Source organism: Pseudomonas sp. PS01298 (genome assembly GCF_029959745.1).
Taxonomy (GTDB): Bacteria; Pseudomonadota; Gammaproteobacteria; order Pseudomonadales; family Pseudomonadaceae; genus Aquipseudomonas; species Aquipseudomonas aylmerensis.
Genome location: NZ_JASCPP010000039.1, coordinates 1 through 52,375 on the forward strand (window position 1 = coordinate 1; position 52,375 = coordinate 52,375).

Here is a 52,375-nt window from a genome sequence, read left to right on the forward strand (position 1 = left end):
GGACAGCAACTGTGGGAGCTGGCTTGCCTGCGATGCAGACACCTCGGTTTTTCAGGAAGACCGAGGTGTCTGCATCGCAGGCAAGCCAGCTCCCACATTGACACTGCCCACTCTGGATCTGTTTTGAATCTCCAAGAGGCTACTCATGAGAACACTGAAAAACCTGCTCGGTGGCTCGCTATTGGCACTCACCGTCCTGGCACAATCAGCCACGGCCGCCGAACCTGCCAAACCCATCCACTTCGGTGACATCACCTGGGAAAGCGGCAGCCTGATCACCGAGGTCCTGCGCCTGATTGTCGAGAAAGGCTACGGCCTGCCCACCGACACCTTGCCCGGCAGCACCGTGAGCCTGGAAGCGGCCCTGGCCAAGGACGATATCCAGGTGATCGGCGAAGAGTGGGCCGGGCGCAGTCCGGCGTGGGTCAAGGCCGAAAGCGAAGGCAAAGTGTTCGGCCTGGGCGACACGGTCAAGGGCGCGACCGAAGGGTGGTGGGTGCCGGAATACGTGATCAAGGGCGACGCGGCACGCGGTATCAAACCGTTGGCGCCGGACCTCAAGTCGGTGGCCGACCTGGCGCGCTACAAGGATGTGTTCCGCGATCCCGAAGACCCGACGCGTGGGCGTTTCCTCAACAGCCCTACCGGCTGGACCTCGGAGATCGTCAACAGCCAGAAACTCAAGGCCTACAAGCTCACTGACAGCTTCGTCAACTTCCGCACCGGCTCCGGCGCGGCGCTGGATGCCGAGGTCGCGTCGTCGATCCGGCGTGGCAAGCCGGTGTTGTTCTACTACTGGTCGCCGACCCCGCTGCTGGGGCGTTTCAAGCTGATCAAGCTGGAAGAACCGCCGTTCAACGCCGAAGCCTGGAAGACGTTGTCCGACGCGAAAAACCCCAACCCGATCGGCACCCGTTCGATGCCGGCGCGCCTGGCGATTGGCGTGTCCGCGCCGTTCAAGGCGCAGTACCCGCAACTGGTGAGCGTGTTTGAGAAGGTCGACCTGCCGATTGATCTGCTCAACGGCATCCTCGGGGACATGAGTGAAAAACGCACCCCGCCCCGCCAGGTGGCTGAAGCCTTCCTCAAGGACCATCCGCAGGTCTGGCAGCAGTGGGTTCCGGCGGATGTCGCCGCCAAGGTCAAGGAGGCGCTGTGATGCTGAAGATGTTTGCTGGCGTCGTCCTCTCGTTGATCGCCGGCCAGGTGTTGGCCGCCGAACCCGCCACCTTGCGCATCGGCTACCAGAAAAGCTCGGTGAGCATGGTCCTCGCCCGTGAGCACAAACTCTTCGAAGCGGCGTTGCCCGGCACCCAGGTGCAGTGGATTGAATTCCTCGGCGGCCCGCCGCTGATCGAAGCCCTCAACGGCGGCAGCCTGGACATCGGCAATATCGGCGACATCCCGCCGATCTTCGCCCAGGCCGCCGGCATCGAATTGCAGTACTTTGCCGTCGAGCCCAACGAGGGCAAATCCGAAGCAGTGCTGGTGCCCAAGAACAGCAACGTGCAAAGCGTGGCCGAACTCAAGGGCAAGCGCGTGGCGTTGCTCAAGGGCTCCAGCGCGCACAACCTGTTCCTCAAGAGCCTGCTGCGCGCCGGCTTGCAATGGAAGGACGTCGACGTGGTGTACCTGTCGCCCTCGGATGGGCGCGCCGCCTTTGAACAGGGCAAGGTCGACGCCTGGGTGGTGTGGGATCCGTACTATTCGGCGGCGGTGGTCGACGGCTCCGCCCGCGTGCTCGGCGATGGCCAGGGCCTCAATCCTGCGGGCACGTTCTTCGTCGCCAGCAGCGCGTTTGTGCAACAGCACCCGCAAGCCATCGGCCCGATTATCCAGACCCTGGCCAAGGCGCAGCGCCTGTCCCTCGACCAGCCCGAGGAAAGCATCGCCTTGATGGCCAAGACCCTCGGCCTGCCACCGGCGGTGGTCAAGAGCTACTTCGAACACCGTTCGTCGACCGCGATCCGCCCGCTGCAAGCCAGCGACATCGCCACTCAGCAACGCACCGCCGACCTGTTCTTCGCCAACGGCCTGATCCCGAAAAAGGTCGATGTGCAGCAAGTCGTCTTCAAGGCCCCATGACCTTGCAGGGGCCCGGAAAACCGAGCTCCTACGGAGGCGGGCAGGCGCTATTCCATTATCAGTGAGCAGACCATGCAACCGATCTACATCGACTTTCTCAACGGCCTCGACATCGACGAGCTGGGCCTCACTAACGATGAAATCCTCGTCGCCATCGAAGCCAGCCTGGGTATCCAGGGCCGGGGCGAGGCGGTGATCGAGCCGCGTACCCACCTGATTCCCGGCGGCGGTATCAACGGCCACTTCAACGTACTGCGCGGTGTACTCGGCGGTGATATCGGCTACGCCGGCGTCAAGGTGGTGGGCGATTTTGTCGACAACTACCGCAAGGGCCTGCCCTCGGAATTGGCGATCCTCAACCTGCTGGACCCGGCCACGGGCATCCCCAGGGCGATCCTCGACGCTTCGGCGATCACCGACATGCGCACCGGCGCGGTCACCGCCATTGGCGCCAAATACCTGGCCCGGCCCGACAGCAAAGTGCTGGCGCATATCGGCGCGCGCGGCACCGCGTATTGGAACGTGCGGCTGCTCGATCACCTGTTCGACTTCGATGAAATCCGCGTGCATTCGCGCCGCAGCGAAAGCCGCGAAGCCTTCGCCGAGCGCCTGCGCCGCGACCTCGGCAAACCGGTGATTGTCACCGACGACTGGGAGTCCACCGTGCGCGGCGCCGACATCGTGGTCGAAGCTTCGCGCCTGGAGCAACCCGAGCCGTTGCTGCGCACCGACTGGATCAAGCCCGGCGCCTTTGTCGTGCCCTACGGCACCATGAGCGCGGTGGAGCTGTCGCTCACCGACATCATGAGTAAGCTGGTGGTGGATGATTGGGGCCAGTGCAAGGGCGGCATGTTTGGCGCGTTGCGTGCGCACGTGGACGCCGGAAAACTCAGCGCCGAGACCTTGCACGCCGAGTTGGGGCAGATCGTCGCCGGCTTGAAAAGCGGCCGTGACAACCCCGAGGAAACCATCCTGTTCTGGCACCGCGGCTTGAGCCTCAGCGACATCGCCCTGGGCCATGCGTTGCTGGAAAAAGCCAAGCGCCTGGGGATTGGCCAGCGGCTGCGCTGGGCATGATTCACTTCGACTCCCAAGGGTTGGCGCTCGCCGATTTGCTGGCGATTGCCCGGCAGGATGCCCCGGCGGATTTCACCGTCCGGGCGCGACAACGTATCGACGCAGGCCATCGGTTGCTGCTCGAGTTGACGGCCGCAGGCACACCGATCTATGGCGTGACCACCGGCCTCGGTGCGGCCGTGGATACGCAGGCGCCGCCGCTGCAGGCGAACATTCCCCTGGGGCGTGCGGTGGGCGTCGGACGCCTGGCCAATCGACAGGAAGTGCGCGCGATCACGGCGGCGCGCCTGGCCGGATTGGCTCAGGGCCGCGCGGGGATTTCACCGGCGGCAGCGGACGCCTTGCTGGCGTTGCTCAACTCGGGTGTCGAGCCCGAGGTGCCACTGCTCGGATCACTGGGCGAGAGCGACCTGGCGCCCCTGGCACACCTGAGCCTGGCGCTGGACGTGCCGTTGACCGGCAAGGATGGCCTGGCGCTGGTGTCGGCGAATGCGGCGAGTGTCGGGCTGGGCGCCTTGCTGGTCTTCGAGGCGCGGCAGGCGTTGGAGGCCTTGATGGCGGCGCTGGCGTTGGCGTGCGAAGGCTACCGCGCCAACCTCAGCCCGTTCCAGCCGTGGGCGTCACGCCTGCGCCCGGCGCCAGGGCAGACTGAACAGTCGGCCGCGTTGTTGCAGTTGCTGGCCGGCGGCGAGCTGGCAGACCAGCCCCGCCGCCTGCAGGACCCGCTGAGCTTCCGCTGTGCCACGGTGGTCCAGGGCGCGGCGCAGCAGGCGTTGCAGCAATTGCATGCACTGGTCGAACTGGAACTGCGCAGTGGTGCGGATAACCCGGCGTTGATCAGCGAAGACGCGTTGGTCTTGGCCACCGCCAATTTTGACAGCACTCATCTGGCGCTGGCCGCCGAAGGCTTGGGCCTGGCACTGAGTCGCGTCGCCGCGTGTAGCGCCGAACGGATTGCCAAGCTGCTTTCGCCGACGTCCAGCGATTTACCGCGTTTTCTGATCACCCAGCCAGGGCACGTGGGGATGGCGGCGTTGCAGCGCACCAGCTCGGCACTGGTCGCCGAGATCGGGCATTTGGCCAATCCGTTGCCCGCTGTGAGCGTGCCGGTGGCGGACCGCGTGGAAGACTACGCCGGGCAGGCGCTGGCTGTGGTCGACAAGACCCGCCGCCTGACCGAGCGCGTGTTGTGGCTGGCAAGTATCGAGCTGATCGTGGCGGCACAGGCGGTGGACCTGCGCGGCCCCTTGCGGCTGGGGCAGGGCGTGCGGCAGATTCATGCCGCGGTGCGCAGCCGCGTGGCGCACCTGGATCAGGATCGCTCGGGCTCGGTGGATGTACTGGCGCTCGCCACCTTCCTCGAATCCAGCCCCTTCCCCCTGTAGGCGCCGGCAAGCCGGCTGCAACAGGGGGCGTGTGTGTTTATGGATTTTCGGCGGCCAGGGCGGCAATCACCGCTGGCCGCTCACCCACGCGCTGTTCAAACGCCGCCAGCGCCGGCCAGTCGCCCAGGTCGATAGCGTGAAATGCCGCCCAACGCAGCACCACGAACAGGTACGCATCCGCCACCGAGTACTCGCCCAGCAGGTAATCCTTGTGCTCCAAGGTCTTTACCAGCACCGCGAAACGCTTGAACAGGGTGGCCTGGAACAGGCCACGCACCTCGCCCTGGATCGCGCTGTTGAAAAACACCGCCAGCCCGCCATGAATTTCGGTGGCGATAAAATTCAGCCATTCCTGCAAACGCACTCGCTCCCAGCTGCCGTTGGCGGGGGCGAGGTGGGCGGCGGGCTTGAGGTCGGCCAGGTACTGCAGGATCGCACTGGCTTCGGTCAGTACCTGGCCGTTGTCCAACTGCAGCGCGGCGACGTAGCCCTTGGGGTTGATCTGCAGGAAATCCTCGCCGTCGGCGGTGGTTTTGGCCTGGTTATCGACCTGCACCAGCTCGAACGGCAGCGCCAATTCGCGCAACACGATATGCGGGGCGAGTGAACAGGCGTTGGGGAAGAAATACAGTTTCATCTGCGGCAGCTCCGTTGAATTTGCGCCAGTCTCACGGGCATGGCACCGTGCGTAAAATTAAACCTTCAGACCCCTGCCATAAGGACAGCTACTGCCATGATGAACCTGATGCACTGGCGCCTGCTGGTGGCCGTGGCTGATCGCGGCAGCATCACCGCCGCCGCCGAAGCGGTGGGCATGACGCAATCGGCCGCCAGCCAGGCCATGGCCAGCATGGAGGCGACCCTGGGTGCGCAGCTGTTTACCCGTGAACCGCGCAAGACCTTGCCCACTGCCTTGGGCATGAGCGTGATTGAGCAGGCGCGGGTGATGCTCGGCGCCTTGCAGACGATTCGCAGCACCGTGGATGAAGCTCGCCCGATGCTGCGTGGGACGATTCGCATCGCCAGTTTCCCGATGGTGCTCGCGACCTTTCTGACACCGCTGCTGCAACGCTTCGCGCAGTTGTACCCGGGCATCGAGGTCACCACCCTGGATGTCACCGACAACGAAGTGCTGACCCTGCTCGACGCCAACCTGATCGACCTGGGCGTGGTGCTCAACCCCAAGCCCGAGCGCAATGCCACGGTACTGGGGCGCGATTTGTGGATGGCGGTGCTGCCGGTCAACCATGCGCTGGCGCAGCGCCCGGCCGAGGCCAGCGTGTCGCTGGCGGAGCTGCTCGAACAACCGTTCGTGCTCGCCACCGGCGGTTGCACCGCCAACGCCCGCAGCCTGGGGGCCGCCGCGGGGCTGACGGTCAGCGATATCCGCGTGGAAGTGCGCGAATGGAGCAGTGCCTTCAGCCTGGTGCGTGAAGGCGTCGGCGTGACGCTGGTGCCGGAAATGGCCTTGCCGGCCCAGCGCACCGGCCTGCGCGTCATGCCGCTGACGGTGCCGCTGCACCGCGAATTCGCGCTGGTGGGTTCCTCTGCCCGCGTGCCTTCGGCCGCTACCAGCGCATTGTTGAAAATGCTTGCTGACTAGTGGCCTTGCATAGCGCCAAGCCCTGTCTATGCTCACCCAGAACCGTTGATGACGCTTGGCATATAAAGCGTTTCGGATGGTTATTTCCCCATGAAGGTGTGGCTGCACTGTCCAACAAATGAATGGAATGCGCCTTCGAGGCGCCGGGAATCCAGGGTGATCTGACCATGTTCAACCGCCATCACAAATCCGACCTGCTTGAAATCCAGCGTTTCTCCTGCGCACTCACCGAATCCAACGCCAAACTCGCCGCCATCAGCCGCTCCATGGCGATGATCGAGTTCGACCGCGACGGTGTGATCCTCGATGCCAACGACAACTTCTGCAAAACCATGGGCTACAACGCCGAGGAAATACGCGGCAAACATCACCGCATCTTTTGCGACGAGGCCTACACCCACACCGACGCCTACGCCAAGCTGTGGCGCGACCTGGCGCGGGGCGAGGCCCTCAGTGGCACCTTCATGCGCTTGAACAAGCATGGCCAGGAAGTGTGGCTGGAAGCCAGCTATATGCCGGTGCTGGGCCCGGACAACCACGTACAGAGCGTGATCAAAGTCGCGTCGGATATCTCCGCGCGGGTGCACCACGAGCATGAAAACCAGAGCCTGATCGACGCCATCGGCCGCTCGATGGCGGTGATCGAGTTCACCCCGCAGGGGCAGATCATCAATGCCAATGAGAACTTCCTGAGGACGGTGCAGTACTCCCTGGATGAGATCGTCGGCCAGCACCACAGCATGTTCTGCCATCGCAGCGAGGTGGAGTCGCCGGCCTACAAGGCGTTCTGGGCTTCGCTCAATCGCGGCGAATACCACTCGCACCGCTTCGAGCGCAGGAATAAATACGGCAAGACGCTGTTCCTGGAGGCGTCCTACAACCCGATCTTCGACGCCAGCGGGCGGCTGTACAAAGTGGTCAAGTTTGCCAGCGACATCACCGACCAGGTCACCACCCTGCGCACCGCCGCCGACTCGGCCCACGCCACTTCGGTACAGAACGACGCCTGCGCACGCAAGGGCTCGGAGGTGGTGCAGCAGACCGTGCAGATCATCGAGGAGATTTCCCACGACCTGAACCAGGCGGCGCAGAGTATCGACGCGGTGAGCAAACAGTCGGACATCATCGGCGCCATCGTGCAGACCATCCGCAGCATTGCCGAGCAGACCAATATGCTTGCGCTGAACGCGGCCATCGAAGCGGCGCGGGCCGGCGAGCATGGGCGCGGTTTTGCGGTGGTGGCCGACGAGGTGCGCAGCCTGGCGGCGCGGACCAGCCAGGCGACGGTGGAGATTGTCGAGGTGGTGCGCAAAAACCACGACCTGTCGCTGAGCGCGGTGTCGAGCATGCAGTCGAGCTTGAGCCGCACAGGGCTGGGGGTGGAATTGGCGAACGAGGCGGGGCAGGTGATCCTGGAGATTCAGGAAGGCTCACGGCATGTGGTAGATGCGATCAGTCAGTTCAATTCGACGTTGCAACTGCAATAAACGCATGAAGGAGCCGGCTTGCCGGCGATAGCATCACCTCGGTCTGGATTCACCGAGGCGCCTGCATCGCCGGCAAGCCGGCGCCTACCGTTGATCAGGTTGCCCGTTAGATGGCGGCCAGGGTTTCTTTCACCGCCTGTGCCTGCGGGTCAGCGGTTTTCGCCGCTACCTGCTGCTCTTGCTGCTGCTTCAGGCGCTCGGCCACTTGCTTGGAAATGGCGTCCTGCTTTTCCTGCGACATGTTCTGCACATCCGCCTCGGTCAAGCCTTGTTCCTTGAGCAGTTGCTCACGGATGCGTTCGGCCGGGGACTTGCTCATGTAGTCAGTGAAATCGGCCCGCGCGGTGCTGGTGCTGCTGCCCGCTGCCGGCACATCGGTGGTTGCGGTGGTCGCCGCCGTGGTGGCCTGCAACTGCACGCGGGTCTTGGCAAAGGCTTCGTCGATGCGATCGTTGGCCTTGTCCAGTTCCTTCTGCGCGGCCGGTACGGTCACGCTTTGCTGCGCCGCTTGCACGGCACCGCTGTACAGCGCGCTGGCGGCAGCATTGGCGGGGTCCATGTCGGGCCGCTTGATCTGTTGAATGGTCGACACCGCTTGGGTGTTGTTGTTAACCAGCATGATCGGTCACCTGGGAAAATGGTCGGTGCCAGTGCTGGAGCAATTAGCATGCCGGGTCGCATCACCCCGGTTTTATTGGGGATGGCCTGGCCGCCGCGGCAAACATTGTCCCGCCGGCGGCCAACCGTTGCCGTCAGTGGGCGATGTTTTCCAGCGCCAGGTTGCGCGTGCGCGGGCCGAACCAACTGATGGTGATCATTACGATCAGCATACTGCTGGCAATAAACGCGAGGACGCCCGGCGTGCCCAGGTGCTCGAGGATAAACCCGATCAACAGGCTGCTGAACACCGTGGACAAGCGGCTGAACGAGTAGCAGAACCCGACCGCCCGCGCGCGGATGTTGGTGGGGAACAGTTCGCTCTGGTACGAGTGATAACTGAAGCTCAGCCAGGCGTTGCAGAAGGTGATCATCACCCCGCAGATCACCAGCCCCACCGCCGTGGTCTGCAGGGCGAACAGGCTGCCGAAGATCATCGCGCCCATGGCCGAGCCGACGATCTGCCACTTGTTTTCAAAGCGGTTGGCCACCTTCACAAACAGCAACGGCCCCAACGGGTAGGCGAGTGTGATGATAAAGGCGTACAGCAAGCTGTGGGTCACGCTCACGCCCTGGCCCGACAACAGCGCCGGCAACCAATTGCCGAAGCCGAAAAAACCGATGGCCTGGAACACGTGGAACACAATCAGCATCAACGCGCGGCGCCGGTACGGTGGTTGCCAGATATCCGCAAATCGGCCGTTGCCCTGCACGCTGACGGCTTCGGGTTCCGGTGCATCCAGCGGTTTGCCGTGATCCTTCTGGCAGCGCGCCTCCAGGCTGTCCATGATCTGGCCGGCTTCATCAAAGCGGCCTTTTTGCGCGAGCCAGCGCGGTGACTCCGGCAAGCGCTTGCGCAGTTGCCAGATAAACAGCGCAAACACTGCACTGCTCAGCACCACCCAACGCCAGCCCGAGACCCCGAACGGCGCCTGGGGCACCAGCCACCACGACATCAGCGCCACTGCTGGCACCGACAGGAACTGAATAAAAAACGCAAAGGCGAACGCCGAGCTGCGCATGCGCTTGGGCACCAGTTCCGAGAGGTAGGCATCGATCGTCACCAGCTCGATGCCCAGGCCGATGCCGACCAGAAAGCGCATGCAGATGATGCCCAGGGCTGATGTCTGGATGCCCATCAGCACGGTGGCCACGGTGTACCAGATCAACGCAAAGGTGAAGATCGCCCGGCGCCCGAAACGGTCGGCGATGGGGCTGAGCAGGCTGGCGCCCAGGAACAGCCCGAGGAAGGTCGCCGAGGCGAACGCCGCCTGATCCGAGAAGCCAAACACGCCCTCGCTGCCCATGTGGAAAATCCCGTCCGTGATCAGGCCGGGGCTGATGTAGGCGGTCTGGAACAGGTCATACAGCTCGAAAAAGCCGCCGATAGACAGCAACGCCACCAGGCGCCAGACGGTAGCGACGGCGGGCAGGCGGTCAATACGCGCGCTGATGTGGGCGGCGCGGACTGGGTCGATGCCGTCTGTAGCGGGGAGTGCAGGCATGGTGCGGGAAACTCAGTAAGTGATCGGAATCTCGAAATTTTCCTGGAAGGCATCATCGACCGGATGGTAACCCAACACCCGCGTGGTTTCGCTCAGGTCCAGGCGCTTGAAACGATTATTGGAAATGCCGTGGGCGATCAGGTGCTTGACGCCCTCGGCCTCCACCGACCGTTGCAGCAGTTGCACCGCGTCACGTGGGCTGAGCCAGGCGCTGAGGTCGCGCGCGTTGTTCAGGTCATGGGTCGCGGGGAACTCGAAGGCGCCGATGCGCAGGGCAATCGTCGACAGGGGGGTCTTGGCCGCGTAATAGCCACAGAGTGCCTCGCCGTAGCATTTGCTCACGCCGTACAGGTTGGCGGGCATGACTTGCATGCCGGGCGTGATCTGGCGATCCACTGGGTAGCCTTCGATGGTTTGCGCGCTGCTGGCGAACACCAGGCGCTGCACACCGGCGGCCACGGCGGCTTCGAACAGGTGAGTGGTGGCGAGGATATTGTTGGGCAGCAATTCGTCGAACGTGGCGCTGGCATGGGGGATGCCGGAAAGGTGCACGATCACGTCGATGCCGTCGAGCAGGGCGGCGAGGCTGGATTTGTCGCTGAGGTCGGCCTGCACGAAGCGGTGCTCGCCGAGATTGAAGTCCGGGGCGATACGGTCGGTGAGGGTGAAGCGGTAGCGGTCTTTCGAGGCTTCGAAAAACGTTTTGCCGATGCGACCGCAGGCACCGGTCAGCAGTACATTGATTCCTTTCACGTGCAATTCCTTAGTTGTGACCGGCAAGGGCAAAGGTCTGGAAGCCCTGATGCTGGCCGAGGCGTTGATAGTAAGCGGCAATGGCGGGGTAGGGCGGCCGCGTCATGGGGGTCATCTGCCAGCGGTGCACCGAGAGGCCGATGAGGATATCGGCGAGGGTGAATTCATCCCCGGCCACGTAGGCATTGGTGCGAGCAAGTTGTTGTTCGAGGAGGCCCATCTTGTCGTTCCAGCGCTGCACGGCGGCGGCAATCTGCGCTGCGTCGAGGCCGTCCGGGTTGTTGCGCACCAGCGCGGTGAAGGCGTCGCCCCAGGCGCGGTTGAGTTCGATGGCCTGCCAGTCGATCCACTGCTCGACACGCGCCCGCGGCGCAGGCTCGGCGGGCAGCAGGTCGGTGCGTTGGTAGAGGCTGACGAGGTAGCGACAGATGGTGTTGGATTCCCACAACACACCGTGATCGTCAATCAGCACCGGCACCTGGGCGTTGGGGTTCAGCTCAAGGAATTCGGCGGACTGGGTCGGCTTGAAACCGATGCCCCAGTCTTCGCGCACGTAGTCGATGCCCAGTTCCTGGCAGGTCCACAGTACTTTTCGCACGTTGATGGAAGACGTGCGACCCAAGATTTTCAGTGAGTGTCCCATGGTGCTTCCCTGGCAGTGGAGAGCAGCCAATCTAGCAGGGGGCGCCGAGGACAGCGAGTGCCTGACGCGACCACCGATGATTTCGGGCTCAGGTACTCTCGCGCACCTGCAGCTCAAACCCCATGTCCACCACGGGTTTGGCGATCTTGTTGCCGGCCATGATCGTCAACAAATGCTCCGCCGCTCGCCGGCCGATGGCTTCACGCGGTGTGCTGATGCTGCTCAGGCGCGGCACCATGAAGGAGGAGGCCGGCAAGTCGTTGAAGCCCAGCACCGCGACGCGCTCGGGTACTTTGATGCCATGGCGCATGGCCTCCAGCAGCGCGCCCTGGGCCAGGTCGTCGTTGCCGAAGAAGATCGCGTCCACCTCCGGATGGGCCGCCAGCAATTGCAAGAACAGCTCGCCACCCAGGCCGACCGAGGACGGGCGTGGCGTCAGCAGTTCCAGCGCGGGGTCGTACATCCCCGCCTGTTGCAGCGCACGGCGGAAACCTTCGCCGCGCAGCAAGGTGCGTTGGTCCAGTTGCGCGCCGATATAGGCCAGTCGCTTGCGCCCACGGGACAGCAAGTGCGCGGCAGCGGTTTCGCCGGCCGCCACCTGCGAGAAGCCCACGCAGTTCACGCCGGCGTTGGGGTCCAGGTCCATCATGTAGACGCACGGCACGTTGCTGGCCTCGACCATCCGTCGGGCGCTTTCGGTGCGGTCGAAGCCGGTCAGCAGCAAACCCCGCGGCTGGTAAGCCATGTAGTTGCGCAGCAGGTTTTCTTCTTCATCGCGCGAATAATGCGAGTTGCCGATCAGCACTTCAAAGCCCTTGGGCCGCAGCACCTGGTGGATGGCCTCGAGGGTTTCGATAAATAAAAGGTTGGACAGCGACGGCACCAGCACCACCACTGAATGGCTCTGCGCAGAGGCCAGCGCACGGGCGGCAGGGTTGACCACGTAGTTGAGTTCGGCGGCGGCGTGCTGCACTTTTTCCACCAACTCGGTGGCAACGGTGCTGATGCCACGCAGGGCGCGGGACGCGGTAATGGGGCTGACGCCGGCCAGGCGGGCGACTTCGTTGAGGGTAGGGCGGCCCGTCGTGCGGGTATTTTTATCGTTCTTGGAGGTCATCAGGCGGCTTGCCAAACAAAAATCGAGGCACTAAGGTAGCGCTGTCTCCAAAGGCCTGCAAATTCTTGAAGAAAGGGTTGCCTGATCCTGTTCAAAACCATTGGAGCGGATGCACGCGTCACTCCATAAAAAAAGACAAGACGGCGCGGGAAAAGCCTGTTTTTGCACTAGCCTTACAGCGTGCAAAGGTAGCGCTATCTGCGTCCTGAGGTGTTTCATGAGTCAACCTGTTACCGCCCTGGTCATCATGGGTGTTTCCGGCTGTGGCAAGTCCAGCGTCAGCGAGGCCCTGTGCCGCCTGAACGGTGCCACCGCCATTGAAGGCGACAGCTTTCACCCCGCCGCGAACATCGAGAAGATGAGCGCCGGCCACCCCCTCAACGACGACGACCGTGCCGGCTGGCTCGACATCCTGTGCGATGAGCTGCGCCGTTCGCTCAAGGCCGGTGAGCATCCGGTGCTGACGTGTTCGGCGCTGAAAAAGAAATACCGCGACCACCTGCGCGAAGCCGCGCCGGGCCTGGGGTTTGTCTTTCTGGAGCTGACGCGTGCCGTGGCCGCCGACCGCGTGTCCCATCGCCCCGGCCATTTCATGCCGGCCAGCCTGATCGACAGCCAGTTCGCCACCCTCGAATCGCCCGTCGGCGAACCGCTGACCCTGGCCCTGAATGCCAGCGAAGACAGCGTCGAGGCATTGGCCGAGCAAACCAATGCCTGGTGGCTGAAACACGGTTTTGAACCATCCAAATAATTTTTTGCCGGAAAAGATAGCGCTATCCCCGGCGACAAATTGAATACCGGCTTTAATAACAACAACAAACAGGAGAGACCCCCCATGTTTGGCATGTCCCACGAGTCCTACCTGCTGCTTGATGCAGTGGTCACTATCATCGGTCTGATCTTTCTGATCACCAAGTTCAAGGTGCACCCGTTCATTGCACTGATCATCGCGGCCGGCTTCCTTGGCCTGACCTCGGGCATGCCCGTGGACAAGATCATCAAGGCGTTCCAGGACGGCTTCGGCGGGGTGCTCGGCTTTGTCGGCATCATCCTTGCGCTGGGCACCATGCTCGGCAAGATGATGGCCGAATCCGGCGGCGCCGATCAGATCGCCCAGACCCTGATCCGCGCCTTCGGCAAGGAAAAGGTTCAGTGGGCGATGATGTTCGCCGCGTTTCTGGTGGGCATCCCGCTGTTCTTCGAGATTGGTTTTGTATTGCTGATCCCGCTGGTGTTCATCGTCGCGCGCCGCACCGGCGTGTCGCTGATCAAGATCGGCATCCCGCTGCTGGCCGGCCTCTCGGCGGTGCACGGGCTGGTGCCACCGCATCCGGGCCCGCTGCTGGCCATCGGCGTGTTTGGCGCGGACATCGGCAAGACCATCCTGTATGGCCTGATCGTCGCACTGCCGACCGCCATCATTGCCGGCCCGATCTTCGGCACGTTTATCGCCAAGTACATCCCGGGCAATCCGTCCCAGGAACTGGTGGACCAACTGGCCCGCGAACCTGAGTCGAAAACCCTGCCGAGCTTCAGCATCACCCTGATCACTGTGCTGCTGCCGGTGTTCCTGATGCTGCTGAAAACCTTCGCCGACATCGCATTGGTCGAAGGCCACGTGGTGCGCAACTGGATGGACATGATCGGCCACCCGATCACTGCGCTGCTGCTGGCATTGCTGCTGTCGCTGTACACCTTTGGCCATCGCCAGGGCATCCATTCCAAGCAGATCCTCAAGCTGCTCGACGCCAGCCTTGCGCCGACCGCCGCGATCATCCTGATCATCGGCGCCGGTGGCGGTTTCAAGCAGATGCTGGTGACCAGCGGCGTGGGTGACGTGATCGGCCACATGGCGGTGAACGCGCAGATCAACCCGATCCTGCTGGCCTGGCTGGTGGCGGCGGTGATTCGTGTGGCAACCGGGTCGGCGACCGTGGCGACCATTACCGGCGCCGGCATCGTGGTACCGGTGGTGGGCATGATTCCAGGGGTCAACCGTGAGTTGCTGGTGTTGGCGACGGGCGCAGGTTCGTTGATCCTGTCGCACGTCAATGATGCGGGGTTCTGGCTGGTGAAGCAGTACTTCAACATGACCGTGGCCGAGACCTTCAAGACCTGGACGGCGATGGAGACCATCCTGTCGGTGGTGGCGCTGATCTTTATCATGCTGCTGTCGTTGGTGGTCTGACAGGCAGGCCATGATGCCGGGGTGAAAACCCCCTCCAAATGTGGGAGCGGGCTTGCCCGCGAGTGCGCTAGATCAGTCGCCAGATACATGACTGATACTGCGCATTCGCGAGCAAGCCCGCTCCCACATTTTTGACCGCGTTGCGGGATCAGGCCTTGGTGATCAAGCCATCCGCCCGGAACATCCCGCGAATGCCGCGCACCGCCTGGCGAATCCGGTCCTGGTTTTCGATCAGCGCAAAGCGCACGTGATCGTCGCCGTACTCACCAAAGCCGATCCCCGGTGATACACACACCTTGGCTTCGAGCAGCAGCTTCTTGGCAAATTCCAGCGAGCCCATGGCGGCATACGCCTCGGGAATCTTCGCCCAGACGTACATCGACGCCTTCGGGTTTTCCACCATCCAGCCCAACTCATGCAGACCCTTGACCAGCACATTGCGGCGCTGGCGGTACTGTTCGGCGATGTCTTTGACGCACTGTTGGTCGCCTTCCAGCGCAGCGATCGCCGCCACCTGCAGCGGGGTGAAGGTGCCGTAGTCGTGGTAGCTCTTGATACGGGCCAGGGCGTTGACCAGTTCCGGGTTGCCGACCATGAAGCCGATGCGCCAGCCGGCCATGTTGTAGCTCTTGGACAGGGTGAAAAACTCCACCGCAATGTCCTTGGCGCCCGGCACCTGCATGATCGACGGGGCTTTCCAGCCGTCGTAGACGATGTCGGCGTAGGCCAGGTCATGCACCACCAGCACGTCGTACTGCTTGGCCAGCGCAATCACGCGCTCGAAGAAATCCAGCTCCACGCACTGCGCGGTCGGGTTGGACGGGAAACCGAGAATCATCATCTTCGGCTTGGGAATCGAGCCGCGAATCGCACGTTCCAGCTCGGCGAAGAAGTCCACGCCAGGCACCAGCGGTACCGAACGCACCTGGGCGCCGGCAATCACGGCACCGTAGATGTGAATCGGGTAGCTGGGGTTCGGCACCAGCACGGTATCGCCCTGGTCCAGGGTGGCCAGCATCAAGTGCGCCAGGCCTTCCTTGGAACCGATGGTCACGATGGCTTCCGACTCGGGGTCGATGTCCACTTCATAGCGGTCCTTGTACCAGCGCGAAATGGCGCGGCGCAGGCGCGGAATGCCCTTGGAAGTGGAGTAGCCGTGGGTGTCTTCGCGCTGGGCGACGGTGACCATCTTCTCCACGATATGCGGTGGCGTGGCGCCGTCAGGGTTACCCATGCTCAAGTCGATGATGTCTTCGCCGCGCCGACGCGCAGCCATCTTCAGCTCGGCAGTGATATTGAAAACATACGGGGGGAGTCGATCAATGCGCGCAAAGCGGCGCGGCGAACCTTGGTCTGCCATTGTTGCCTCGAGAGTACGTAAGCGCCCGGAACCGTCCGAGCGACGTCGGCCACTGCGGTGGCCTGCGGGGCAGACAATACGGTCGATGATGGCCAGTTGTCCAGATGCGTAGGAAAATTTTCTGCATGGAGTCCAGCGCGGATATGCCCCTATACTCGATGCGGGTTTGTTCCCTCATAAGAAGGAGACTGTTCGTATGGATCAGCAGACAAGACAACCGTTGGAGCCACGCATGGAAGCCGGTAAAGCCCTGGTGATCGCCGGGGTGCAAGGGCGTTATTCGAAGGCCACCGTGGGCGATATCCCCAAGCTGTGGGAGTTGTTCGACACCTGCGTCAAGGACATCAAGAAGCGCGTTGGCGGCGTGACCTATGGGGTGTGCCACAACCCCAGACATGACGAATTCGACTACATGGCCGGGGTTGAAGTCCCCACCAAGGGCGATGTACCGAGCAACTTCGAGTCCATCGAAATTCCGCCGCTCAACTACGCCGTGTTCCCGCACTACGGTCCGGTGCAGGCGCTGGAGCAGACCTACGAACGCATCATGTTCGAATGGTTGCCGCACTCGGGCTACAAGGTGATGGGCGCGGATTTCGAGCGTTACAGCGCGGATTTTGATGCGCGCAAGGGCATCGGGACAGTGGAGATCTGGCTGCCGGTTCAAGCCAAGGCCTGATGCAACGCGATTGAGCTGCCTGGGCAGCTCAATCGATACCGTCACTCGCTGAGCAGGCGCCCGATGAAGGACTGGCGACCCGCGTGAATGCCGCTGCTCTGCAGTGTGCTGTTGAACGTTACCCACTCCACCAGGCTGATTTGGCCGTGCTCGGGACGTCCGTTGGGGTCTCGCCATGCATTGGCGATGCCGTCCACACCAAAGGTGGCGTCCGGTTGACTGTCCGGGTTGAACCGGAGCAACTGGATGACGCTGCCATTGCCATTGCGGGCCAGTGCCACGATTTTCTGATCAGGCTGGACCACCACGCTGGTAAAACGGAAACCGTCGGCGTTTTTTTCCAGCGGCTTGCCGGCATTAAAGGCGGGATCGGGTTGGCCGTTGGCCAGCAGGATGGCCACGAAGTTCTTGTCCCCCGGGGTGGTATAGCTACTTCCGACAATCGCTATTCTGCCTTCCTGGCCCTTGGCCAGTGCAGTGACTTGTCTGTTTTGCTTATTGTCGAAGGGCAATACGGCGAAGCCATTTGTACCGAAGCTGCCGTCAAGTTCACCATTATCCGTCAGGCCGACGATGTAGGCCTCGCGTTTGTCGCCCAGCTTGGTCGTGCCGGCAACTACGAAGCCTTTTTGAGTGATCAACACACTGTCGAGTTGGGAATTAACCAACGTATTCGGTCTGTCGTTTCCGAAGTTGATGACCTCGCCGTTGACTCCGAGTTGGTAGATAAAGGTGTCAGTGCCGTCACTGAATACGGCGACAATCTTGTTGTCGGCCTGCCCGGCCTTGTTGTCAGTCTGCACGGCCTTGTCGTCGGCCTGCACGGCTAAACCGCCTTTGATGCTCACGGGAAAGACCGCTTTATCCAGTTCCCTTATGCCGTTTTCGCCAAACTGCAGGTCCGCGTTGCCATCCTCCGCATTGAATCGAGTAATAAATGCGCGATGCTCATTTCCCAGTGCAGCCAGCAAAACGGGCTTTCCATTAGGTTGAATGATCAGGTCCATGAGGACGGCTGATTCTGCAAGGCGCGTGTATCCGGTCCCGAACTGGGTGTCGAGCTCACCTGCAGGCGTATGTTTGGTGACGGCTAATCGATTTGTGTCGCCTTCTCTCGTCAATCCCACCGTCAGGGTGGAACCGTCACTGAGCGCGCGTGACAGGCCTGCGGAGGATGAGGCGATGACCGTGCCGTCCTTTGGGGATTGGTTCCCGAAGGACAGGTCCGGGCTGCCGGCGGTGTTTGCCGTAGTGTGATTCGACGGAATACTCATGAGTGTTCTCCGGATGGGACGTTGAGAGTTTCCACGCCTGCTCGTTCCAAACCTTGAGCGACAACTTCGGGCATTCCAGTACAAAGCATAGGGCGACCGCTGTATAGCTGTGAAATCTGACAGTAGACACGACCGTTCAGATGGGCCGGTCAAACACCCAGCTCAACCGGCGCTCATACCCAATGCGGCCCCTGTACGCCTCCCCGCTGTCCACCCAGCCGGCGCTCAGGTACATCGTCATCGCCGCCACATTGTCCGCGTCCACGGACAACTCCAGGCCCTTGATCTGCGGCCACGCCTGCAGTGCCGCTGCGGGCAGCGCCTGTAGACACGCCTTGCCGAACCCGCGCCCTTGCTGCTGGCGATCCACCTGCAGCGCGTGCAGCGTCGCGCTGTGCTCGTCGGCCCAGTGGGGCAGGCAGGGTGGGCGTTTGAGCAGCAGGAAAGCCACGGGATGCTCGTCGGCAAGCAGGGCGAAGCCTTTGATCGCAGCGGGGTTGGGATTGACCAGCAGGCTGTTCAGCGCGCAGTCGATATCGCCGGAATACGCCAGTTGCTCGGGATGCACTTGCAGGGTGTTGAGCTGCTGTTTCTGCACAAGGCTCAGCGTCTCATAGGGGACGAGGCGGGTTTCCATCAGGGACGCATCCGAATTCCTACAAAGAGCCGTGGATTCTAGCGGGTTTGCCGGGGGTGAAATTATTTTTCAAGCGGCTGTCGATTTGCCGTCGGCGCGTTCGACTAAGGATGTCTTCCGTGAATTACACCCCGCAGGAGTATCGCCATGAGCACCACCATCAATCGCCTCATCGATGCATGGAAACACGCCGTCGTCGCCCGGGATATCGACAAGATTGTCAGCTTTTACGCCGACGATATCGTCGCGTTCGACGCCGTGACCGCGTTGCAATTCAAGGGCAAGGCCGCCTATCGCGCGCACTGGGAGGAATGCATGAAGCACTGCCCCGGCCCGGGGATTTTCGAGTTCCACGAACTGCGCATCGTCGAGTCCCAGGACAGCGCATTTGCCCACTGGCTGGCCCATTGCGGCGGCGCCGGGCCGGACGGCGAGGTCAAGGCCTGCTGGATGCGCGTGACTGCCGGCTATCAACAGATCAATGGTCAATGGCGCGTGGTGCATGAGCACTGGTCGGCGCCGTTCGACATGGACAGCGGCACCGCACTGTTCGACCTGAAACCTTGAGCGCCGCGAACTATAGTCAGTAGTCCGAAAACGGAGACGCACATGAAATACCTCTGCCTGATCTACAGCAACGAACAGGTCCTGCACACCTCGCCCGACAGCCCCGCAGACCCGGAGTGTCTTGCCTATGCGCAGTCCATCGAGGCCAGCGGCCGCATGCTCGCTGCCGAACCGCTGGAATCGGTAAGCACCGCCACCACCGTGCGCATGCGCAACGGCAAGCTGTCGATCACCGACGGGCCGTTTGCCGAAACCAAGGAGCAGCTCGCCGGGTTTTACCTGATCGAGGCACGCGACTTGAATGAGGCGATCCAGGTGGCCGGTGGCATTCCGGCCGCCCGGGTCGGCAGTGTGGAAGTGCGCCCCGTGCGCGAGTTGAATCTCTGAACACAACAATCACAAGACTTGAGGAGGTTTACCATGACAACCCAACCCGCCGAATTCGAACTGTCCATCAGCCGCTTGATCGACGCGCCGCGCAGCAAAGTCTTTCGCGCCTGGACCACGCCCGTCCTGTTGCAACAATGGTGGGGCCCCCACGGCATGACCACCCCCGAGTGCGAAATGGACCTGTGGGTCGGTGGCCTGTTTCGCACCCTGATGCGTGCGCCGGATGGCAGCGAGTACCCGACCCAGGGCGTGTTCCTGGAGATTGAGGCGCCCAGTCGCCTGGTGTTTACCGACGCCTTCAAGCCGGGTTGGATCCCCTCGGGAAAACCGTTCATGAGCGCCGAAGTGACCTTCGAAGATGTCGACGGCAAGACCCGCTACACCGCCCGCGCCATGCACTGGAGCGCTGAAGACAAACAGGCCCACGAAGCCATGGGCTTTCACGACGGCTGGGGCCAGAGCCTGGACCGGCTGGTGACATTGGTGACCCAGGGCATGCCCGATTGACGCCGGCGATCGAGGCGATCTACCGCAGCGAATCGCGGCGCGTCCTCGCTACCCTGATCCGCCTGTTGGGGGATTTCGACCTCGCCGAAGAAGCCTTGCACGAGGCGTTCTTCGTCGCGGTCGAGCGCTGGCCGCAGGACGGTGTGCCACAAAATCCCAGGGCGTGGCTGGTCTCCACCGGTCGCTTCAAAGCCATCGACCGCTTGCGCCGCCAGGCGCGGTTCACCCCGTTGCTGCAGGCCCAGGCCGACGCGCTGCAAGCGCAGGACTGGAGCGAGGAAGACGTGGAAGATGACCGCCTGCGCCTGATTTTTACCTGCTGTCACCCGGCGCTGGCACCTGACGCACAGGCGGCGCTGACCCTGCGTGAGATCTGTGACCTCACCACCGAGGAAATCGCCCGCGCCTTCCTGGCCACGCCGACCACCATTGCCCAGCGCATCGTGCGCGCCAAGGGCAAGATCCGCGAAGCGAAAATCCCTTATCAGGTGCCGTCGCTGGCCGAGCTGCCCGAGCGCCTCGACAGCGTGCTGCGCGTGGTTTACCTGGTGTTCAACGAAGGCTATTCGGCCTCCATGGGCGCCGACCTCACCCGGGAGGAACTGACCCGCGAAGCCATTCGCCTCGGTCGCCTGTTGCTGGAATTGCTGCCGGAGCCGGAAGTGATGGGCTTGCTGGCGCTGATGCTGTTGCACGAATCCCGCCGTGCAGCACGGACCTCGGCCAGTGGCGAACTGGTGCTGTTGAATGAGCAGGACCGTGCGCTGTGGGATGCGTCCTTGATGGCCGAAGGCTGCGCCTTGGTGGAACGCGCACTGGCCTTGCGCGGCTACGGGCCCTATTGCCTGCAGGCGGCGATAGCCGCGGTGCATGCCGAAGCACCGGACGCAGGGCAAACCGACTGGCTGCAGATCGTCGGGCTCTACGATGTGTTGCTCAGGCAGGTGCCATCGCCGGTGATCGAGCTGAACCGCGCGGTGGCGGTGGCCATGTGGCAAGGCCCGCTGGCGGGCCTGGATCTGGTGGAAGGCATTTTGCAACGAGGCGATTTGCTCGATTACCACTTGGCGTATTCAGCGCGCGGGGAGTTCTGCCGGCAATTGGGGCGGGTAGAAGCGGCTCGTACAGCTTATGAAAAAGCCCTGTCGCTGACCCAGCAAGCGCCTGAAAAGCGCTTCCTCGAGCAGCGCCTGGCCGAACTCAAGCAGTAGGAGCCGGCACGCCTGAAAGGGGCCGCTCAGGGCTGCTGGCGAGTCGCGGCCAACACGATCTCGCGGATGCACACATGTTGCGGTTGCTGGTAGGCATAGGCAATCGCCGAGGCCACATCGTCGGCACTCAGCACGGTGCCGCCCATGTCCTGTTTCCAGGCCTGGTAGCCGCTCTTGATCGCCTCATCGGTGGTGTGGCTGAGCAGCTCGGTTTCCACTGCGCCCGGAGCGATGGTGATCACGCGTACATTGCTCGGCGACAATTCCTCGCGCAGGTTCTCTGAAATCCCATGCACGGCAAACTTGGTGCCGACGTACGCCACGTGGTTCGGGAAGGTCTTGCGCCCGGCCACCGAGCTGACGTTGATGATCGTGCCGCTCTTGCGCGCGACCATGCTCGCGGCCACCGCATGAATGCCATTGAGCAGGCCCTTCACGTTGACGTCGAGCATCTGCTCCCACTGCGCCGGGTCTTGCTCGCTGACTGCGCCCAGCAGCATCACGCCGGCATTGTTGATCAACGCATCGGCCGGGCCGAATTGCGCTTCAGCTTCCTTCACGGCAGCGACGAGGGCGGCGCGGTCGGTGATGTCGACCCCACGGTTCAGGGTGTTCGGCAGGTTGAGGTCGTTGAGGCGATCAATACGGCGTGCCAGCAGCAACAGCGGGTGACCGGCAGCGGACAATCGGCGGGCAGTAGCTTCGCCGATACCCGAACTGGCGCCGGTGATGATGATCAGTGGCTGGCTCATGTGTGCACTCCTGGAATAAGAAAAATCGATAACTGAAACGTGGAGGAAGTATATTTACCCGGTTAAAGGCTGAAAAATGCCTTATTTCTCTGTCTGTCATCGGATCTGACTATGGATGTACGTCACCTCAAGGCGTTTCTCGCGGTGTTTGAAGAACGCAATATCACCGCTGCAGCGCAGCGTTTATTCATCAGTCAGCCGACGTTGTCGGTGACCATCAAGCAGTTGGAAGATGAGCTGGGCGTGGCGCTGTTCGTGCGTCAGCCTCGCGGGGTCGAGGTCAGTGCCGAAGCACGGGTGCTGTATCCCCAGGCGCGGCGCATGGTGGCCGAAGCGGAGGCGCTGAGCCGGTTGTTTCGCGGCCGCGAGAATCGCATTGCGCTGGAGTTGGGGGTCGAGGGCGATATTGCCGACAGCCAGATCGAAACCTTCCTGCGCATGGCACACCAAGGTCTGCCCGGTTTGCTGCTGACCCTGCAGGAAGGCTGTGAAGGGGAAGGGCGCCTTGCGGTGGAGGAAATGTGCTGCGAGGACGAACTGTTCCTGCCGATTTGGGAAGAGTCCTACGTGATGGCGTTACCGGCCGCACATCCCATGGCGCAGGCTGGCAAAGAGCAGGCCTGGGCGCCAATCGAGGACTGGATCACCTGCCCGCAACACGATTCCCATCAGCGCCTGATGGCCTTGTATGGGCGCTCGCCGCAGGCGGTGGCCGGGCATGCCGGCTCATTGACCCAGGCCCTGCATATGGTGGCCGCCGGTGTAGGCGTGGCGATGTTGCCGCAGTCGCTGGCGGCCGAGCGCGCCGGGGTGGTGAGCCGTGAATGGCACCTGCCGGCGCCGACGCGGCGGGTCGGGCTGTGCTTCGCCGCGCAAGCGTTGGAATCACCCGCGCTGCGCGCCCTGCACGAGTATTTCCAGAACAACCGACCGCCGCAACGCTAGGCGTCAATCGACCATCAGCCCCAGCATCCAACTCCCCGCCGGCCCTGGCGGGTACTGCCGCGACCACAGCGCATCCACGGCCACCGAGCGCGGCCAACTGCGTACCTTGAGTTCGACCAGCCCGGCATTGCCGAAGCGTTCCACCAGCCAGCGAGGCAGCTCGGCCCAGCCGAAACCGAGCTGGGCCATTTCCATCAGCATCAGAAAACTCGGCGCCGACCATACGCGGCCCGTGGGGCGTGTTTCATTCGGGTTGATGATGCTCGCCAGGCGCAGTTCACGGTGTTGCTGCAGGGCTTGCAGGTCGATGGTGTCCAGGCTCGCCAAGGGATGATCCGGGGCGACGAACAGCGCGATTTCCGTGCGTTCCTCCACCGGAGCGCGGCTCAGGTCGGGCGGATACACCGCCTGGGCCTCGACGAACGCAATCTGCGCCCGGCCGCTTTGCACCAGGGCGATCAGGTCTTCGCACTCGGCGATCAGCCATTCCAGTTCCAGGTCCGGGTAACGTTGCTCGAAAGCCTTGAGCGCCAGTTCGAAGCGCTCCGACTGGTAGGTGTCGGACATGGCGATGGTCACTTTCGGCTCCAGGCCCTGGGCCAACTGGCTCGCCGCCAGCTCCAGGCGGCTGCTCGCCTCCAGCACCTGCTCGGCACGTTGCAGCAACACATGGCCGGCCGGTGTGAGCGTCGGCTTGCGGCTGCTGCGATCGAACAGCACCACGTCGAGATCAATCTCCAGGCTGGCCACCGCTGCGCTGACGGTGGACTGGCTCTTGCCCAGCTTGCGTGCCGCCGCCGAAAACGAACCCTGGGTGGCGGCCTGGACAAACGCCTGCAGCACTTCATGAGAGGCCATTACTATCGCCTTGGTCGATGGTTATTAGTTATGAAGTATCGACTTGAAGGGTAATGATAGCAACCATCGTCACTCACGGAGCCGGGTCATGCACCCTACCAAGTCGATTACTGAACGCGTTTGCCAAGCCCTGGGTTTTGAAGGCCTGGCCTTATTGATCTGTACCCCGTTGCTGGTCTGGATCACTGGCCGGCCGGCCCTGGAGATGGGCGCGGTAACCCTGGGCCTCAGCGTGCTGGCGCTGACCTGGAACATCATTTTCAACAGCCTGTTCGACCGCCTCAAGGCGCGCCTGCAACTCGCTGGTGGCGTGTGGACGCGCATGCTGCATGCCGTGCTGTTCGAGGGAGGGCTGATCATCGTGGCAGTCCCGCTGATTGCCGCGTGGCTGAAGATCAGCCTGGTGCAGGCGTTTTGGCTGGACATCGGCGTGCTGCTGTTTTTCCTGCCGTACACCTATGTGTATCACTGGGGGTATGACGTGTTGCGGGAAAGATTCGTACGCCAGCGCGTGCCTAGTCGGGCTTGAGCGTCGCGACAAAATCCAGGAACGCCCGCACCTTGGCCGCCGGTAAATGCCGCGAGGGGTAGTAGGCGTACAGCGGAAAACGCTCGTCCGGCCAGTCCGGGAACAACTCCACCAGGCTGCCGGCCTTGAGCGCTGGCGCCAGGCCCAGGTCGAGCATCTGCGCCACCGCATGGCCGTGCTCGCACACGCTGTACAGGGTGCTGGCATCGTTGACCACCAGGCGGCCGTCGGTGCGCACGATCAATTGCTCACCGGGGCGGTGAAATTCCCAGGCAAACGGGCGACCGGTTTGCGAGTCGCGAAAATCCAGGCACATGTGCCCGTTTTCCAGGTCCTGCGGGGTGGCCGGTCGGCCATGGCGTTCCAGGTAGGCGGGGGAGGCCAGGGTGAGCACGCGCACTTGCATCAACTTGCGCGCGATCAGTGAAGAGGATTGCGGGATGCCAAAGCGGATCGCCAGGTCGAAGCCATCGGCGACCAGGTCGCCCAGTTGGTCGCGGGTGTGCAGGTCCAACTGCAATTGCGGGTAGCGGCGCATGAAATCGCCCAGTACCGGGCCGAGGACCAGCCGCGAGAAGTACGGGTCGATATTCACCCGCAGGCGCCCGCGTACGGTGTGAGCGCTGTCGGCCGCCGAGTTGGCCGCCTCTTCGAGACCGGCCAGCAGCGGGGCAATTTCCTGATAGAAACGCCGACCCTCGTCGGTCAGTTGCACCGAGCGCGTGGTGCGGTCGAACAGGCGAATCCCCAAGCGTTTTTCCAGGCGTGAAATCGCCCGGCTGACGCCCGAAGGCGTCATCTCCAGGCTGACGGCGGCGCGGGCAAAACTGCCGCTGTCGACCACGGCCGCCAATACGCCCATGCCGCCGGCCAAGCCTGGATCAAAACTCATCGGTGATTGCCTGTCAGTGATCTGAAGGCATTGATGCTAGCGCAGAACGCCTACAGAAACATGCCGCCTGAGGCCTCGATGCGCTGCCCGGTGATCCAGTGGCTGCCGTCGGCCAGCAGCGTCGAGATCGCCCCGCCGATATCTTCCGGCAATCCTGCGCGGCCGAGGGCGGTATTGTTGGCGACCATCGCGTTCACGTTGGGGTTATCGCGCACCGCGCCGCCGCTGAAGTCGGTGGCTATCGCGCCGGGGGCCAGGGTGTTCACACTGATACCGCGCGGGCCCAGCTCCTTGGCCTGATAGCGCGACAACACTTCCACCGCACCTTTCATCGACGCATACGCCGAGTACCCCGGCAGGCTGAACCGCGCCAGGCCGCTGGAGATGTTAATGATGCGCCCGCCATCGCTGATCAGCGGCAGCAGTTTTTGCGTGAGGAAAAACGGCGCCTTGAAGTGGATTGCCACCAGGCGGTCGAACTGTTCTTCAGTGGTTTCGGCAAACGCGGCGTTGACGCCAATGCCGGCGTTGTTGATCAGGAAATTGAACTGCTGCTGGGCGAAAACCTCCTTGAGCACGCCGCCGACCTGGCTCACGAAGTCGTTGAAGGACGCGCTCTGGCTCACATCCAGTTGCAGCATGGCGGCGCGGCCACCCAGGGCCTGTATCTGTGCCACCACCGCCTGGGCTTCGTCGGCGGCGCTGTGGTAGGTGCCGATGATGTCGACGCCCTGTGCCGCCAAGTGCAGCGCGGTGCTTTTGCCCAGGCCGCGGCTGGCGCCGGTGATCAATGCGATTTTACGGGTCATGGTGCAGTCCTCTCAGGTGGTCAGTGGGACTGAGTGTATTTGTCCGGCTGTAACGTGATAAACAGGGGTATATCGGAATCACTGGCCGGATAAGGCGAACAATCCCATGAACAAGCTGGAACTGCTGCGCACCTTTGTGCGCGTCACCGAACTGTCGAGTTTCACCGGCGCCGGCGAGAGCCTGGGCCTGCCGCGCTCCAGCGTGTCCGAGCATGTCCAGGCGCTGGAAGAGCTGCTCGGCACACGCCTGCTGCAGCGCACCACGCGCAAGGTGCAGGCGACCCAGGACGGGCGTGTGCTGTATGAGCGCAGCAAGGATCTGCTGGCCCACATGGACGAGCTCGAAGGCCTGTTTCGCCAGGATGAGGCGCAACTCAGCGGGCGTATCCGCGTGGACTTGCCCAACGTGATGGCGCGGGACCTGATCCTGCCGCGCCTGCCCGAGTTCATGGACGCCCACCCCTTGATCGAGCTGGAAATCAGCACCACCGACCGCCAGGTCGACCTGCTGGCCGAAGGGTTCGACTGTGTGCTGCGGGTCGGCGCACAGCCCGACCAGACGGTGGTCGCGCGGTGGTTGTGCAGCATGCCGATGATCAACTGTGTCAGTGCCGGCTACCGCCAGCGCCATGGCGTACCCGAGACCCTCGAGGACCTGGCGCACCATCAACTGGTGCATTACGTGCGCCCCTTGGGATCACGTTCGACGGGGTTCGAATACCAGCAGGGCGATAAAGTGCACCGCGTGCCGATGGCCGGGAGGGTCACGGTCAACAGCACCGACGCGTACAAATCCGCCTGCCTGGGCGGCTTCGGCATCACTCAGGTGCCTGTCCTGGGCATCCGCGATCTGCTCGCCAGTGGCGAGCTGGTCGCCGTGCTGCCCGACTACCCGGCGCCGGCGCTCGATGTGTCGCTGCTCTACGCCGGGCAACGGCATTTGCCGCAGCGTGTGCGGGTGTTCATGGACTGGCTGGCCGCGACGCTGCAAGCCCGACTCTAACGGCGAGCCGACAACTGCTGCGGCGCCAGGAAGGCGTCATGGAAATAATCGCGCACGGCCTGCATCGCCGGGGTAAACGCACGCTCGCGGTGCCAGGCCAGCCCGACACTCATGGGCGTGACCGGGTCGGTCACGGTGAGGGTTTCGATGCGCTTGCCTTCCAGTGACCAGGGCCGATGCACCAGGTCCGACAGGATCGCCACGCCGCTGCCATTGGCGACCATGCTGCGCACCGCTTCCACCGAGCTGGTGCGCAGCCGCACCTGGGGCGTTTGCCCGGCCTGTTCCCAATAGCGCATGGCGCTGTGTTCGGCCTCATCGACGGTGAGCAGGATGTACGGTTCGCGGGCCACATCCGCCAGGCTCACGGCGCCGCGTTCGCACAAGGGGTGATGGCTGGGCAGCCACAGGCGGCGTTCGGAGTTGAACAGGATTTCGGAGACGATATCCGCATGAGTCAGGTTGGCGGTGAGCACCACTGCCATGTCGAATTGGCCGTCGAGCAGGCCTTGTTCGATGGCCTGGCGCTCCTGCTCGAACACCTCGATGGTCACATCCGGGTGCCAGTGTTCCATGCGCTGCAAGTGGTGCGGCAGGAAGTAACCGAGCACCGTGTAGCTGGCGGCCAGGCGCAGCACGCCACTGGCGCGGTAGTCGGGCAATGGGCTGTTGAGGGCGTCGTCGACGCTGCGCACAATCACATAGGCACGGTTGAGAAAATGCCGGCCGGCGTCGGTCAGGTTCATGCCCTGGGCCGAACGCACGAACAGCTGCACGCCGAGCATCGCCTCCAGTTCCTTGATCGCCGTGGTCACCGCCGACTGGGAAATGTTGAGGTGGATGGCGGCCTGGGAAATCTGGCCGATTTCGGCGGTGGCGACGAAATAACGCACTTGGCGCAAGGTCAATGACACGCTGCATTCCTCGTAGGAGCCCGGCTTATCTGATTTTCAGAAGATGGGCTATCTGATAATAGATCTTCCCAAGGGGTCAAGACGCAGCCTACTTTTCCGCCATCACCTTTGCGGAGCGACCTCGATGCAGGCAGTGGATTTCAACTCGGACATGGGCGAAGGCTTCGGCCCCTGGACCATCGGCGATGGCGTCGACGCGCAGCTGATGGCCTATATCAGCTCGGCCAACATCGCCACCGGCTTCCACGCCGGCGACCCCGGCACCATGCGCCGCACCGTCGAGCGCGCCAAACAGCTGGGAGTGGCCATCGGCGCACATCCGGGGTTTCGCGACCTGGTCGGCTTCGGGCGTCGGCATATCAACGCTCCGGCCCAGGAGTTGGTCGACGACATCCTCTACCAGCTCGGCGCCCTGCGCGAAATCGCCCGCGCCCAAGGTGTGACGCTGCAACATATCAAGCCCCACGGCGCGCTCTACATGCACTTGGCCCGCGACGAAGAAGCCGCGCGGCTGCTGGTGCAGAACCTGCAGATCATCGAACCGACACTGCTGTTGTACTGCATGCCCAACTCGGTGATCTGGCGCGTGGCCAAGGAACTCGGGCAACCGGTGGTGCGCGAGTTCTACGCCGACCGTGAGTACGATCTGAGCGGCTCCATCGTGTTTACCCGCACAGTGCGCGCGCTGGATCCTGCCACCGTAGCGGCGCGGGTTCTACGCGCCTGTCAGACCGGGTTGGTGCGCACGGTGGAAGGCGAAGACCTGTTTATCGAATTCGATTCCATCTGCCTGCACAGCGACACACCCGGCGCCCTGGAATTGGTGGAAGCCACCCGCGAAGCCCTCGACCAGGCAGGAATCGTGGTGGCCAATGGGCTGCCTGCGGCCAACGGGGCTTGATGTGGTGAGCGGGCTTCCTGCGGCCAACGGGGCTTGATGTGGTGAGCGGGCTTCCTGTGGCAAGCAGGCCGTATGTGGCAAGCAGGCTTGTTGTAGTGAGTGGGTTTGTTGTGGCAAGCGGGCTTTATGTGGTGAGCGGGCTTGCCCCGCGTTGGGGCGCGTAGCGGCCCTAAAATCAGACGGCCGCGTTTTACCTGAAAGTACACAGGAGGCTTTACTGGGGCTGCTGCGCAGCCCAACGCGGGGCAAGCCCGCTCACCACATAAAGCCCGCTAGCCACAGGACGCCCGCTCACCACAAAAAAAACCGCTCAGCACAATAAATCCACTCACCCCTATTCATTTTTTGCCTGCCTTTCTATAACGATTCCAAGAGGAACAGACATGGCTCAAACACCCCCCATCCGCTACAGCTTCGGCGGTGATGAACACCTGTTTGCCGAGGTCAGCGAGAGCATGTCGCTGGAGGCCTTTTTCACGGGCATGGCCGTGACCCGGGCCGTGGAGCGCCTGGCCCTGGAAGGTGTGCTGGATGTGTGCCTGGCCAACGCGTCGTTCCAGATTCGCTTCGACCCCGACCGCATCGCGCCACACGTGCTGCTCGACGCGGTGCAGACTGCCGAAGCCCAGGCCGTGGCCGAACGCACCCTGCATACGCGCATCATCGAAATCCCGGTGCTCTACAACGACCCCTGGACCCATGAAACGCTGATGCGTTTTCGCGACCGCCACCAGGACCCCAGTGCGACCGACCTGGAATACGCCGCGCGCATCAATGGCCTGGCCGATGTCGACGCGTTTATCGCCGCCCACAGTGGCGCGCCGTGGTTTGTGTCGATGGTCGGCTTTGTCGCGGGCCTGCCGTTCATGTTCCAGATGGTCGAGCGCGAGCGGCAGTTGCAGGTGCCCAAGTACCTGCGCCCGCGTACCGACACTCCCAAGTTGACCCTCGGCCATGGCGGCTGCTTCGGCTGCATCTACTCGGTGCGCGGGGCCGGCGGTTACCAGATGTTCGGCGTGACCCCGGCGCCGATCTACGACCCGGCGCAGCAATTGGCCTACCTCAAGGAACACATGGTGTTCTTCCGGCCCGGTGACATCGTGCAATTCAAACCCATCGACCGCGACGCCTACGACCAGGCCGTTGCCGAAGTGGACGCAGGACGTTTCGACCTGCGCATCCGTACGGTGGAATTTTCCCTCGATGCGTTTCTCGCCGACCCCATCGGCTACCCGAAAACCCTGCAGGAGGCGCTGGCATGATCAAGGTCCTCAAACCCGGCCTCGCCACCTCCGTGCAAGACCTTGGCCGCGAAGGCTATTACCACCTGGGCATTCCGCCCTCGGGGGCGTTGGACCAGTACGCCTTGAGCGCGGCCAACCACCTGGTGGGCAATCCCATCGGCGCAGCGGGCCTGGAATGCACGTTGATTGGCCCCGAGCTGGCGTTTCAACAGGACGCCCTGGTAGCCCTCAGCGGCGCGTTGATGTCACCGCGCCTGGACGGTGAAGTGGTGCACCAGGACACCGCCTTCCACGTGCGTGCCGGGCAGGTGCTGCGCTTCGAGTTTCCCAAGGCGGGCGCGCGCACTTATCTTGCGGTCGCCGGTGGCATCGACGTGCCTTTGGTGCTCGGCAGTCGTTCCACTTACACCCTCGGTGCGCTCGGTGGTTTTCACGGGCGACGCTTGCAGGCGGGGGATGAACTGCCCATCGGTACCGCCAGCGGACAGGGGCGCGCGGGCAACAGCCTGCCGATGGCGCTGCGCCGGTCGGTCGGTGGCGATGTGACGTTGCGCGTGGTGCCGGGGCTGTACTACGAGCGCTTGACGGCGGGTGCCAAGAGCAGCTTTTTTGCCGAACCCTGGACCGTCGGCTCCGAGGCCGACCGCATCGGCTATCGCTTCAAGGGCGGCAGCGCGCTGAGCTTCCAGCCACGCGAGCAGCCGTTCGGCGCGGGCTCGGATCCGTCGAATATCGTCGACAGTTGCTACCCCATCGGTTCGATCCAGGTACCGGCCGGGCTGGAGCCGATCGTGCTGCATCGGGACGCGGTGTCGGGCGGCGGCTACGCGATGATTGGCACAGTGATCAGCGCCGACCTAGACCTGATCGGGCAGATGCAGCCGAACCAGCGCGCGGGGTTTGTGGCGGTGACGCTGGAAGAGGCGCTGGAGGCGCGGCGGGTGTACAAAAAACGCCTGACAATAATGGGCGGGTTATTCAGTAGCTGAAAACCCATAGAGCCACTGTAGAGCGGGCTTGCTCACGCCTGCGGTGTGTCAGTCGCCAGGTGTCCTGACTGACAGACGGCTTTCGCGCGCAAGCCCGCTCCCTCACGGTTAAACGGTGCTATGTCAGAACAATTGGGTGAACAGCCAGTAGAGGCTGCCTGACAGCAGAATCGCCGCCGGCAGCGTCAGCACCCAGGCCATCAGCAGATTGCGGATGGTCTTCATCTGCAAGCCACCGCCATTGGCGACCATGGTCCCCGCCACGCCCGACGACAACACATGGGTGGTCGACACCGGCAAGCCATACATATCCGCCGCGCCGATGGTCAGCATGGCCACCATTTCGGCCGATGCGCCCTGGGCGTAAGTCAGGTGGGTCTTGCCGATCTTCTCGCCGACGGTCACCACGATGCGTTTCCAGCCGACCATGGTCCCGAGGCCCAAGGCGATGGCCACGGCGATCTTCACCCACAGCGGGATAAAGCGCGTGGAGTTGTCGATCTGATCCTTGAACAGCTTGAGCTTGCCCTGGGTGTCGGCGTCGAAATTGCCGACCTTGCCCTTGTCCATCAGGCGAATGGTTTCGCTGGTCAGGTACATGTCGTTACGCACGTTGCCTACGGCTTCGGCGGGGACTTTGGCCAGCGAGCCGTAGCCTTTGACTTCATCACCGATCTGGCCGGCGAGGGCGGCGAGCGCCGGTACCAGTTCCGGCGTGGCTTCCTTGGTGCGCACATAGGTCGACAGGATCGGCCGCGGGTCGCCCGTCAGCGCCTGCGGTGCGCTTTTCACCAGGGCCACCTGGGTCACTTCAGCCACGGCGGCGAACTGCAGCGATTGCTCGGCCGGCATGGTGCGGTTCAGCGCGTAGGCCATCGGCAGGGTGCCCACCAGGATCAGCATGATCAGACCCATGCCCTTCTGGCCATCGTTGGAACCGTGGGCAAACGACACGCCGGTGCAGGTGGCGATCAGCATGCCGCGAATCCACCACGGCGGCGGGGTGTCGCCCTTGGGCGCCTTGTACAGCGCGCGGTTTTTGACAAAGGCGCGCAGGGCCAGCAATAGCAGGGCGGCAAAGGCGAAGCCGATCAATGGCGACAGCAGCAGCGCATAGCCGATCTTGATCGCCTGGCTCCAATCCACCCCGCTGGTGCCGTCACGCCCGTGCATCAGTGCATTGGCCACGCCGACGCCGATGATCGAACCAATCAGCGTGTGCGAAGAAGACGCCGGCAACCCCAGCCACCAGGTGCCGAGGTTCCACAGGATCGCAGCGATCAGCAGGGCGAAGATCATCGCGAAACCGGCCGAGGAACCGACCTGCAAAATCAGCTCGACCGGCAGCAGGGCAATGATGCCGAACGCCACGGCACCGCTGGAAAGCAGCACCCCGAGGAAGTTGAAAAAACCCGACCACACCACCGCAAAATGCGGCGGCAGCGAGTTGGTGTAGATCACCGTCGCGACCGCGTTGGCGGTGTCGTGGAAGCCGTTGACGAACTCGAAACCCAGGGCGATCAATAGCGCCACGCCCAGCAGCAGGAACGGCGTCCAGGTGGTGACCACCGCGCCCATTTCGTGCATGTCGTGCATCAGGCTGTAGGCGGTGAACAACAGGCCCATGGCGAGCACGGCGAAGAAAATGATCACCGTCACCAGGCCGGGTTTCTTGTCCAGCCTGGGTTTGGGCTCGCTGTGCGAGGAGCGGGTGGAGGCAGTCAGGGAAGGGGTGGCCATGCCGGAGCATCCAGTGTGGGGAGGATGGCATCCATATTCATTGCAGAATGTTACAGAGATACTGCGGCAGGTCAGTGTTTAATCAATCGGCCATGCCGCCGGTCTATAACTGCCCGCTGGTAGGCGCCGGCAAGCCGGCTCCCACCGTCGAGGGCATTTAAAGTCGAGCGTGCGCTTCAGTAATCCTTGCGCTTGCGAAAGGCCCAGCGCCCGGCAATCAAGGTGAACGTCGCCACCAACGCCACCAGGATCCAGAAGCCTTCCGGGTCCTGGGATAGCGGTACACCGCCCACGTTCATGCCGAAGAAGCCGGCAATGATATTGATCGGCAGTGCCAGCACCGTCACCACGGTGAGGGTGAACAGCGTGCGGTTGCTTTGCTCGTTGAGGTTGGCGGCGATTTCTTCCTGTAACAACTTGATCCGCTCACCGAGGGCCATCAGGTCATTGATGATCAGCGCAAACTCCTCGGTGGATTTGCGCAGCTCCTTCACGTCTTCCTTCTGCAGCCATTGCGGCGGGCGGTTGAGCAGGCGCAGCAGCGAGCCGGGTTCCAGCGCGAGCAGGCGTTGCAGGCGCACCAGCACCCGGCGTGCCGCCCCCAGTTCCGCCCGGTTGGTGGATAGGCGCGAGGACAGCAACTGGTCTTCGATATGGTCGACGCTGATGCTGGTCTTGCGCACGATCTGGGTCAGGACTTCGCCCTGGTCGCGCAGCAGGTGCACCAGCAGCTCCAGCGGCGAGCGAAAGGTTTCACCGGCTTTCACCGACGAGCGCAGCTTGTCCACCGAGTGCAGCGGTTGCAGGCGCGCGCTGATCAGCAGGCGGCTGCGCGCACACACCCACAGCGTGGAAATATCCGACGAGACCATGCTGCTGAAGTTGAACACCACGTCGTTGACCACCGCGAGCAAGGCCGAGTCGACATGTTCGATGCGCGTGGAGCGCGAGCCTTCATGCAGGGCCTCGAAGAATTCCTCGGGCAAATCCAGGTGCGCCTGCATCCAGCGCTCGCACGCGGCGTGGGCCAGGTTCAGGTGCAGCCAGAGGAATTCTTCGGGGTCGCCGGGTTGCTGCAAGGCCTGCAGGGCGGTGGCCGAGTCAATCTGCTCAGCCTTTTCACCAGGGCGAAAACGGAAACCGTAAAGCAAGCCGAACAGGTCGGAATCCTGATGGCTGTAGTCGAGGCTGTGGTTCATGGAGGCTCGCAGAGAAAGCGCCTGTAGGACGTTTCACAGGTTCGCGTGAGCGATCATTGCAAGGGAATTTGACAGTTTTGTGACCGTTCGCGACTTATTGCGTTGCGATGACACTTTATTGACCGCCTGTCAGCAACCGTTCAAGAAGCCTCTCTCACCAGGCATCAAGAACCGCTGCTGACAGGGACGCTTTGGCCCCTGATCAGGGGGTGGGCAGGCTGAACGTGAACACGGTGCCGTGCTCGGCGGTGGTCGACACGTTCAGCTCGCCGCCATGCGCTTCGGCGATCTGCTTGACGATATACAACCCCAGACCCAGGCCGGCCTGGGGGGTATCGGTGGTCGGACGCGAATAGGGCTGGAACAACCGGGGCAAGGCTTGCGCACTGATCTGCCCGGGGTTCTTGACGGTCAGGTTGAAATGGCCTTGCTCGATCTTTGCCGTGACCTCCACCGGTCCCTCGTGGCTGCCATGGTGAATGGCATTGGCCACCAGGTTGGAGAGCAGCTGCGCGAGGCGATCGCGGTCGCCACTCACGCCTTGCAGGTCGTCGATATCGGCCTGGATCACGCGCTGCGGGTGCACGCTCTGCACTTCCGACACCACATGCTGCAGCGCCTCCTGCAGACCCTGGCAATCGCCGATGTTCAACGGAATGCCATTGCCCAGGCGGCCACGGGCGAAGTCCAGCACGTCTTCGACCAACTGCGCGGCGCGGCGGCCGCTGGTGAGGATATGTCGCAGCAACGTGTCCGTGGCCGGATCCGGGTGCTTGCGCAGCAGCCGTTCAGCAGCGAAGTTGATCGCGAACAGCGGGTTGCGCAGATCATGGCCAAGCACGGCGATGAATTGCTCACGCAGTTCGGCGGTATCGCGTTCTTCCTGCAATTGCGCGTGGGTGAACTGCGCGGCTTCTTCAGCTTCGATTTGCAGCGACAGCACCCGGGCGAATGACTCCATGGTCGACTGGATCGTGCTGCTGCGCAGCTCTGCAGGGTTAGGGTCGAGGGCGCAGATGGTGCCGAAGAAGTGCCCGTCGGTGCGAAACACCGGCACTGAGATGTAGCTTTCGAAGTGGTACAGGCGCGGCGTGTGGTGGTCGTGGTAGAGCGGGTCTTCGCTGGCTTTGTCGATGACCACGGACACGTGGGAGCCGCGAATCTCGTGGCAAATCGTGGTCGTCAGGTCCAGTTCGCCGCCGACGCCAAGGCCGAAGTCCAACTGATCGAGCACGGCGCACGCGGTCCAGGTGTCATCGGTCACCCGCGCGACCGCTGCGAAGCGCAGGCCGGTCATGTCGCTGATGACTTTGAGCATCGCGGGGACGGCACTGATGCGGCCAATGGTGGCGATGTCGGCGGCTTTTTGCCCCATGCAGCAATCTCTATCCCAACGTGCTGAGCGTTATGCCCCGGCCAATGGGTGGGATTTTAGCGACCTTGTGCCATGTGGGTGTAATTTCATTCGCAAAATCGAGGATTTTCTTACGCGCGCTGACGCGCGGACATAAAAAAACCGCGCCACCCGGAGGTGGCGCGGTTGCTTGAGGGGGCGACTCAAGTGTCTTGTTTGTTTTCCAGCACGGCGCCGGTCTTGGCGTCGAGCTTCACTTCAAAGCGTTTGCCGGCGGTGTCGGTCAGGTCGACTTCGTAGACCAGCACGCCGTTTTTGTGGTCCAACTCGGTGTCGGTGATGCTGGCACCGGCGTGGGTGGCGACGGCAGCGGCGTTGAGTTTGTCGAACGGCATCACGGCGCCGGACTTGACCAGGCCTTCAATGTGATCCGGGCGAACATCGGCCTGGGCCAGGCCGGCAGTCACGGTCAGGGCGGTGGCGGCGAACAGTGCGGTCAGGGTTTTCATGGTGTGTGTCCTTCTTCGGTGAGCTGTTTAAGTGGGATCAGGTTATCCAGCGCAACTTAATTCACGCTTAATTATTTCAAGCGGTTGCGCAGTTTGTTCAATCCGCCAAGGGTGCGGGATTTCATGCTGAGGGCTCACTTAAAGGGAGACTCGGATGAAACGGTTGGTCAGTTGGCTTTATGCGCCTGTCTTTTTTGCAGGGTTTATCGGGTGGGCACTTGCGTACGTGCAGGCCAGGCAACCGCAAGGGTTGCTGCTGGTGTTTGTAAGCGCGGTGGCGGTGTCATTTCTGGTCGAGCAATGGCTGCCCTATGAGCGGCAATGGAACCGCAGCCTGGGTGATCGTCGACGCGACACCTTGCATGCGCTGGTCAATGAAAGCCTGAATGCCGCGGGGTTGCTGATCCTGCCCGGACTGACCGCGCTGTTGGCGTTCGAAGGCCTCTGGCCACGAGGCTGGCCGCTGTGGGAGCAATTGTTGCTGGCCATTGTCGTGGCCGACGCCGGGATTACCTTGATGCATTACGCCAGCCACCGTGTTGCGCCGTTGTGGCGCCTGCATGCGGTGCATCACAGCGTGCAGCGGCTCTATGGCTTCAATGGCTTGATGAAGCACCCCTTGCACCAGATGCTCGAAGCGACGGCAGGCCTGCTGCCGCTGATCCTTTTGGGCATACCGCTGGACGTGGCGCAGTTGCTGGCATTGGCCATCGCCGTTCAGTTGCTGCTGCAGCACTCGAATGTGGCCATGCGCCTGGGGCCGTTGCGCTGGGTATTCGCCTGGGCGCCGGTGCATCGGTTTCACCACATGAAATACGGGCGTGCGGGGGATGTGAATTTCGGGCTGTTCTTCAATCTGTGGGACTGGCTGCTGGGCACTGCGTTTGATCGCCCGCGCTATCGCATGGGGCCGGGGGACCTGGGGATTGGCAGCCGGCCGGATTTTCCGCGGGATTATGTGGCGCAGTTGCGTGACCCGTTCGCGGCGGTGAAGTCGGGCAAGGAGCCGCCTTTGCCGCAGGATTTACGTTAGGAACTGCACCTCGAGCTGGCGCAGGGATGCCCCGGCGGTGACGCCAAACAATTGCTTCATGGTCCGCGAGAAATGCGCCGAATCGGCAAAGCCCGCGCCGTGGGCGGCCTCGGTCAGCGTGCCGCCCGCGAGGGCCAGTTGCAGGGCCACACGCAACCGTCGCCACAGCACCAGGCGGCGCACCGGGACACCGAGTTGATCACTGAACAGGCGCTCCAGTTGGCTGAGTGAAAGGTGCGCCGCCTCGGCCAGGGCCAGGGCCGACACTTTGCCGCCCAGATGTTGATCGAGGCTGGCGAGTGCGCGCTCGATGCGTGGATCGTCGAGGCGCCGCCGGGGCAACTGGTGCAGCGTCTCGATAAACCCTGCGCCGCCCAGCAGCAGGGCCTGCAACGGCTCGGCAGCAAAGACGATGGGTTCGGCATACAGCACCTGCACCTCACCCTCGGCCTGGAGGATGGCGTGGCGGTGTCGCGAAGGAATGAACAGGCGATCGGCCGTGATCACGCGGCCTTCAAGGCTGACCGTGATGGGCCGGCCCGGGGAGAACATCAATTGATGGGCGTAGTGCGCATGGGGCGCGGTGCGCCCCAGCTCGCCGTGGATCAGGCCGTAATCACGGCCCAACCACAGGCGACCCGACCATTCGGGCTTCACTCAGTACTTATAGTCGTTCAGCAGGTCCTGCACGCTGGACGACGGCCAGCGCTTGTAGAACTTCAGCAGTTCAGCGGCGCGGTTGGTGAAGATGCCGTCGACACCGGCCTTCATCACCTTGTCGAAATCCACCGGCTCATCGACGGTATAGACGTGCACCAGCAGGCCTTTGTCGTGGGTCAGCTGGTTCATTTCCGGCTTCACCAGGTCGGTGTAGCTCTGGTCGCCATGGGCGGTCAGCTCGGCCGAAGGGCCGGTGCCGATGGCGCCGAGGCTCTTGGCTTCGTCGACCCATTTTTCGAACTCGGCGGCGTCTTTCGGCTCTTGCTTGGCGTAGTAGGCGGCCTTGGTGGTTTCGCCGGACTCAGCGAAGGTCTGTGTCGATTTCGGCTCGATGCTGCCAGGGCCGACCCACAGCAGCAGGATCTTCGGCGTGTTCGGCATTTCTTTCTGCAGTTCTTTCAGGCTGGCCGTCTCGAAGGTTTGCAGGACCACGCGCCCCTTGCCCTGGCCGACACCGGTGTTGCTCTTGCCCAGCTTGGAGCCGGCGGAGCTCAGCCAGCCTTTATCCAGCAACTTGTTTTTCAGGTCGGCTTCGATGCCCGGGAATTGCTTGGGCTCCTTGGTCTCGATGTACAGGCCGGGTTTGTGCTGCGGGTTGCCTTCGGCGATCTTGATGATGTCGTCCAGGCTCTGGATTTTCAGGCCGACGAAGCCCGGACGTGCGCGGTCGGGGTAGGCGGTGTTGAACCAGCTGCCGGCGTCGAGGGATTGCAGTTCTTTCCAGGTGAATTCGTTGGCCGGGGCGTCCTTGCGCTCGGGGAACTTGGTGGCCACGTCGGTGGTGCGCTGCAGGTTGTTGTCGTGGAGGGCGAACAGTACGCCGTCCTTGCTGCGCTGCAGGTCCATTTCCAGGTAGTCGGCACCCAGGTCGCGGGCGACCTTGTAGGCGGCGGCGGTGGATTCCGGGGCATCGTAGGACGCGCCACGGTGAGCGATCACGGCAGGGTAGGGAATGCCTTCGTTTGTCGCCAATTCAGCCGGGCTGATCGGGTCGGCAGCCTGTGCCTGGCCGAGGCCAAGCGCCAGGGCGAGCAGCAGGGCGCTCTTGGAAAACGTGACAGGCATATGCGAAGTCCTTTCGTGGAGGTAGCTTTGAGAAGGCCTCCTTTTTAACAATTGATTGCGAAAGGCGCTATCACCAAACCGACATTAACGTGCGCACCCGCCAATTTTCTCGGTTTTTTTGCCGTGCATTGCAGTACTCTTGCCCGAAGCTGCTCCGTTAGAGGGCAGTACTTTCTGCCACGCGTGTAAACCATCTTTCCAGTCCCTGTGGGACTTTTCAGTGAGGTTTACCATGCGCATCACTTCCGAGCTTATCTGCCAGGCCGCCGACCAACTCCGTGGTTTTGTCGGCCTCAACCGCAAGACCGGCCAGTACATCGTGCGTTTCAGCGAAGACTCCTTCGGCATGGACGTGGCTGATGACGGCATCATTCTCACCGCCGAATTCGTCTGGCTGCCCGCCGCCGAGCAGACCATGACCCTGTCGCGCGAACGAATCCAACTGCTGCTCGACCAGAACATCGACGACCGCATCAACATCACCGAGCCATTGCGGGCGTACATGCGCCGGGTGGAGATTCCGCAGATCAGTGCGTTGCGTAGCCTGGTGAGCTAGGTCGGCAGGTTTTCAGTCTTATGAAGAGCAACATGTGGAAGCTGTGCCTGGCACAGGATCAAGGCCTACTACTGATAAATGTGGGAGCTGGCTTGCCTGCGAAGGCGGTGGGTCAGCTGGCTTAGCTTTTACTGATACACCGCCTTCGCGGGCAAGCCCGCTCCCACATTGGAGCGGTGTCGGGCTCGGGATTCAGGGCTGGCACAAATAAGATTGGGAGCTGTGTTGGGCACAGGATTCAGGGCTGGCACCAGTAAGATTGGGAGCTGTGCCTGGCACAGGATCAAGGCTTACCACATGATAAATGTGGGAGCTGGCTTGCCTGCGAAGGCGGTGGGTCAGCTGGCTTAGCTTTTACTGATACACCGCTTTCGCGAGCAAGCCCGCTCCCACATTGGTGCGGTGTCGGGCTCGGGATTCAGGGCTGGCATAAATAAGATTGGGAGCTGTGTTGGGCACAGGATTCAGGCCAGGCACAAATAAGATTGGGAGCTGTGTCGGGCTCGGGATTCAGGGCTGGCACCAATAAGATTGGGAACTGTGCCTGGCACATAATCAAGGCCTACCACTGATAAATGTGGGAGCTGGCTTGCCTGCGAAGGCGGTGGTTCAGCCACTGCATGAATTGGCTGAAAAAATGCCATCGCAGGCAAGCCAGCCCCCACCGTCACACCGCTCCAAAGGCGTAGGCCCGCTCCACCTTGCACACCCGCGTCTGAAACGCCGAGTACCAGGTGGAGCGCCCTTGCTCACGTACCGCGCGATGTTCTGCCTGCTGCTTCCAGGCCAGGATCGCCGCCTCGCTGCTCCAGTACGAGACGGTAATCCCCAGGCCATTTTCACGCGCTGATTCCACGCCGAGAAACCCCGGTTGTTCGCGTGCCAGTTCCAGCATGCGGTTGGCGGCCTCGCCGTAGCCGTGATCACCTTCGGTGCGCAGTGAGCTGAAAATCACTGCGTAGTACGGCGGGGCTGGTGTGGTGGCGATCATGCCAGTGCCTCCTGGCATGCCTTGAGCAGGGCGATCGCCAACGGTGGCGTGATGCCCCTGAGGGCGGCGCGTTCTGGCTGAAACAACGTAGCGACAAAGAACGGATGATCGAGCAACTCCACGGCGCGCAGGTCGCCTGCCGAATCGTGCCCGCTGGGAATCAACTCGCGTTCCAGCAATGCCTGTGCAAATTCGGGGTTCATGCCGTAGCGGCAGCGATAGCCTTCCTCGATGTCGAGGGTGCCATAAGCGTCGGCGATGCGCGTGTAGGGGGTCAAACGCACGGTGTCAGTGGCCTCCACCAACGAGCAGCTCAGCGGTGCGATCACCGCCCGTTGGGCCTGTGGCGCCAGTTCACCATGTTCCGCGTCGGCCCAGCCCAGTACGTTGCGGGCATATTCGAGCACCGCATGTTGAAAGCCGCCGCAGGTGCCGAGGAAAGGTCGCCGTTGTTCGCGGGCAAACCGGATGGCGCGCAGGGCACCGTCAGTGTCGCGGTAAGGGCTGGCAGGCACGCACCAGAAACCATCGAAACCGTGCAATGGGGTGGCGGGCGTGAGCGTGTCGGTGTCGATCCATTGCAGGTGAACCTTCAGCCCAAGGCTGTCGGCGGCCATCTGCAAAGCGACGGGAATGGCCTGGTGCGCGGGGACATCGGGGTTGTAGTCGCCGATCAGGGCGAGCTGCAGAGCAGTAGCTTTCATCGTGTGCGTCCCATGGCTTGTGGTGTCCTGGTGCGCACTATAGATTGGCGTTCATGCAATCAATATTGGCGTTTATCCACATGATCATTGCAGCCACGCACTATCAAATTGACTACGCGGACTTGTCATTGATCCTCGCCCTGGTGCGCGGCGGCAGTCTGGCCCGGGCGGCGGCGTTGTTGCGGGTGGATGTGTCCACGGTGTTTCGCGCGGTGCGCCGGCTGGAGGCCGCGTTAGGCCAGACGCTGTTTGAAAAGAGCCGCGCCGGTTACCTGCCCACCAGCTTGGCGAGCAACCTGGCGCAACAGGCCGAGCGCGCCGAGCAAGCGCTGGAGGCAGCGCGGGTTGGCGTGGAGCAGGGCGGTGAAGTGATCAGTGGCACGGTGCGCCTCACCTGCACCGACTCGGTGCTGCAAGGCCTGTTGCTGCCGGCGCTGGCGCAGTTCATGCCGCAGTTCCCGGCGCTGACCCTGGAGCTGAGTACCTCGAATGACTTTGCCAACCTCAGTCGCCGCGATGCCGACATCGCCCTGCGCCTGACCAAGACGCCACCTGAGCATCTGGTTGGTCGATGCCTGGGCACCGTGGCTTATCAGGTGTGTACCAGTGCAGCCTACGCGCGCCAGCATCAAGGTCGGGCGCTGGCCGATCTGGCATGGGTCGCGCCGGATGATTTCCTCCCCGACCATCCCACCGTGGTCTGGCGTCGCGAACATTTGCCGGGTGTACGCCCCAGTTATCGCTGCAACAGCATGTTGTCGGTCACCGAGCTGGTACGCGCGGGGCTGGGTGTGGCGGCGTTGCCGGATTTCCTCCTGGATGATGCCCTGCACCCGCTGGGCCCGGCATTGGCAGGGCACGACACGGCGCTATGGCTGCTGACGCGTCCCGATTGCCGCGCCTTGCGCTCAGTGGTGACGCTGTTTGATGAGTTGGGCCGACACGTGCAGGTCAAGCCGTCCCACACTGCATAGGCGCGGTTACTTGGGTTTTCGCACAAACTGCTCATGCATTTCGCACGTCAGTGTTTCGATTCGCTCAGTCAGCTGTTTGGTCATTTCTGTCAGCCGGGTGTTCTGCTCCAGCAGTTCCAGCAACTGCTTGGTGGTCTGCGCGGCCTGGGCCTGGCGTTCGGTATTGGCCACGGCCAGCGCTTCACGGTGCTGCGCATCGGCGTCCGACTGGGCTTTGTCGCGGGCGGCCTGGCGTGTCTGGGCCAGCAGGATCAACGGCGCGGCGTAGGCAGACTGCAAGCTGAAGGCCAGGTTGAGCAGGATGAACGGGTACACGTCGAAGTGGGTGATGCCGGTGATGTTCAGCACCACCCACAGGATCACGATCGCGGTTTGCGCGCCGAGAAAGGTTGGCGTACCGAAGAAGCGCGCAAACGCCTCGGCCTTGAGCGCGAAGGTGTCGTTGCCGAAGGTCGGCGCCAGGTGGGCGTGGACACGGTGGAAACGCAGGTGGTCGACGGGGGCGGTTGCAGGCTTGTCTGGGGTCATGGCGGGCTCGAATCTTCTGCGTGGAGACAATCAAGCACTATAGACCGAGCCCTCGGCCGCACACATGAAGATCGGGTCAGCCGTTGCCACGTTCATTGGCAAACGCACTGACAGCCTGCACCGCCTCGCTGGTGCCTTCACGAATCTGCAAGATCACCGTGCCGGCCTGGTTGGCCAATTCCACGCCCTGCGCGGCGCGGTCGCGGGTGGCGTCCATGCTGTCGATGGCCAGGCGGGTTTCTGCCTGAATCATCGCGATCATGCTGGATATTTCCGTGGTCGAGCCGCTGGTGCGCGCCGCCAACTGGCGCACTTCATCGGCCACCACGGCAAACCCCCGGCCCTGTTCGCCGGCGCGCGCGGCTTCGATGGCGGCGTTGAGGGCGAGCAGGTTGGTCTGGTCGGCGATGCCACGGATGGTGTTGACGATGGTGGTGATCTGCTGCGAGCGCTCGCCGAGCTTGGCGATCAGTTGCGACGAATCGTCGATATCTGCAGAAATATCACGCATGCCAGCGGCAGTTTTCTGAATCACTTCAGCGCCTTTTTCTGCCATGTCCTGGGTATGCAGGGACAAGTGATAGGCCTGGGCTGCACTCTGTGCATCGGCAGCATGTTGCTGCACGCGTGCGGTGACATCCGAAGCGAACTTCACCACTTTGCATAGGCGCCCGCTGGCGTCGTACACCGGGTTGTAGTTGGCTTCAAGCCAGACGGGCTGGCCATTTTTATCCACGCGCTCGAACTGGCCGCTGAACATTTCGCCCAGGTTCAGGCGTCGCCAGAAATCACTGTATTGCGAGCTGGCGGCGGTCTGGGGTGTGCAAAACAGGCGGTGATGCTTGCCCTGGATCTGCGCCAGGCTGTAGCCCATGCGCTGCAGGAAATTGGCATTGGCGGTGAGGATGGTGCCGTCGAGGTTGAACTCGATCACGGCCATCGCCCGGCCGATGGCGTCCAGCTTGGCATTGGCTTCACTTTCGGCCTGCAGGCGCGGCGTGACGTCCATGGCGTACTTGACCACGCGAACCACTTGGCCGGCGTCATCGCGCACGGGGTTGTAGCTGGCCTCCAGCCACACCGACTGACCGTTGCCGGCTACTCGTTCGAAGGTGCCGGACTGGAATTGACCACTGCGCAGGTTCGACCACCACTGGCCATACTCGGCGCTGCGGGCGAAGTCGGGGGTGCAGAACATGCGGTGGGGCTGGCCCTCGACCTGTTCGGCACGGTAGCCCATGGTCTTGAGGAAATTGTCATTGGCGCGCAGCACGTTGCCGTGCAGGTCGAATTCGATCACGGCCATGGAGCGCTCGATGGCGTCCAGCAGGCTGGCCTGGTGGGCGACGGTGTGCTGCAGGGCACTGATGGTTTTCTTGTGGGCGTTAAATAGCATGTTCGGGGGCTCGGGCAAGCAAGCTGCAGGGAGTATCCATGTATATGCGCCTGCCCCCGTAAGGCCTATGCCGTACGGTTGACGTGCTCATTGTCAGCCTCCTTGTGCTGACAGCGGGGTGGAACAACGGGTTAAGAGTGACCAGCCTGACAAGAAGTTCGCCCGATGGGCAGGACCTTTCTTGGGTAGTCGACGAGTGGTGGCATTATGATTTCATTTGCGCTGTTACGCGGAAGATTCAGACGAGGTGTCGTAGGACAACTTCAGGCGGAATGGGCGATCTTTTCCTCGCTGATGTTGACCCGGTTGCGCCCGGTGTCCTTGGCGGCATACAGCGCGCGGTCAGCGGCATTCAGCCACATGGCTGCATCGGTGAAGTACGGCTGGAAATCCGCCAGGCCGATACTCAGGCTCACTCGCAGTTCGGGGATTTGCGGGTTGCGGTAATTACTGAAGGTTTCGCGCATGCGTTCCATCAGTTGCGCGGCTTGTTCCAGGGGCATTTGCGGAAGAATCACACAGAACTCATCGCCCCCGTAACGTCCGGCCAGGTCGTTTTCCCGCAGGTTACGCCGCAGCTCGACGCTCAGTTGGCGCAATACTGCATCGCCGATGATATGGCCGTGGCTGTCGTTGATCTGCTTGAAGTGGTCGATATCGATCAAGGCGATGGTGGCGTGGCTTTGTTGTTGCTGGCACTTGTGAAACTTGAGGTGGAGCAGGTCTTTCCAGGAACCGTGATTGAGCAGGCCGGTGAGACTGTCGGTGCGGCTCAGGGCACTGAGGGCGCGTTTGTGTTCCGACAGCTTGATTGCCAACTGGTAGCAGACCATGCCGATGGCCATCGGGTAGAGGGTCAGCATGGGCAGGCAGGTATAGACCTGCAGCAGGCTGACGTCAGCATTGAACTGGAAGCCGAACAGCGTGCCTGCCACGCCGATCCCGAGGGCTTGTGCGAGCAGGCCACGCAGGAACAGGCGTTTGCCGCCAGCGGCGACGTTGTTCATGGTCATCATCGACAGGATGGTCACGGCCGTCAGCGGGGTGAACTGCGTGGCGGCGGCCCAGAAACCGCCGAACAACGAGTCGTACAGCAGGTTGCGCTGCTCGGCCTTGTAGGGGTACTGCGAACGAGTCGACAGCTGATACGCCACGTGCGCCCAGGCGAACCCATTGAACAACAGCAAGGCCCAGACCCAGCCGGGCATCGCGAGCGGGTAGAGCGCACCGATGACACTGATGCAGCCAATGCCCAGGCCGATGATCCTTGGCTTGTAGATACGTTTGGCAAATGAAAGCCCTTTGCCTTGTCTGTTTTCCATAAATTCCCGGATCAACTCTGTTGCAGATACGACGACACACGTTCGCAGGATTAACCGTTGATCGGATAATGCCTGTGAATATTGTCAGTTATTCCCGTGGGAATAATCAGTGTCCTTCCAGGCCATTTGCGCAAAACAGAGGGCTAATACGTCAAAAACGACTTGGAATGTCGCACACGCAACAGGTTTTACGGCTGGCGGGGCGCAGTGACTTCATAGCCGGCCAGGAACAGATCAATGGCGGACTCGATGACGCTGGCCTGGTTGGCCGCATCCAGGGTGGGTTGGCCAAGGGTGATCTGCGGCCAGAAGGCGAAGGCCTTGAGCAGGCTCTGGATCTGGTGGGCGGCAAAGGCCGGGTCGCTGCAATTGAGCCGTCCGTCTTCCTGCGCGGCGCGTACCCACTGGGTAAAGCCTTCTTCACGCTTGCTCAGACGGTTGACCATGTCTTGCGCGCGTTCCGGCGAATGAATGGTGGCGGCGATCGCCACGCGGGCGAGGTCGAGGAAGTTGGCGTCCGACATCATTTTCATCTTCGCCTCCAGCAACCCACGCAATTGTTCGCGCAATGGGCGGTCACTGGTATAGCTGACGTCGAGTTGGGCGACGCTGCTGGCCCAGAGTTTGTGGAGAATTTCGGCGAACAGCTCTTCCTTGCTGGGGAAGTGGTTGTACACCGTGCGCTTGGATACTCCGGCGGTGGCGGCGATCTTGTCCATGCTGGTGACCTCGAAACCGTTGGCGCGAAACTCGGCAATAGCCGCAGCCACGATGGCTTCGCGTTTACGGTCAGTGAGGCGTAGAGGGGCAGTCATGGGCGGCGCTCGGCTCGTCAGGGTAAATTACACTCAGTAGTTTACTTGCTCGGGGTTTTGTTGCAATCTAGAAACTACACTGTGCAGTGTAATTTTATGCGCGATCGGTAGGAGTCTCTCAGTTATGGCCACGATTTCAAGCCGTCTCAAGCCTTCGCCTGCGGCGCCCAAGCCTGCCGAGCAGGACCAGGGGCATTTCAGCAACGACGCCCCGGTGCAGCACGGCGGCTTTGGCAAAACCTTGCGTATCTTTTGGAACATGCTGTTCAACAAACCGCGCAGCACGCGGCCGGTGGGGCAGATCCCGGTGCAGCCGCTGACCCGCGAGCAGTTGCTGGCGGCGCCGGATCACAGCGTGTACCGCCTGGGGCATTCCACGGTGCTGCTGAAAATGCGCGGCAAATTCTGGCTGACCGACCCGGTGTTTGCCGAGCGTGCCTCACCGTTCAGTTGGGCCGGCCCCAAGCGTTTTCATCAGCCGCCCATCAGCCTTGAAGAGTTGCCGCCGCTTGAGGCAGTGATTCTTTCCCACAACCACTACGACCACCTTGATCACAAGGCTGTCATCCAATTGGCCGACAAGACCCGGCACTTTCTTGCGCCGCTGGGCGTGGGCGATCTGCTGATCAAGTGGGGCGTGGATGCCAGCAAGGTGCGGCAACTGGATTGGTGGCAAGGCACTGAGGTGGATGGCCTGCGTTTTGTCGCCACGCCGGCGCAGCACTTTTCCGGACGCGGCCTGTTCGATGCCAACCAGACCTTGTGGTGTTCCTGGGTGATGATCGACGGCGCACGGCGGATCTTTTTCAGCGGTGACACCGGCTACTTCGATGGCTTCAAGCGCATCGGCGAGCAGTACGGTCCGTTTGACCTGACCTTGATGGAAACCGGCGCTTACAACGTCGACTGGCCGCACGTGCATATGCAGCCGGAGCAAACCCTGCAAGCGCATATCGACCTCAAGGGCCGCTGGTTGCTGCCGATCCACAACGGCACTTTCGACCTGGCATTCCATGCTTGGCACGAACCGTTTGATCGCATCATGGCCTTGGCCTGGGAACGCAATGTCTCGATTACAACGCCGGCGATGGGGCAGGCGTTCAGTTTGAACCAGCCGGAACGTGGCAACGCGTGGTGGCTGGACGTGGAAACCCAAGGTGCCCAGGAGCGCCTGTTGAGCTGAGCTGTGGGAAAAGGAGTTTTCAAGCTGTTTCAGGGCTGCGACAGACGCCAGCCAAGGGTGCGATGATCCCCGGAAGTCGGTTTTTCGGGGGTACTTCTTATGGAAGGCAAAGGTAGGACATCTTGGCATGGGGGCACGTGCCCGACCGGGCACGCGGTGTCAGCGCTACTCGAGTCGGCAGTCTCGGCGCCCCTCCTCAAACAGCTGCTTAACGAACCGGCGAGTGCGCACGGTATCGCCTTTGGCAGCGACCCGCAGTCTCATGCCCACCCTGAAGGCCGCATTCCGATCCCTGGCTACACCTCTCCGGCTCTTCCGCTGAAACCGGTGCGTGATCCGTCGTTATCGTTGATTGCCTTGAGTGGCGTTGACCCTTCGGGGCCGGTAATGGTGGAAGTGCCCTTGGTGCAGAACAACAACGTCTTGGCGGTCAGCCAGGCATTGGCGGGCAGGCGCATCGGCTTCGCCGAGCGGTTTGTGCAGGGCGAGCCGCTGGAGCACACCACCGCCTTCCTGAACGCGCTGGACGTGCTTCGCCGGGCCGGGGCGCAACTGGTGCCAGTGCTTGCACAGCGTAGCGATGACAGCCTGCTGTTCGACCTGCACACCCGCAACGAAATCGACGCGCATGTGAGTGAAAATCGACTGGATGCGTTGGTGTCGGACAGCCGCAGCGCGGCGTTTCATGCGGCCTGCTGGACCGGCTACCCGGTGCATGGCGAGCCACTCGAAGAGGGCGCGACGGTGTGGTTCTACGGTGCGCGTTGGTCGAAGGATGCACTGCAGGCGCTGGTTCAGGAATACCGCAGCGCGCAAGTCCTGATGCCGGCACCGGTGCAATTACAGTGACCGGTTGTGTTGACTAATCCTACGCCGTGAGCGCCTTGGGTCGGGCTGCCTGGGGCGCGAGGCCTTCTTAGACTGGTGATGGATCAACGTCGATCCCTCGTCATTTCTTAATCCTGAAGAGGTCTTATGATCGGTCTTGTATACGGTGTAGGGGCTGTCGTTCGGCAAGTCGCGCAGTCCTGGGTTGTCGACCCTGTGCCCGCAGTTTCAAAATCCGTAGCCCCAGGTACCGAGTACCTCAGTGTCAGCGAGCTCGGCGCGCACATGGCCAGGCCCGGCGGACTCACATCGGTGAGCCTGGTCAACTACCTGCAACAGCGCATTCTCAAGCTCGACCCGCAATTGAACGCCGTGATTGAGCTCAATCCGGATGCGCTGCGCACTGCTCGCGAGTTGGATCAGGAGCGCGCCAGTGGCAAGGTGCGCGGGCCGCTGCATGGTATTCCCATCCTGCTCAAGGACACCCTCGAAGCCACCGGCATGCAAACCAGTGCGGGAGCATTCGGCCTGGTGGGTGAGGCTGTCGGCAAGAACGCCCCGCTGGTCGATAACCTGATCAAACAGGGCGTGGTGATCCTGGGGAAAACCAATATGACGGAACTCGCGGGCTTTCGTGGCGCGCCCGATGGCTGGAGCAGCCGGGGCGGGCAAACACTTAACCCGCATCAGGCAGATGCTGACGTGGGGGGCTCCAGTTCCGGTTCGGCGGCCGCGGTCGCCGCCGGGCTGGCCCCCTTGGCAGTCGGGGCGGAGACGAATGGTTCGATCATCGTACCGGCGGCACTCAACGGCGTGGTCGGGCTCAAGCCCAGTGTCGGTTTGCTGGACCGTAACGGCATCATTCCGGCCAGCCGGCGACAGGACACGCCGGGCCCGATGGCACGCTCGGTGTATGACGTGGCGCTGATGCTCAATGCCATGTCAGGCCGCGACCCTGATGACCCGCATAGCGTGGGCGCTCCCGAGGGCGTGGACTACACGCGGTTGCTGGTACCCGGCGCGTTGACGGGCAAGCGTATTGGTTATCCGACGACGTTCAGTGCAAACGGCGAAATCCTGCCTGTGGTCAACAGTGCGTCATTCACGCGGACACTTGAGGTGCTGCGTGATCAAGGCGCGGTTCTTGTGCCCGTCGACATGCGCCTGGCCGACGCATCACGCTATGAGGAGTTGCTGCTCTCGGATGTGAAGGAGGAAATGAATGCTTACCTGGCCAAACGCCGCGGATTGCCAGTCAAGTCGTTGACGGAGCTGATCAAGTTCAATGAAGACCGCGACGGCACCGAGACCGATCACCAGCCGATGCTCAAGGAAATCGCTGCCTCCACTTTGACGCCGGACCAACGAGAGCCGCTGTGGGACGAGCTGATCGAGGATTTTCGCAGCACGGTGGATGATCCGATCAAGGCAGAAAACCTTGATGCCATGGTGACCGACTTCGAGACCAACGCTTATTTCGGCGTGGCCGCTGCGGGTTACCCGGGGATCACGGTGCCTTCCGGAACGAACGAGGACGGCCTGCCCACCAGTGCCTACTTTTTCGGCACCCGCTGGGCTGAACCGACCTTGCTGGCGGTGGCCCATGGGTATGAGCAGGCGGCCCAGGCGATGGTCAACCCCAGGCTCTGAAGCTACACACTGCCGCGCGCGGCCGGGTTGTGGTGGTCCGGCTGGACCTTACGCGCCATTCGGTTGGGGCGTGGCTGAGTCAATGGATGTCGCAGTTGAGCCCATCAGCCGCGAAAGGATGGTGGGTGCTGCGGGCTCGGTCGGGTGGGTATCGAACCTGCGCACGCTCATGCCCCACCCCGGCGCAAACCCCGGGAAAAACACCAGCCCTTCGGCCTCCAGGCGGAACGCCACGGCCAGGCGGGTTTCATCACCCACGTCGCCCAGGCTTTCGAATTGTTGGAGGGCCTCCACCGTCACATCGGCCTGGCGCGCCAGGTCTTCGCGGCTCCAGCCCAGCATCGCGCGGGCCTGTACGCTGTGTTTGGCGGTGAATTGATGCAGGACGATCTGCTGATCGACGAAAGAGCGCATTGCCAGAGAGGACATGGAATTTCTCCAGGGTTCGACGGGGAGGACAAACTATACTGTGTTTTTGTACAGTTGTTTTGACCGCTCATCAACTGGATTTTGTTGATGGCTTTTCAGCCCCCCTTTATTCCAGTGCCGGCGCCTCGCGAATAAGCAGGTGATCGAGGTTTTCGATATTCGCGCTGAACACCGCGAAGGTCTGCTCGGGGTTTTTCTTGCTCGGTACCTGTTTCAGCTCCGGCGTCACGCCGTAGAAGAAGCAGTACAACGCCCGGTCACTGTCTGCCGCCGCCCTGATCTGCTCCAGGAATACTGAGCGTTTGCGGTAGTTCTCGATGAGCTTTTTGCTCAGGTAGACGTTGACTGAATAGGGCTTCTTGTCGAGCCACACCTTCTTGTCGAAGTCGATGCGAAAGCTGCTGGTGTAGTCCTTGATCGCCTTGATCTTGCCCCAGTAGATCAGGCCCTTGTTGTCCTGAAGGTATTCGATCTTCTTGAAGAACGTCGAGTAGGTCGCGGTGTGCTCGCCGATCTTCAGCGGCATGTTTTTGAGCTTGTCCTTGTCGTCGATATTCGACACAAAGCATTCCACCGGGTGGGCAAACACGCTGGTTTTGTCCGGGGTGGTGTCGTGGGAACTGCCGGACGGGCTGGTGCGGCTTGACGGCGTTTTCTCAGGGCCCTGTGGGAGTTGTCCTTGAGGGCTGGTAACCGGGGTTTTAGCCGCGTACGTACGCCTTGTCAGGACAAATTCCGATGGGAAGTTTTCCTCGCGCTCGTCGTCATTTTCGCCGGTCACGGTTTTGTGGGTACTGGCGTAACGGCAGCCGTCGATATGCCGGGTGCTCGGGGTGTTCTTGAAGTGCGGGGTGCGCAGGTAGTTGACGTTCTTTGCGTTGAACGTGCTCAACACATTGCCCGCCTCGAAGGCTGCACGGCAGTCATCGTTGGGGCAGAGGAAACTGTCCTGGTCGGAATCGAAGGCGACGGTTTCGTCGAAATTCAGGTCACGTACGTCGTAGATCGACAGCTTGTCATCGAGACTCAGGCTGTAGGCCGTGTCGAATTTCATGGGGCTCGGGTCCGTGAGAGGTTTCGCTATTAATAGCCGGATCCCGCGTAAATATCAGCAAGAAACTGCGACCCGCCGCCCGCTCAAGAAGCACAGCGTGCCGCCGATGGCCGTCAGTGCACCCAGCGCATAAAACATGCTGGTCGGCGCGGCATTGATCAGCAGGTAGCCGCAAATTACCGGGCTCATCGCGCCGCCAAATGCTGCCAGGTTCTGCGCACCGTAGTAACTGCCGCGCAGTGCATCCGGGGCGATGGTGTCGATGAACAGGAATTCCGACGGGTAGATGATCATTTCGCCCAGGGTGAACACAAACATCGCCAGGCACCAGGTGAGCAGGCTGTCGGCCAGGCTGAAACCGATCAACCCGAGGATGAACAGCAAGGTGCCGAGCACGATCCAGTAGCGCAGTTGTTCACGCTTGAGAAAACGCCCGATCTGGTACTGCATCAAAATCACGGTAATGGCGTTGCAGGCCAGCACCGCCGACAAAATCTTCAGCGCCTCGGCAGGTTTGTAGGCAACCAGCAGAAATTGCGACAGATAAAGCGTATAGCGCCCGTGGACAATGGTGCTCAGCAGGCTGCCGCTGGTAAACAGGATCAACGTGCGATCACTGCGCAAGGTGCGCAGGGTGCTGAGGAAACTCAGGGGTTTGTTGCTGTCGTCGCGCTGGGTCGGCGGGATGCCGATCATCAGGAATACGCTGCCAAACGCGATGGCGCTGGCGATCAGGAACGGCGCCAGCTGCATGTGTCCGGCGATCACCACGCCGACCATCGGGCCGGTGGCGTAGCCGACGTTGGTCAGGGTGTAGCGCAGGGAAAACACCTTGGCGCGGTCGCCCACCGGCAGATTCTCGCTGATGATCGCCTTGGAGCCGATCAGGAACAGCGCCGACGCGGCTTCGGTGATCACCAGGGTCAAGGTGGTGAGGTAGAGGTTGCTGGCAAAGGTCAGCAACAGAAAACCGATGGCGCTGGAGAGCATGGCCAGGATCAGCAGCTTGCGCTTTTCCAGGCGGTCGATGATGTAGCCGCCATACAGGCCCAGCAGGGTCGCGATGAAGACGGCAATCCCCATCAGCAGGCCGATGTCCTGTTGGTTGAGGCCCAGGCGGGTGCTCAACAGCAGGGCCAGCAAGGGGCTGGTCATGGCGCGGCTGACCACGATGGTCACCGAGCAGATCATCAGGCGGCGGATTACCAGGGAGTAGATGGCCACGGTGGGGCGGATGTCCTTATTCTTGAGGCAGGTTACGATCTTTCATACACAACAGATCCCTTGTGGGAGCGGGCTTGCTCGCGAATGCGGCGGGTCAGTCGGTACATTCGTCGCTGACACACTGCATTCGCGAGCAAGCC

The 52,375-nt window shown here is 62.3% G+C and carries 54 protein-coding genes; 25 read left to right on the forward strand and 29 right to left on the reverse strand.

The window, feature by feature from the left end:
- Window positions 1–145: 145 nt before the first annotated feature.
- From QMX97_RS15505 to QMX97_RS15520, 4 genes are all read left to right on the forward strand, one after another.
- Window positions 146–1,159 (forward strand): ABC transporter substrate-binding protein, encoded by a 1,014-nt coding sequence (locus QMX97_RS15505; RefSeq protein ID WP_282397190.1) that lies wholly within the window; start codon window positions 146–148, stop codon window positions 1,157–1,159.
- Window positions 1,159–2,085, forward strand: a complete 927-nt coding sequence (locus tag QMX97_RS15510) for an aliphatic sulfonate ABC transporter substrate-binding protein (protein WP_282397191.1) — start codon at window positions 1,159–1,161, stop codon at window positions 2,083–2,085. Before QMX97_RS15505 ends, QMX97_RS15510 begins: the two co-directional genes overlap by 1 nt.
- A gap of 72 nt (window positions 2,086–2,157) precedes the next feature.
- Entirely contained in the window at window positions 2,158–3,162 is a 1,005-nt protein-coding gene (locus tag QMX97_RS15515) for an ornithine cyclodeaminase family protein (RefSeq protein ID WP_282397192.1), read from the forward strand.
- Entirely contained in the window at window positions 3,159–4,547 is a 1,389-nt protein-coding gene (locus tag QMX97_RS15520) for an aromatic amino acid lyase (protein ID WP_282397193.1), read from the forward strand. The genes QMX97_RS15515 and QMX97_RS15520 overlap by 4 nt, the downstream gene beginning before the upstream one ends.
- A 37-nt stretch (window positions 4,548–4,584) precedes the next feature.
- On the opposite strand, the gene gstA is transcribed toward QMX97_RS15520, so the two are convergent.
- Window positions 4,585–5,184 carry a glutathione transferase GstA gene (gene gstA, locus QMX97_RS15525; protein ID WP_282397194.1) on the reverse strand — a complete coding sequence of 200 codons (600 nt, stop codon included), beginning with the start codon at window positions 5,182–5,184 and terminating at the stop codon, window positions 4,585–4,587.
- 96 nt (window positions 5,185–5,280) lie between these two features.
- Between gstA and QMX97_RS15530 the strand changes: the two genes are divergently transcribed.
- Together QMX97_RS15530 and QMX97_RS15535 are read left to right on the forward strand one after the other, a co-directional pair.
- The gene (locus tag QMX97_RS15530; protein WP_282397195.1) at window positions 5,281–6,150 is read left to right on the forward strand and encodes a LysR family transcriptional regulator; all 870 of its coding nucleotides are present in this window, start codon (window positions 5,281–5,283) and stop codon (window positions 6,148–6,150) included.
- Window positions 6,151–6,317: 167 nt separating this feature from the next.
- Window positions 6,318–7,637, forward strand: coding sequence for a PAS domain-containing methyl-accepting chemotaxis protein (locus QMX97_RS15535; protein ID WP_282397196.1), 1,320 nt, complete (start codon window positions 6,318–6,320; stop codon window positions 7,635–7,637).
- A gap of 106 nt (window positions 7,638–7,743) precedes the next feature.
- Here the strand turns inward: QMX97_RS15535 and QMX97_RS15540 are convergent, their stop codons facing one another.
- From QMX97_RS15540 to QMX97_RS15560, 5 genes are all read right to left on the reverse strand, one after another.
- Window positions 7,744–8,256 carry a hypothetical protein gene (locus tag QMX97_RS15540; protein ID WP_065909064.1) on the reverse strand — a complete coding sequence of 171 codons (513 nt, stop codon included), beginning with the start codon at window positions 8,254–8,256 and terminating at the stop codon, window positions 7,744–7,746.
- 133 nt (window positions 8,257–8,389) lie between these two features.
- Entirely contained in the window at window positions 8,390–9,799 is a 1,410-nt protein-coding gene (locus tag QMX97_RS15545; RefSeq protein WP_282397197.1) for an MFS transporter, read from the reverse strand.
- A gap of 12 nt (window positions 9,800–9,811) precedes the next feature.
- Window positions 9,812–10,552, reverse strand: a complete 741-nt coding sequence (locus QMX97_RS15550; RefSeq protein ID WP_065909068.1) for an NAD(P)-dependent oxidoreductase — start codon at window positions 10,550–10,552, stop codon at window positions 9,812–9,814.
- Between the two features lie 10 nt (window positions 10,553–10,562).
- The gene (locus QMX97_RS15555) at window positions 10,563–11,195 is read right to left on the reverse strand and encodes a glutathione S-transferase (RefSeq protein WP_065909071.1); all 633 of its coding nucleotides are present in this window, start codon (window positions 11,193–11,195) and stop codon (window positions 10,563–10,565) included.
- 88 nt (window positions 11,196–11,283) lie between these two features.
- Window positions 11,284–12,315 carry a LacI family DNA-binding transcriptional regulator gene (locus QMX97_RS15560; protein ID WP_162946162.1) on the reverse strand — a complete coding sequence of 344 codons (1,032 nt, stop codon included), beginning with the start codon at window positions 12,313–12,315 and terminating at the stop codon, window positions 11,284–11,286.
- A gap of 214 nt (window positions 12,316–12,529) precedes the next feature.
- Here QMX97_RS15560 and QMX97_RS15565 point away from each other — a divergent pair, with 214 nt between their 5' ends.
- Window positions 12,530–13,063: a gluconokinase gene (locus QMX97_RS15565; RefSeq protein ID WP_065909076.1), complete on the forward strand. Its 534-nt coding sequence runs from the start codon at window positions 12,530–12,532 to the stop codon at window positions 13,061–13,063.
- An 84-nt stretch (window positions 13,064–13,147) separates the two neighbouring features.
- Entirely contained in the window at window positions 13,148–14,500 is a 1,353-nt protein-coding gene (locus QMX97_RS15570; RefSeq protein WP_065909078.1) for a GntP family permease, read from the forward strand.
- A 148-nt stretch (window positions 14,501–14,648) separates the two neighbouring features.
- Here the strand turns inward: QMX97_RS15570 and alaC are convergent, their stop codons facing one another.
- On the reverse strand, window positions 14,649–15,860 hold the full coding sequence (gene alaC, locus QMX97_RS15575) for an alanine transaminase (protein ID WP_065909081.1): 1,212 nt from the start codon (window positions 15,858–15,860) through the stop codon (window positions 14,649–14,651).
- A 196-nt stretch (window positions 15,861–16,056) separates the two neighbouring features.
- Between alaC and QMX97_RS15580 the strand changes: the two genes are divergently transcribed.
- On the forward strand, window positions 16,057–16,539 hold the full coding sequence (locus QMX97_RS15580; protein ID WP_065909084.1) for a GyrI-like domain-containing protein: 483 nt from the start codon (window positions 16,057–16,059) through the stop codon (window positions 16,537–16,539).
- A 41-nt stretch (window positions 16,540–16,580) separates the two neighbouring features.
- On the opposite strand, the gene QMX97_RS15585 is transcribed toward QMX97_RS15580, so the two are convergent.
- Both QMX97_RS15585 and QMX97_RS15590 read right to left on the reverse strand, forming a co-directional pair.
- Complete coding sequence (locus QMX97_RS15585) at window positions 16,581–17,813, reverse strand: hypothetical protein (protein ID WP_282397198.1); 1,233 nt, start codon at window positions 17,811–17,813, stop codon at window positions 16,581–16,583.
- A 136-nt stretch (window positions 17,814–17,949) separates the two neighbouring features.
- On the reverse strand, window positions 17,950–18,450 hold the full coding sequence (locus QMX97_RS15590) for a GNAT family N-acetyltransferase (RefSeq protein ID WP_282397199.1): 501 nt from the start codon (window positions 18,448–18,450) through the stop codon (window positions 17,950–17,952).
- A 147-nt stretch (window positions 18,451–18,597) separates the two neighbouring features.
- On the opposite strand from QMX97_RS15590, the gene QMX97_RS15595 reads away from it, so the two are divergent.
- Genes QMX97_RS15595 through QMX97_RS15610 form a run of 4 tightly spaced genes read left to right on the forward strand, consistent with a single transcriptional unit; the run spans window position 18,598 to window position 21,125 of the window.
- Entirely contained in the window at window positions 18,598–19,017 is a 420-nt protein-coding gene (locus tag QMX97_RS15595) for a nuclear transport factor 2 family protein (protein ID WP_065909093.1), read from the forward strand.
- 42 nt (window positions 19,018–19,059) lie between these two features.
- Window positions 19,060–19,404, forward strand: a complete 345-nt coding sequence (locus QMX97_RS15600) for a YciI family protein (protein WP_065909096.1) — start codon at window positions 19,060–19,062, stop codon at window positions 19,402–19,404.
- A 33-nt stretch (window positions 19,405–19,437) separates the two neighbouring features.
- Window positions 19,438–19,914, forward strand: coding sequence for an SRPBCC family protein (locus QMX97_RS15605; protein WP_282397200.1), 477 nt, complete (start codon window positions 19,438–19,440; stop codon window positions 19,912–19,914).
- Window positions 19,911–21,125 carry an RNA polymerase sigma factor gene (locus tag QMX97_RS15610; RefSeq protein WP_201145764.1) on the forward strand — a complete coding sequence of 405 codons (1,215 nt, stop codon included), beginning with the start codon at window positions 19,911–19,913 and terminating at the stop codon, window positions 21,123–21,125. Before QMX97_RS15605 ends, QMX97_RS15610 begins: the two co-directional genes overlap by 4 nt.
- 26 nt (window positions 21,126–21,151) lie before the next feature.
- Here the strand turns inward: QMX97_RS15610 and QMX97_RS15615 are convergent, their stop codons facing one another.
- Entirely contained in the window at window positions 21,152–21,877 is a 726-nt protein-coding gene (locus QMX97_RS15615; protein WP_201145763.1) for an SDR family oxidoreductase, read from the reverse strand.
- Between the two features lie 111 nt (window positions 21,878–21,988).
- Between QMX97_RS15615 and QMX97_RS15620 the strand changes: the two genes are divergently transcribed.
- Complete coding sequence (locus QMX97_RS15620; protein WP_201145762.1) at window positions 21,989–22,822, forward strand: LysR family transcriptional regulator; 834 nt, start codon at window positions 21,989–21,991, stop codon at window positions 22,820–22,822.
- 3 nt (window positions 22,823–22,825) lie between these two features.
- Here the strand turns inward: QMX97_RS15620 and QMX97_RS15625 are convergent, their stop codons facing one another.
- Window positions 22,826–23,680, reverse strand: coding sequence for a LysR family transcriptional regulator (locus tag QMX97_RS15625; RefSeq protein WP_106802806.1), 855 nt, complete (start codon window positions 23,678–23,680; stop codon window positions 22,826–22,828).
- A gap of 88 nt (window positions 23,681–23,768) precedes the next feature.
- Between QMX97_RS15625 and QMX97_RS15630 the strand changes: the two genes are divergently transcribed.
- The gene (locus QMX97_RS15630) at window positions 23,769–24,209 is read left to right on the forward strand and encodes a multidrug/biocide efflux PACE transporter (RefSeq protein ID WP_282397201.1); all 441 of its coding nucleotides are present in this window, start codon (window positions 23,769–23,771) and stop codon (window positions 24,207–24,209) included.
- On the opposite strand, the gene QMX97_RS15635 is transcribed toward QMX97_RS15630, so the two are convergent.
- Window positions 24,196–25,101 carry a LysR family transcriptional regulator gene (locus tag QMX97_RS15635; RefSeq protein ID WP_065909124.1) on the reverse strand — a complete coding sequence of 302 codons (906 nt, stop codon included), beginning with the start codon at window positions 25,099–25,101 and terminating at the stop codon, window positions 24,196–24,198. The genes QMX97_RS15630 and QMX97_RS15635 overlap by 14 nt on opposite strands.
- 50 nt (window positions 25,102–25,151) lie before the next feature.
- Window positions 25,152–25,910: an SDR family oxidoreductase gene (locus QMX97_RS15640; RefSeq protein WP_120449626.1), complete on the reverse strand. Its 759-nt coding sequence runs from the start codon at window positions 25,908–25,910 to the stop codon at window positions 25,152–25,154.
- A gap of 106 nt (window positions 25,911–26,016) precedes the next feature.
- Here QMX97_RS15640 and QMX97_RS15645 point away from each other — a divergent pair, with 106 nt between their 5' ends.
- Entirely contained in the window at window positions 26,017–26,913 is an 897-nt protein-coding gene (locus tag QMX97_RS15645; protein WP_065909129.1) for a LysR family transcriptional regulator, read from the forward strand.
- On the opposite strand, the gene QMX97_RS15650 is transcribed toward QMX97_RS15645, so the two are convergent.
- Window positions 26,910–27,827 (reverse strand): LysR family transcriptional regulator, encoded by a 918-nt coding sequence (locus QMX97_RS15650; RefSeq protein WP_065909132.1) that lies wholly within the window; start codon window positions 27,825–27,827, stop codon window positions 26,910–26,912. The two genes, QMX97_RS15645 and QMX97_RS15650, sit on opposite strands and share 4 nt — an antisense overlap.
- A 124-nt stretch (window positions 27,828–27,951) precedes the next feature.
- On the opposite strand from QMX97_RS15650, the gene QMX97_RS15655 reads away from it, so the two are divergent.
- The 3 genes from QMX97_RS15655 (at window position 27,952) to QMX97_RS15665 (ending at window position 30,961) form a co-directional block, all read left to right on the forward strand.
- Complete coding sequence (locus QMX97_RS15655; RefSeq protein WP_120449624.1) at window positions 27,952–28,728, forward strand: 5-oxoprolinase subunit PxpA; 777 nt, start codon at window positions 27,952–27,954, stop codon at window positions 28,726–28,728.
- 383 nt (window positions 28,729–29,111) lie between these two features.
- Window positions 29,112–29,990 carry an allophanate hydrolase subunit 1 gene (locus tag QMX97_RS15660; RefSeq protein ID WP_065909136.1) on the forward strand — a complete coding sequence of 293 codons (879 nt, stop codon included), beginning with the start codon at window positions 29,112–29,114 and terminating at the stop codon, window positions 29,988–29,990.
- Window positions 29,987–30,961: a biotin-dependent carboxyltransferase family protein gene (locus QMX97_RS15665; protein WP_282397202.1), complete on the forward strand. Its 975-nt coding sequence runs from the start codon at window positions 29,987–29,989 to the stop codon at window positions 30,959–30,961. Before QMX97_RS15660 ends, QMX97_RS15665 begins: the two co-directional genes overlap by 4 nt.
- Before the next feature lie 123 nt (window positions 30,962–31,084).
- Here QMX97_RS15665 and QMX97_RS15670 read toward each other — a convergent pair whose 3' ends face one another.
- From QMX97_RS15670 to QMX97_RS15685, 4 genes are all read right to left on the reverse strand, one after another.
- A complete protein-coding gene (locus tag QMX97_RS15670; RefSeq protein WP_106802811.1) occupies window positions 31,085–32,701 on the reverse strand; it encodes an inorganic phosphate transporter in 1,617 nt (538 codons plus the stop codon).
- A gap of 176 nt (window positions 32,702–32,877) precedes the next feature.
- A complete protein-coding gene (locus QMX97_RS15675; protein ID WP_065909143.1) occupies window positions 32,878–33,900 on the reverse strand; it encodes a transporter in 1,023 nt (340 codons plus the stop codon).
- Between the two features lie 202 nt (window positions 33,901–34,102).
- Window positions 34,103–35,275 carry a GAF domain-containing sensor histidine kinase gene (locus QMX97_RS15680; protein ID WP_065909145.1) on the reverse strand — a complete coding sequence of 391 codons (1,173 nt, stop codon included), beginning with the start codon at window positions 35,273–35,275 and terminating at the stop codon, window positions 34,103–34,105.
- A 182-nt stretch (window positions 35,276–35,457) separates the two neighbouring features.
- The gene (locus tag QMX97_RS15685; protein ID WP_120449618.1) at window positions 35,458–35,763 is read right to left on the reverse strand and encodes a PepSY domain-containing protein; all 306 of its coding nucleotides are present in this window, start codon (window positions 35,761–35,763) and stop codon (window positions 35,458–35,460) included.
- 154 nt (window positions 35,764–35,917) lie between these two features.
- On the opposite strand from QMX97_RS15685, the gene QMX97_RS15690 reads away from it, so the two are divergent.
- A complete protein-coding gene (locus QMX97_RS15690; RefSeq protein WP_282397203.1) occupies window positions 35,918–36,796 on the forward strand; it encodes a sterol desaturase family protein in 879 nt (292 codons plus the stop codon).
- Here QMX97_RS15690 and QMX97_RS15695 read toward each other — a convergent pair.
- Together QMX97_RS15695 and QMX97_RS15700 are read right to left on the reverse strand one after the other, a co-directional pair.
- Window positions 36,788–37,453 (reverse strand): AraC family transcriptional regulator, encoded by a 666-nt coding sequence (locus QMX97_RS15695; protein ID WP_106802815.1) that lies wholly within the window; start codon window positions 37,451–37,453, stop codon window positions 36,788–36,790. The two genes, QMX97_RS15690 and QMX97_RS15695, sit on opposite strands and share 9 nt — an antisense overlap.
- A complete protein-coding gene (locus tag QMX97_RS15700; RefSeq protein WP_282397204.1) occupies window positions 37,454–38,581 on the reverse strand; it encodes a glycerophosphodiester phosphodiesterase family protein in 1,128 nt (375 codons plus the stop codon). It lies immediately after the preceding gene.
- 232 nt (window positions 38,582–38,813) lie between these two features.
- Here QMX97_RS15700 and QMX97_RS15705 point away from each other — a divergent pair, with 232 nt between their 5' ends.
- Window positions 38,814–39,137, forward strand: coding sequence for a DUF2025 family protein (locus QMX97_RS15705; RefSeq protein ID WP_282397205.1), 324 nt, complete (start codon window positions 38,814–38,816; stop codon window positions 39,135–39,137).
- 667 nt (window positions 39,138–39,804) lie between these two features.
- On the opposite strand, the gene QMX97_RS15710 is transcribed toward QMX97_RS15705, so the two are convergent.
- Window positions 39,805–40,128 carry an antibiotic biosynthesis monooxygenase gene (locus QMX97_RS15710; protein WP_282397206.1) on the reverse strand — a complete coding sequence of 108 codons (324 nt, stop codon included), beginning with the start codon at window positions 40,126–40,128 and terminating at the stop codon, window positions 39,805–39,807.
- A complete protein-coding gene (locus QMX97_RS15715; RefSeq protein ID WP_282397207.1) occupies window positions 40,125–40,832 on the reverse strand; it encodes a CTP synthase in 708 nt (235 codons plus the stop codon). The genes QMX97_RS15710 and QMX97_RS15715 overlap by 4 nt, the downstream gene beginning before the upstream one ends.
- Before the next feature lie 80 nt (window positions 40,833–40,912).
- Here QMX97_RS15715 and QMX97_RS15720 point away from each other — a divergent pair, with 80 nt between their 5' ends.
- Window positions 40,913–41,806, forward strand: coding sequence for a LysR family transcriptional regulator (locus QMX97_RS15720; RefSeq protein WP_282397216.1), 894 nt, complete (start codon window positions 40,913–40,915; stop codon window positions 41,804–41,806).
- Between the two features lie 6 nt (window positions 41,807–41,812).
- Here QMX97_RS15720 and QMX97_RS15725 read toward each other — a convergent pair whose 3' ends face one another.
- From QMX97_RS15725 to QMX97_RS15740, 4 genes are all read right to left on the reverse strand, one after another.
- Window positions 41,813–42,334 (reverse strand): DUF1003 domain-containing protein, encoded by a 522-nt coding sequence (locus QMX97_RS15725; RefSeq protein ID WP_065909162.1) that lies wholly within the window; start codon window positions 42,332–42,334, stop codon window positions 41,813–41,815.
- A 76-nt stretch (window positions 42,335–42,410) separates the two neighbouring features.
- Entirely contained in the window at window positions 42,411–43,730 is a 1,320-nt protein-coding gene (locus QMX97_RS15730) for a PAS domain-containing methyl-accepting chemotaxis protein (protein WP_282397208.1), read from the reverse strand.
- Between the two features lie 263 nt (window positions 43,731–43,993).
- A complete protein-coding gene (locus QMX97_RS15735; protein ID WP_282397209.1) occupies window positions 43,994–45,052 on the reverse strand; it encodes a diguanylate cyclase in 1,059 nt (352 codons plus the stop codon).
- Window positions 45,053–45,240: 188 nt separating this feature from the next.
- Window positions 45,241–45,867 carry a TetR/AcrR family transcriptional regulator gene (locus QMX97_RS15740; RefSeq protein WP_282397210.1) on the reverse strand — a complete coding sequence of 209 codons (627 nt, stop codon included), beginning with the start codon at window positions 45,865–45,867 and terminating at the stop codon, window positions 45,241–45,243.
- Window positions 45,868–45,991: 124 nt separating this feature from the next.
- Between QMX97_RS15740 and QMX97_RS15745 the strand changes: the two genes are divergently transcribed.
- From QMX97_RS15745 to QMX97_RS15755, 3 genes are all read left to right on the forward strand, one after another.
- Window positions 45,992–47,050, forward strand: a complete 1,059-nt coding sequence (locus QMX97_RS15745; RefSeq protein WP_262134373.1) for an MBL fold metallo-hydrolase — start codon at window positions 45,992–45,994, stop codon at window positions 47,048–47,050.
- Between the two features lie 156 nt (window positions 47,051–47,206).
- Window positions 47,207–47,899, forward strand: a complete 693-nt coding sequence (locus QMX97_RS15750) for a hypothetical protein (protein WP_282397211.1) — start codon at window positions 47,207–47,209, stop codon at window positions 47,897–47,899.
- Window positions 47,900–48,025: 126 nt separating this feature from the next.
- Window positions 48,026–49,528 carry an amidase family protein gene (locus tag QMX97_RS15755; RefSeq protein ID WP_282397212.1) on the forward strand — a complete coding sequence of 501 codons (1,503 nt, stop codon included), beginning with the start codon at window positions 48,026–48,028 and terminating at the stop codon, window positions 49,526–49,528.
- Window positions 49,529–49,576: 48 nt separating this feature from the next.
- On the opposite strand, the gene QMX97_RS15760 is transcribed toward QMX97_RS15755, so the two are convergent.
- From QMX97_RS15760 to QMX97_RS15770, 3 genes are all read right to left on the reverse strand, one after another.
- Window positions 49,577–49,957, reverse strand: coding sequence for a helix-turn-helix transcriptional regulator (locus QMX97_RS15760; RefSeq protein ID WP_282397213.1), 381 nt, complete (start codon window positions 49,955–49,957; stop codon window positions 49,577–49,579).
- A 106-nt stretch (window positions 49,958–50,063) separates the two neighbouring features.
- Complete coding sequence (locus tag QMX97_RS15765; RefSeq protein ID WP_282397214.1) at window positions 50,064–51,011, reverse strand: hypothetical protein; 948 nt, start codon at window positions 51,009–51,011, stop codon at window positions 50,064–50,066.
- 54 nt (window positions 51,012–51,065) lie between these two features.
- The gene (locus tag QMX97_RS15770) at window positions 51,066–52,235 is read right to left on the reverse strand and encodes an MFS transporter (RefSeq protein ID WP_282397215.1); all 1,170 of its coding nucleotides are present in this window, start codon (window positions 52,233–52,235) and stop codon (window positions 51,066–51,068) included.
- Window positions 52,236–52,375: the final 140 nt, after the last annotated feature.

Bases quoted from the DNA above. Each gene is read 5' to 3' on its own strand.
- QMX97_RS15715 (WP_282397207.1), bottom strand. From the start codon at position 40,832: ATGAAAGCTACTGCTCTGCAGCTCGCCCTGATCGGCGACTACAACCCC.
- alaC (WP_065909081.1), bottom strand. From the start codon at position 15,860: ATGGCAGACCAAGGTTCGCCGCGCCGCTTTGCGCGCATTGATCGACTC.
- QMX97_RS15755 (WP_282397212.1), top strand. From the start codon at position 48,026: ATGATCGGTCTTGTATACGGTGTAGGGGCTGTCGTTCGGCAAGTCGCG.
- QMX97_RS15690 (WP_282397203.1), top strand. From the start codon at position 35,918: ATGAAACGGTTGGTCAGTTGGCTTTATGCGCCTGTCTTTTTTGCAGGG.
- QMX97_RS15520 (WP_282397193.1), top strand. From the start codon at position 3,159: ATGATTCACTTCGACTCCCAAGGGTTGGCGCTCGCCGATTTGCTGGCG.
- QMX97_RS15725 (WP_065909162.1), bottom strand. From the start codon at position 42,334: ATGACCCCAGACAAGCCTGCAACCGCCCCCGTCGACCACCTGCGTTTC.
- QMX97_RS15765 (WP_282397214.1), bottom strand. From the start codon at position 51,011: ATGAAATTCGACACGGCCTACAGCCTGAGTCTCGATGACAAGCTGTCG.
- QMX97_RS15625 (WP_106802806.1), bottom strand. From the start codon at position 23,680: ATGGCCTCTCATGAAGTGCTGCAGGCGTTTGTCCAGGCCGCCACCCAG.
- QMX97_RS15605 (WP_282397200.1), top strand. From the start codon at position 19,438: ATGACAACCCAACCCGCCGAATTCGAACTGTCCATCAGCCGCTTGATC.
- QMX97_RS15635 (WP_065909124.1), bottom strand. From the start codon at position 25,101: ATGAGTTTTGATCCAGGCTTGGCCGGCGGCATGGGCGTATTGGCGGCC.
- QMX97_RS15665 (WP_282397202.1), top strand. From the start codon at position 29,987: ATGATCAAGGTCCTCAAACCCGGCCTCGCCACCTCCGTGCAAGACCTT.
- QMX97_RS15745 (WP_262134373.1), top strand. From the start codon at position 45,992: ATGGCCACGATTTCAAGCCGTCTCAAGCCTTCGCCTGCGGCGCCCAAG.
- QMX97_RS15510 (WP_282397191.1), top strand. From the start codon at position 1,159: ATGCTGAAGATGTTTGCTGGCGTCGTCCTCTCGTTGATCGCCGGCCAG.
- QMX97_RS15570 (WP_065909078.1), top strand. From the start codon at position 13,148: ATGTTTGGCATGTCCCACGAGTCCTACCTGCTGCTTGATGCAGTGGTC.
- QMX97_RS15760 (WP_282397213.1), bottom strand. From the start codon at position 49,957: ATGTCCTCTCTGGCAATGCGCTCTTTCGTCGATCAGCAGATCGTCCTG.
- QMX97_RS15645 (WP_065909129.1), top strand. From the start codon at position 26,017: ATGAACAAGCTGGAACTGCTGCGCACCTTTGTGCGCGTCACCGAACTG.
- QMX97_RS15630 (WP_282397201.1), top strand. From the start codon at position 23,769: ATGCACCCTACCAAGTCGATTACTGAACGCGTTTGCCAAGCCCTGGGT.
- QMX97_RS15705 (WP_282397205.1), top strand. From the start codon at position 38,814: ATGCGCATCACTTCCGAGCTTATCTGCCAGGCCGCCGACCAACTCCGT.
- QMX97_RS15620 (WP_201145762.1), top strand. From the start codon at position 21,989: ATGGATGTACGTCACCTCAAGGCGTTTCTCGCGGTGTTTGAAGAACGC.
- QMX97_RS15740 (WP_282397210.1), bottom strand. From the start codon at position 45,867: ATGACTGCCCCTCTACGCCTCACTGACCGTAAACGCGAAGCCATCGTG.
- QMX97_RS15515 (WP_282397192.1), top strand. From the start codon at position 2,158: ATGCAACCGATCTACATCGACTTTCTCAACGGCCTCGACATCGACGAG.
- QMX97_RS15710 (WP_282397206.1), bottom strand. From the start codon at position 40,128: ATGATCGCCACCACACCAGCCCCGCCGTACTACGCAGTGATTTTCAGC.
- QMX97_RS15555 (WP_065909071.1), bottom strand. From the start codon at position 11,195: ATGGGACACTCACTGAAAATCTTGGGTCGCACGTCTTCCATCAACGTG.
- QMX97_RS15505 (WP_282397190.1), top strand. From the start codon at position 146: ATGAGAACACTGAAAAACCTGCTCGGTGGCTCGCTATTGGCACTCACC.
- QMX97_RS15600 (WP_065909096.1), top strand. From the start codon at position 19,060: ATGAAATACCTCTGCCTGATCTACAGCAACGAACAGGTCCTGCACACC.
- QMX97_RS15660 (WP_065909136.1), top strand. From the start codon at position 29,112: ATGGCTCAAACACCCCCCATCCGCTACAGCTTCGGCGGTGATGAACAC.
- QMX97_RS15545 (WP_282397197.1), bottom strand. From the start codon at position 9,799: ATGCCTGCACTCCCCGCTACAGACGGCATCGACCCAGTCCGCGCCGCC.
- QMX97_RS15590 (WP_282397199.1), bottom strand. From the start codon at position 18,450: ATGGAAACCCGCCTCGTCCCCTATGAGACGCTGAGCCTTGTGCAGAAA.
- QMX97_RS15730 (WP_282397208.1), bottom strand. From the start codon at position 43,730: ATGCTATTTAACGCCCACAAGAAAACCATCAGTGCCCTGCAGCACACC.
- QMX97_RS15675 (WP_065909143.1), bottom strand. From the start codon at position 33,900: ATGAACCACAGCCTCGACTACAGCCATCAGGATTCCGACCTGTTCGGC.
- QMX97_RS15540 (WP_065909064.1), bottom strand. From the start codon at position 8,256: ATGCTGGTTAACAACAACACCCAAGCGGTGTCGACCATTCAACAGATC.
- QMX97_RS15640 (WP_120449626.1), bottom strand. From the start codon at position 25,910: ATGACCCGTAAAATCGCATTGATCACCGGCGCCAGCCGCGGCCTGGGC.
- QMX97_RS15580 (WP_065909084.1), top strand. From the start codon at position 16,057: ATGGATCAGCAGACAAGACAACCGTTGGAGCCACGCATGGAAGCCGGT.
- QMX97_RS15680 (WP_065909145.1), bottom strand. From the start codon at position 35,275: ATGGGGCAAAAAGCCGCCGACATCGCCACCATTGGCCGCATCAGTGCC.
- QMX97_RS15615 (WP_201145763.1), bottom strand. From the start codon at position 21,877: ATGAGCCAGCCACTGATCATCATCACCGGCGCCAGTTCGGGTATCGGC.
- QMX97_RS15670 (WP_106802811.1), bottom strand. From the start codon at position 32,701: ATGGCCACCCCTTCCCTGACTGCCTCCACCCGCTCCTCGCACAGCGAG.
- QMX97_RS15655 (WP_120449624.1), top strand. From the start codon at position 27,952: ATGCAGGCAGTGGATTTCAACTCGGACATGGGCGAAGGCTTCGGCCCC.
- QMX97_RS15585 (WP_282397198.1), bottom strand. From the start codon at position 17,813: ATGAGTATTCCGTCGAATCACACTACGGCAAACACCGCCGGCAGCCCG.
- QMX97_RS15720 (WP_282397216.1), top strand. From the start codon at position 40,913: ATGATCATTGCAGCCACGCACTATCAAATTGACTACGCGGACTTGTCA.
- QMX97_RS15685 (WP_120449618.1), bottom strand. From the start codon at position 35,763: ATGAAAACCCTGACCGCACTGTTCGCCGCCACCGCCCTGACCGTGACT.
- QMX97_RS15535 (WP_282397196.1), top strand. From the start codon at position 6,318: ATGTTCAACCGCCATCACAAATCCGACCTGCTTGAAATCCAGCGTTTC.
- QMX97_RS15700 (WP_282397204.1), bottom strand. From the start codon at position 38,581: ATGCCTGTCACGTTTTCCAAGAGCGCCCTGCTGCTCGCCCTGGCGCTT.
- QMX97_RS15595 (WP_065909093.1), top strand. From the start codon at position 18,598: ATGAGCACCACCATCAATCGCCTCATCGATGCATGGAAACACGCCGTC.
- QMX97_RS15565 (WP_065909076.1), top strand. From the start codon at position 12,530: ATGAGTCAACCTGTTACCGCCCTGGTCATCATGGGTGTTTCCGGCTGT.
- QMX97_RS15735 (WP_282397209.1), bottom strand. From the start codon at position 45,052: ATGGAAAACAGACAAGGCAAAGGGCTTTCATTTGCCAAACGTATCTAC.
- gstA (WP_282397194.1), bottom strand. From the start codon at position 5,184: ATGAAACTGTATTTCTTCCCCAACGCCTGTTCACTCGCCCCGCATATC.
- QMX97_RS15530 (WP_282397195.1), top strand. From the start codon at position 5,281: ATGATGAACCTGATGCACTGGCGCCTGCTGGTGGCCGTGGCTGATCGC.